We start from the raw sequence: 57671 nt of genomic DNA, 5'->3' as shown, positions 1-57671 counted from the left end.
ACTCTGTGCAAGATCTCGATGCGCGCTACGGCCTGGATTCACGTGAAACCAAGCCGACCGAACCCGATGGCGATCTACCGCTGGCAATCCCACGACCACAGTCCGTCGTCGACATCCGCGAAAGTGACGATCTTCCCCCGGCTCCACGCGATCGCTTCAGTACAGGGGGCGGAGTTTTCCCCCCGGAGGGATACGATCAGGGTGGTAATCCCATTGGAATTCCGGGTCAGCAGATCGTCACGCCAGACGTCGACAAGATCGTCGCAGCGTATGTGAGCAGGGCCCATAGCCAGAATGGTCCTCTGATCGATATGAACCGGGTCGAGCGGTACGACAACTCGCCGGCCAATGATCGCCAGTACGCAAGCGCCGAGGTCGGCGGCAGCCCGGCCGGGGCCCAGGAACAGGCCCCCAGCAACCCACCATCTGCAGAGGTTCGGATGTCAGCGAGCAACGAGCCCAGCACCTCGGACTCCGAGAGCGGATACTCGATGTCCGTCACCCGTCCTTGGCTGGGTGTGGAAACGACTCCTACCGGGCTGCGGCCGACCGCGCCGCGCCCCGCCGAGGCGCGTGAAGCAGGAGCCACCGCCGCCCCGGCCACCACCGACAGTCAGCCGCTGGTCGAGTCGATCTCGCTGCTGGACGACTCGACGCCCCTCGCCCTCGAGGTCGCCGAGGACACCCGTCGCCGGATCGCCCTCGCCGGCCGCCGCTTCCCGCGCCCCAAGCAGACCCGCGTGATCACGGTCTCGAACCAGAAGGGCGGCGTCGGCAAGACCACCACCACGGTCAACCTCGCCGCCGCCTTGGCCCAGGCCGGTCTGCGCGTGCTGGTGCTGGACATCGACCCGCAGGGCAATGCGTCCACCGCCCTCGGCATCGATCACCACGCCGAGGTCCCCAGCGTCTACGACGTCCTGGTCGACGGCATGCCGATCAAGGACGTCGTGCAGAAGTGCCCCGACGTCGACAACCTGTGGTGCGCCCCGGCGACGATCGACCTGGCCGGCGCCGAGATCGAACTGGTCTCGCTGGTCGCCCGGGAGTCGCGGCTGCAGAAGGCGGTCGCGGTCTACCTCGAGGAGCAGGAGGCGGGCCCGGGCCGGCTCGACTACATCCTGATCGACTGCCCGCCCAGCCTGGGCCTGCTCACGGTCAACGCCTTCGTCGCCGCGCAGGAGGTGCTGATCCCGATCCAGTGCGAGTACTACGCGCTGGAGGGCCTGTCCCAGCTGCTGCGCAACGTGGACCTGATCAAGGGGCACCTCAACCCGCAGCTGCACGTCTCGACGATTCTGCTGACCATGTACGACGGGCGTACCCGCCTGTCGTCGCAGGTTGCCGACGAGGTTCGGGCACACTTCACCACCGAGGTACTCAAGACCACCGTTCCGCGCTCGGTCCGGATCTCCGAGGCACCCAGCCACGGCCAGACCGTGATGACGTACGACCCGGCCTCGAGCGGGGCGCTCTCCTACCTGGAGGCCGCCCGCGAACTGGCCGAGCAGGTGCTCGACGAAAGCGAACGCGAACAGCAGGGCGAGAACACGGGGGACCGGTCGTGACGAGGTGCTCCCAGACGGGGCAGACGGGGCACACCGACCGGGCGTGAACGAACGACGCCGGTGCTCACGGACCACTCACACTCGAGCGGTCCGTGGCCACCTGCGTCGGACAGATCAGAGAACTGCAGCGCGACCAGGTTGCGCCGTACGGGTGATCCCGCGGCCGGCATGTCTGCGCTCGAGCACTGAGAACGCTCGGAACCAGCAGTCGTAACGGGGAACCCAACCAGGCCAACCGGCGCAAGCACGTGGCAGAGCGGAAACACCATGCGTAGTGAAGAGGAGCAGGCGTGAGCGACAAGCGTAGGGGCTTGGGGCGGGGCCTCGGTGCGCTGATCCCGCCGCCTCCGGCAGCCCGGCCCGCCGGAGACCGTCCGGTCGACGGCGTCTTCTTCAACGACCGTCAGGACAGCGAAGCACCGCCCGACGTGGACAAGATCTCGGTCGAGACCACCGACGCTCCCGAGAAGACCGGCGCCAAGCCCGGCGAGGCGGCGAAGCCGGAGCTCTCCGTGTCCGGCACCGAGAAGAAGGGCAAGGCGGCCAAGGCGGAGGCCAAGGCCCCCGAACTGGTGCCTGTGCCCGGCGCCTACTTCACCGAACTGCCGGTCGGCGACATCATGCCGAACACCCGCCAGCCGCGGTCGGTGTTCGACGAAGAGGCGATGGCCGAGCTGGTGCACTCGGTCAAGGAGATCGGTGTCCTGCAGCCGATCGTGGTGCGCTCGGTGCCCGGTGGTGGCTCCGGCGACACCGCGCCCTTCGAGCTGATCATGGGCGAGCGTCGGTGGCGGGCCAGCAAGGAAGCCGGGCTCGCGCACATCCCGGCGATCGTCCGGGACACCAACGACGACGACATGCTGCGCGACGCGCTGCTCGAGAACCTGCACCGCAGCGAGCTGAACCCGCTGGAAGAGGCGGCGGCCTACCAGCAGCTGCTCGACGACTTCGGCTGCACGCACGAGGTCCTCGCCACCCGGATCGGCCGTTCCCGGCCGCAGATCAGCAACACCATCCGGCTGTTGCGTCTGCCGCCGCAGGTGCAGCGCCGGGTTGCGGCCGGGGTGCTCTCGGCCGGTCACGCCCGGGCGTTGCTGGGCCTCGAGAACGCTGACGCGATGGACAGCCTGGCGCAGCGGATCGTCGAAGAAGGCCTGTCGGTGCGCTCCACCGAAGAGGCGGTGGCGATCAGCGAGCCGGCGGATTCGTCGAAGGCCAGCTCGCGGCGTAAGCCCCGGGCCGGCGGGCGCAACGTCGAGCTGGATGATCTGGCCACCCGGCTGGGCGACCAGCTGGACACCCGGGTCAAGATCTCGCTCGGCGCGTCCCGCGGCAAGCTGAGCGTGGACTTCGCCAGCGTGGAGGATCTGAACCGGATCCTCGACATCCTGGCGCCGGAGCTGCGTAAGGCGTTCCAGAACGGCCAATAGAACCAGATCACCAACTAAGGACGCCCGCCAGCCCAAACGCTGGCGGGCGTCCTTAGTTGTGTGGAAGGGAGCTCAGACCAAAGCCCGCTCGACCAGTTGCCGGTACACCGTGGGAGCCGACAGGCCGGCTGCCTCGATCGAAAGTGGCAGCAGGGAGGTCTCGGTCATCCCCGGAGCCACGTTGACCTCCAGGAACCAGGGTTCGCCGGACTCGTCCACGATCAGATCGGTGCGGGAGACGTGCCGGAGCCCGAAGGCATTGTGCGCGGTGAGTGCCGCTGCCTTCACCGCCTCCAGCGCCGGCGCAGAAAGCCTGGCCGGGCAGAAGAACTCGGAGGCGCCGGCGATGTAGCGGGCGTCGTAGTCGTAGAACCCGGAGTCCGGCACAATCTCTACCGGGGGTAGCGCGACCGGCCCGGAGCCGGTGTCCAGCACCGTGACCGCAACCTCCACCCCGGAGACGCGCTGCTCGACCATGGCCACATCACCGTAGGCGAAGCAGTCGACCATCGCGCGGGGCAGCCCGGCCGTATCGCGCACCGCTGAGGCGCCCAGAGCCGAGCCTCCGCGAGCGGGCTTGACCACCAGGGGAAGTCCCAGCTTCTCCACGATCGAGCCGAGCACCCGATTCGCGCCGAGCTCGCGGAAAATGCCGTGGGGAAGGGCGACGAACCGAGGCGTGGCGAGTTTGGCCTCCTGGACGATGCCTTTGGCCACGGACTTGTCCCAGGACAAGCGGCAGGCGGCGGGGGCGGACCCCACGTAAGGCACCCCGACCAGTTCCAGCACATCACGCACGGCGCCGTCCTCGCCGCTGACCCCGTGCAACAGCGGCCACACCACGTCGATCTGTCCCGACCGCAGCGTGTCCAGCAACTGGTCGTCGACATCCGTGACGGTGACCTGGCACCCGGCTTCACGCAGGGCCTCGGCAACTCGGCGGCCTGACCGCAGCGACACCTCCCGCTCGTGCGAGAGGCCTCCCGCCAGGATCAGAACCCGCGGCGACAACATGGTGTTCATACCTCCGTCAGCAACAACAAAGAATCAGCTCAGGTCTGGGCCGGGCGAGTCAACGGAAGACCCCGCCCGCTGCCCGCTACCGGGGGTACCGAAAGTCTCCTGGACGTCGAGTTCTTCGTCGATCACGGAGGCCAGCCGACGTACCCCCTCGCGGATGCGTTCCGGGGAGGGGTAGCAGTACGACAGGCGCATGTGGTCGCGGCCCTGGTCGTCGGCGTAGAAGGCGGTACCGGGGACGAACGCCACCCGGGCGGTCACCGCACGCGGCAGCATGGCTTTGGTGTCCAGGCCGTCGGGGACCTTTACCCAGACGTAGAAGCCACCCTGGGGGTTGGTCCAGCTCGACGTCGGCAGCATGTCGCTCAGGGACTGCAGCATCGCGTCCCGCCGCTCGCGGTAGAGCTCGCGGAACAGCCCCACCTGGTGCTTCCAGTCGTGTTCGGCCAGGTACGAGGTGACCGCCATCTGACTGAACGAACTCGGGCACAGGATGGCCGATTCGCTGGCCAGCACCAGCTTCTCGCGTACGGCGTGCGGCGCCACGGCCCAGCCCACCCGGAAGCCCGGGGCGAAGGTCTTGGAGAACGAACCCAGGTAGATGACGCCTTCGGGGTCGTGTGAGTGCAGGGCAGGCAGCGGGTCGCCGTCGAAGCCGAGCAGACCGTACGGGTCGTCCTCGAGGATCAGAACCCCGAACCGGCGGGCGATCTCGACAATTTGAGGACGTCGGTGGGCGGCCAGCGTGACGCCCCCGGGATTGTGGTGGTTGGGAACCGTGTACAGCAGCTTGACCTTGCGTCCGGCCCGCTTCAGCCGGATCAGCGTGTCCGAAAGGGCTTCCGGGATCAGGCCTTCGGAGTCCATCGGGACGTGCACCACGTCGGCCTGGTAGGAGCGGAACACGCCGAGCGCGCCGACGTAGCTCGGGGCCTCGGCCAGCACCACGTCGCCCGGGTCGACGAAGATCCGGGTGACCAGGTCGAGGGCCTGCTGCGAGCCGGTGGTCACGACGATGTCGTCGGGGTGGGCGCTGACCCGGTTCGGTGCCATCACGTCGAGGATGCGCCGGCGCAGTTCCGGATCGCCCTGGCCGGAGCCGTACTGCAGGGCCACCGGGCCGTTCTGGGCGACCAGGTTGGCCAGCGAGCGGCCGACCACGTCCATCGGCAGGGCGGCGAGGTTGGGCATGCCCCCGGCCAGGGAGACCACCTCGGGCCGGCTGGCCACGGCGAACAGTGCCCTGATCTCGGACGCCGTCATCCCGCGGGTGCGGGCTGCGTACGAGCCGAGCCACTGGTCGAGCCGGGAGCCCACGTTGCCCTCACTCATCGTGCATGACCTACCTTCACCGCTCGCGTCTTGGTCAGACGTGTAAGACCATCAGGTGGGCTCTCACTTGTCCATGCTGTTACGTTCAGTAACGGGAAAGTAACTGCATGACGTATTCACGGGATACGCCTGTGAGGCCTACGATCTTTTCCGGTCGACATATTGTCGCGACCGGTCCCTGACCGACCTGACCAGTTCCGATCACCGCCGCAGGAGCCATTGGATGAGCCGGAGGCTCGCACCGCTCACGCTGGACAATCTCTCGGACCTTCCGAGTACGTGCCGGCGTTGTGTCACCTGGGAACTCGACCCGCTGGCGGCGAAACAGGCCCGGCAGGCCGGGGACACCGGGTTCGAGAAGGAGGCGTGGATCTCCGGGACGCTGCTGGAGTGGGGGTCGTGCGGCCGGGTCGCCTACGTGGACGATCAGCCCGCCGGTTTCGTCACCTACGCCCCGCCGGCCCTGGTGCCGCGAGCCCTGGAGTTCCCGACATCCCCGGTGAGCGGGGACGCCGTACTGCTGATGACGGCGCGGGTACTGCCCCAGTTCGCCGGCGCCGGCCTGGCCCGGATGCTGCTGCAGGCCACCGCCAAAGACCTCAGCCGACGCGGGGTACGGGCGCTGGAAGCGTTCGGGCTGACCGCCGGGGGCGGGATGTCGGCCGACCCCAGGCACGAGGACAAGGAGCAGGCGTCGTGTCTCGTGCCGGCCGATCTGCTCACCGCGGTCGGCTTCAAGACGGTACGTCAGCACCATCGCTTCCCCCGGCTGCGGCTTGAGCTCAAGACGGCGATCTCGTGGCGGGAGGACGTCGAGCTGGCCCTGGAGCAGATTCTCGGAACGGTTCGTCTCCCCGCGCTTTCCGGCACCAGCATCGCCAGGTAAGCCACAGACGTCCCCAAGCAAGAGAGCCCCTCACCGCAATGGTGAGGGGCCCCCGTAAGAAGCACTCAGCGCTGTCGCGCGAAAGCTTGTACGTCGCTGAGTTTCAGCGTGCCGGTGTCGGCATCGTTCTCCGCCAGGTAGAGCCGCTGCACGGCGAACAGCATCGCCTCCGCCACCTGGGCGCGGAAATCCGCGTCCCCCAGATGCCCGGCATCCTGCGGGCTGGTCAGGTACCCCAGCGCCAGAATCACGGCAGGCATGCGAGTCAGCCGTACCGGGTCGTACGAGCAGGGGTGGCTGCGGCAGTCCAGCAGCGCCGTGCGGGCCGTGATCTCCCGCTGCATCAGCTGCGCCAGGCGCTGGCCGACCTCGGAGTGCTGCCCGACCCGTCCGCCACCCCAGTAGTACGTGGCCACGCCCGAGGCCACGGGGTTGTGATGCCGTTCGGTGGTCAGGCTGATCACCAGATCGGCGCTCTCGGACTCGGCCAGGGCGGCCCGGTCCTCGGCGCTGATGTCCTGGTCGGGCTCGCGTGTCAGGCGCACCCGGGCACCCACGGCGGAGAGCCGATCGGCCAGGCGTAGCGCGACGTCGTACGCCACGGCGGCCTCGGTCACCCCGTCCACTCCCGGCGTACGGTCGGAGCCCGGGTCGAGCACCACGGTTTTCCCGGCCAGGCTGACGCCCGCCATGGCTACCGATCCGCGCGAGCGCAGCGCCCAGGCGTCTCCGCCGGAGACCGAACGCCCCAGGGCGCCAAGAGCGGTGAACGTAGGACGCCCGCAGATACCGTCTGCGGGCAGCCCCAGGCCACGCTGCAGCTCGCGGAGCGAAGACTCGGTGGCGGGGCCGAAGATGCCGTCTACCGGGCCGGCGTGCATACCTAGGACGACCATCCGCTCCTGGAGCGCCGACACGTCGTCTCCACGCATCCAGTGGCCGGCCGTGAGCAGCAACGTCCGGTCACCCAGCCGCCAGCGGGCACCGTCCAGAGCCAGCGCAGTCTGCGGACCGACAATCCCGTCGGCCACCAGTCCGCGGTCCTGCTGGAAACCACGTACGGCAGCGTCCAGGCCGGGGTCGAAGTGGGATTCCTGGTCGGTACTGGCACCGGGCAACAGGGCTCCGGCGCGAATGAGCAGCGCCCGCAGCACCGGGACGAGGTCCCCGGTGTCACCCAGACGCAGCGGACGGCCCGCCCCGGCCCGGCCCATCAGCGTGGGCAGGTCCGGAGCGGCCGAGGGATGGCGGGGGGAAGAACTCACCATCGGGAGGCGGATCAGTTCAGGAAGTCGGCCAGTTCGCGGAGCAGGATCGGCTTCGGCTTCGCCCCGATGATCGACTTCACCAGCTCCCCGCCCTGGTACACGTTCAGCGTCGGGATCGAGGTGATGCCGTAGGACGAGGCCACCTTGGGGTTCTCGTCGGTGTTCACCTTCACCACGGTGATCTCCGGGTGCGCCGCGGCGATCTCGGCCAGGACCGGGGCCACCTGCAGGCACGGGCCGCACCACGGGGCCCAGAAGTCGACCAGCACCGGCTTGTCGGACTTCAGCACCTCGGCATCGAACGTCGCGTCCGTCACGGCCTTGGGTGCGTTCGTCGTGTCAGCCATTGGTTCTCCTCGAAAGTGGCGGGCGGTCAAGCAATTTCAGCAGTATCAGGTCCGTGGCGAAGCGACGGCCCGGACGATGATGCCCCAGGCGCGAGCCTGCGCCGGGGAAGACGGGCCCGCGAGTTGCGGGCCCGTCGCAGCGGTCTCAGTGGACCACGGAACTCCAGTTGGCGACCGTCTCGGTGCGCTCCTTGGCCGCGCTCGCCTGCGCGCCGTTGTCCAGGCCGGACTGCACGTCGTCCAGGGCGGCGAGGAAGCGCTCGGCGTCCAGGGCGGCCGTGGTGCCGGAGGCGGCGGCGGTGATGGCCTGCTGGTACTCGTGGTCGACCACGTCACCGCAGGCGAAGACCCCGGCCACGCTGGTTCGCGAGGAACGGCCCTCGACCTTGATGTAGCCCGCGTCGTCCAGCTCCAGCTGGCCCTTGATCAGGTCGGTGCGCGGGTCGTGGCCGATCGCCACGAACAGGCCGGTGATGTCCAGGTCGCGCTCCTCGCCGGTCACGGTGTCCCGCAGCCGCACGCCGGAGACCTTCGCGTCACCGTGGATGTCCACCACCTCGCTGTTCCAGGCCCAGCGGATCTTCGGGTTGGCCGTGGCGCGCTCCTGCATGATCTTGGAGGCGCGCAGCGAGTCGCGGCGGTGGACCACCGTGACCGTCTTGGCGAACCGGGTCAGGAAGGTGGCCTCCTCGAGCGCGGAGTCGCCGCCGCCGACCACGGCGATGTCCTGCTCGCGGAAGAAGAAGCCGTCACAGGTGGCGCACCAGCTCACGCCGTGGCCGGAGAGCACCTTCTCCTTCGGCAGGCCGAGCTCGCGGTAGGCCGACCCGGTGGCCAGGATCACGGCCTTGGCCAGGTAGGTGGTGCCGTCGTGGAGCTTGACCTCCTTGAGGTCACCGACGGCGCGCAGGGAGGTGACGTCGTCCGGGATCAGTTCGGCACCGAACTTCTCGGCCTGGCTGCGGAACTTGTCCATCAGCTCCGGGCCCTGGATGCCCTCCGGGAAACCGGGGAAGTTCTCCACCTCGGTGGTGTTCATCAGAGCGCCGCCGGAGGTCACCGAACCCTCGAAGACCAGGGGGTTCAGGTTCGCACGGGCCGCGTAGAGAGCCGCGGTGTACCCCGCCGGTCCCGAACCGATGATGATGACGTTCCTGACGTCGCTCACGTCTTCTCCAAGTCCATGGCTATTGCCTGCTCGCTGTTGCAACCGTCGCGGTGATCGTGGTGTTCCCGGCCCGGCGCTTGCGCAGGCAGTTGAGAAAGCCCCAGCTCAGAGGTGGCTCACGAGTTCACTTCGACCACGTCGATGGTGCCGTCGTCACCAGGTTGACAGGTTCTGGCCACGATCCATACGTCGTATCCACCACTCGTACCCGGCAGCACGATCAATGCCGCCTCACGGTTGTCGTAGGTGGCCAGGTCCACGGCGACCGGTTGGGTGCCCTCCCGGTCGATCGCCTTCAGGCAGGCCTGCAGGGCCTCGGGGTCCTTCAGCAACTGGTTGTCCGCCACGGCACCGCCCTCGGCGGCCGCCTCGTCCTTTTCTTGGGCTTTCAGGGTGCCTTCGGACGAACTGGAGGACGCGTCGCCCGACTCGGTGGACAGGGTCGCGTTGCGCTGTTTCACCAGCTGGCCGATCTGGGCCGGCAGATCGTCCTCCTGGTACTTCGTGCCGGTCTCCTGCACCGAGGTGATCATCGGCGCAGCGTCGGCGCTGCCGGCCGCTGTGGAGGCCCCCTCGCCGGAGTCTCCTCCCGCGCCGCCACCGAGTACCTGCCAGGCGCCCACGCCACCGACCAGGGCCATCACCAGCAGAGCGGCGGCCGCGATCCCCGGAGAGATCTTCGGCCAGCGCGAAGGCACGTCGGCCTTCTGCTCCTCCATCGCCTGCCGGCGCACCCGGATGGTCTGGGTGGAGTCCATCCGGGTCAGCTTGGCCGGGCCCTTGTCGCGCACCGGGCGGATCTGCTGGGTCATCTGGCTCAGCGCCGACTGCTGCTCGGAGGCCGGTGCCACCCGGCGGCGCTTGCGCACCGGCTGGGTGAGCTCCGGGTCGTGGTTGTCGTCACGGACCGCCGGGTGCAGCGCGGTCGGGCCGTCGACGGGGTAGGCGTCCTCGGCCTCCTGGCGCTTGAACGAGCGCACGCGGTACGAGGAGGAGTTCTGCGAGCTCCGGTCCAGTTCGGCCGGGCGCTGCGGGTTGGAGTGGACCGGCTGCTGGGGGCGCTGCGTCTGGTCCGGATCCTGCTCCTGGCCGGGGCGGGGCCACTGGGTGGTCTCCTGCTCCGGTCGGGAGGACTGCTGGTTCGGCCGCGGCCAGGAAGTCTGCTCCGGTCCGGCGTTCTGGCCCGTGCTCTGACGGGGACGCTGGGTCTGCTCCGGGCCGGGCTTGGACCGCGGACGCTGGGTCTGCGGGCCGGTGTGAGCACCCGATGCGGCCCGGGAGTCACGCCGCATCGGGCCGGCCTGGGCACGGCGGGGCATCGGCTGCGGTTCCTGACCCTGCCGGACTGCGGTGAAGGCCTGTTCCAGCCGGCCCAGCACCTCACGCGGCATCGCCTCGGGCGGGGCCTGACGCAGCATCGCGCGCACGCTCTCGGCGTCGGCCAGTACCTGGGAACACCGCGCACAGCCCATCACGTGCGTCTCGACCTGCCGGGCCACGTCGATGGGCAGGACATCGGCAGCGAGGTCGGCCAGAAGCTCGTCCTCCGGATGCGCGGGCATGCTCACCAACCTTCTCCTGCTCGGCTGTGTCCCCTCGGGGGCTCTTGCGATCTGACGTTGCCGCCGCCCCTGGGGTTCCCCGTGCGCTGATCGGGTTCGGCCTCGTACGGGTCGTTGCGGTACGGGCTCGGGCGTGCCTCACCGATGAATCCGGGGGCTGCCGGGCTGGTCCGGTCAGAACGCTGGGCATGGCCCTGACCTGCGGGCCGGGCCGCTGCCGCAGCACCGCTGCCCCCGCGCAGCAACTGCGCCAGGGCGACCCGGGCCCGCGAGCAGCGGGACTTCACCGTGCCTTCCGCCACACCCAGCAACTGCGCCGCCTCGGCCACCGGAACGTCTTCCAGGTCGACCAGGACCAGGGCGACCCGCTGGGCCTCGGGCAGTTTCGCCAGGGCCGCCCGGACATCCAGGCGGGCCAGGGTGGCCGCGTGCTGATCGCCACCGGCCTCGACATCACGCTCGCCCAGCGGCACGCTCGGCCGGGCCGCCCGCCGCCGCAACCGGTCCAGCGACGCGTTCACCACGATCCGGTGCAGCCAGGTACTCACCGCGGCGTCGCCCCGATAGTGGTCGGCGTAACGCAGCGCCGAGACCATCGCATCCTGCACGGCGTCGGCGGCCTCTTCCGGATCGCCCGTGGTGCGCAGAGCGACGGCCCAGAGGCGGTCGGCGTGCCGTCGGACGATCGTCGAGAAGGCGTCCGGGTCGCCGGTGAGGTGGGCGGCGATCAGGCGACGGTCGTCGACCTCGCCGTCGTCACTCACGTCAATCGCACCTCGGAGACTTCCATCCGGTACCCGCTCTCCACTGCCGGGAGCTCGGTGAACCACACAATGACGTACTTGGCGGGATCGACGTCGTCCTTGGCGTCGACGGTGACCGTGCCGTCCTCGAACGACCCCGAACCCAGCGAGGTCGATCCCTCGTACTCCGGTTCGTCGGCAGCGCGCAGCTGGACGCTGCCCCCGGTTCCGGCGACATCGATCTGAGCGGAGCTTACCGCCGCGGCCGCCTGCAGTTCGATCGCCAGTCCCAGACCCTTCTTCAGGCCGCCGAACGAGGCGCTCTGGTAGCGGTCGGAGCGCCAGGTGGTGTCCTCGTCGCCGTCCACCGCGCGCGGGGCGGCGGCCGAGTCCTCGTCCCCGTCACCCTGCGGGTCGAGGGCCGAAGCGGTGACGATCTCGATCGGCTCGGGCTCTTCGGTGGCGCTCGGCTCGACCACGGCCGCGCTGGTCTCCGGATCCGGGCCGGTGGAGCTGGCGACCGGCGCGGTGGTCAGGACCGGGCCCTGTTCGCGCGGGCCCCCGGCGGCGTCCACGGTGCCGCCGAACAGGCCGCGCAGCGACCAGGCGGCCAGCACCAGCAGCACCACGAACACCACGAGGATGCCGATCAGCACCTTGCGGGACTGGTCCTTCGGCGGGGCGTCGGGCGGGATGACGATCGGGAACGGCCCGCTGGACTCCAGGGGCGAGGGCGGGGTGGCCGCGCCCGGGTTGGACGACCAGCCGTCCTCCCAGGGCAGCCGGGAGTTCGCGGCAGCCGGGGCGCGACCCTCGGCCGGTCCGCGGTGACGTCCAGGACCGGCCGCGCGCTCGGAACCCATCCCGGCATGCTGGCCTGCCTCGTGCGGCGATGCCAGTCCACTCGCGGGCGCGTCGCCGAACCCGGGACCACCGGCACCCGGGCCGGTCGCGGCCGGGTGGCCGGCCGTCGGGTTGGCCGCGGACAGGTGGGGTGAGGCGAAGAGGGACGGCGCGGCTCCCGGCACGATCGGCCGGGCCACCGGGTTCGGCTCGGGCTGACCGGCTTCGGGCCCCTCGATGGGCCGTGAGGTGGGCCGGCCGGCCCGCATCCCGGCGGCGGTACGGGCCGCGGCGGCGGTGACGATCGGCCCGCTGTCGAGCGGGTTGGCCGACTGGTCGGTGCGCGGCGGCTGGGCGAACTGGGCGATCGGCGAGGGCCGGCGCGGCTGCGCGGACGGCTGTCCGGTCCGGGCCGCCTGCTGCTGCGCGGCCCGCTGCTGGGCGGCCTGCTGGGCGCGCTCGACGGCCTGCAGCGGCGCGGGGGTGATCTGGGTGTCCACCGCCGGGTCGATGTCGCCGAAGAGCGCCTCGGTCCGACCCCGGGCCTGACCCCGGGGCGGCAGCGGCATCGACCCCGTCATGGCCACGCTGGGCGTGGGGAAGAGCGAAGCCGTGCGGCGGGCCTGACGGTTGCTCTGTGACCGCGGTTCCGGCTGGGATGAAGCGGGCTGCTGCGCAGGCCGGGCCGCGGCGGCCGGGTTGCTCAGCGGACGCTGGGGCCGTAGCGGAGCTGCCATCGGCGGGTACTGCTGGCCCTCGGCCCGCTGCGGGCTGGGCGCAGCCTCCAGCGGCCGGGCCGGCGGCCGCTGCTGAGACTGTTGCGGCTGCTGGGGCTGACGCTGGGGGGCCGACGGGTTCTGCGGGCCGGCCGCGGGCAGAGCCTTCTGCTGCTGCTCCTCGCCGAACAGGGCATCGGTGCGCTCGCTGGTCTTCACCCGCGGCGGCAGCGGCATCGACCCCGTTATGGCGACGCTCGGGGTGGGAAACATCGAGGCGGTACGCCGGGAACGCGGCTGGGCGGTGGGCTGCTGGGCCGGGGCTCCAGGACGCGCCTGCCCGGGACGGGTGACGTCCTCCGACGCAGCCGGTGGCTGCGCGGCCCGCTGCGTGGTGGCGCCGCTGGGCCAAGTCGCCGGACGGCGGTTCAGCTGCTGGTCCGGTCGTTCGATCGGCCGCGCTGCCTCGGCTCGCGCTGGTGCTGCCTCGGCTCGCGCCGGCGGGGCTTCGTCGCGGCGCAGCGAGGCGAACATGCTGCCTGCGCTGGGCGGCAAAGTGGCGTCCGGGTCGGGGTTTCCCTCCTGCCGGTCGCGTCGACGGGGGTCGAACAGTTCGCCGCTCGGGGGCGGCCAGGAGGCCACGGTGCGGTCCGGATCTTCCTCGGTAGAAGCGGCGGGGGACGCCGGCGCGGGGGCCGCGGGGCGTTTGCTGATGGGAGACGCCGGTGCGCCGGTCGGTCCCGACGTCACCGGGCCGCCGGGCCGGAAACCGGAAGCGGGGGTACGCCCGCGCATCACCAGGGCCGGGTTGGGGGTGGCCGGCGTGGCTGGGTCCCGCGGACGGGTGGCCGAGCGCAGCGGAGCTTCTTCAGGGGTGGGCCACGGCGACAGCATCCCGACCACCTCGGCCGGGGAGTGCGGGCCGCTGTCCATCGGGCCGAGCGTGAGCAGGCAGAGCCGGTTCAGGTCACCCGGGATGTCGGGGACCAGCTCGGTCGGGGCGATCGGGCCACCGCCGTTCGCCCGCGGCGCCGGCGGGAAGCCCGTGTCGCCCAGCGGCCAGCGCCCGGTGAGCCCGGCGTAGAGCAGCCCGATCAGGCCCAGCGCGTCCACCCGGGTGGCCTGGGCGGCGCTGGTCGGGTCGAGCCCGGCCGCGGCTGCCTCGACCGCCACTCCGCTGATCTTGATCGTGTTGTCGTAGCAGACGATCACCGAACGAGGGGTCAGCCGCAGGTGGTGCAGACCCCGGGCGGCCGCACCGCGCAGCCCCTGGGCCACCTCACCGACGATGCGCCGCACCACCGGTGGAGCCAGCGGGGCGCGCTCGATCAGGGTGGCCAGCGAGTCGCCGTCGACGTGGCTGCTGACCATGAAGGTGACATCGCCGTCGGAGCCCACGTCGAGTACCCGCACCAGCCGCGGATCGTCGATCAGGGCGGCCCGGCGGGCGGCGTCGGCCACATCGGCCGCGTAGGGGTGGCCCGGGCGCATCACCCGCACCGTGACCGGGCGGTCGAGAGTCAGGTCGGCGGCTCGCCAGACCGACGAGTCGGTATTGGCGTGGTACCTGTCCTCGAGCCGGTACCGGCCCGCCAGGACGGTGCCCCGGGTGGCGTTGGACAAGCCCGGCGCTCCTTCCAGCCCGATGGCAGTACACATTCCGCGTACCGGTGAGACCTGTGCCGGACGAGGTCGCCCGCAGCGCGCGCCCGAGTGGGCCGGGACTGCGGCGAACTCTCCGCACGGATCCGTATTCCATCGTAGTTGGCCCACTCGCCCGGAACGAGATGTCGTCCGCATCACGATACTTTCGGGGCCGTTTCCGCCCGTTAGATGTGACACGTGCAAACTCGCGGGCACACACGGTTACCGGCGGGCGGGGATCAGCGGGCGTGCCGGGCCAGTTCCTTCGGTGTGGACGGCAGCCGGCGCAGCACCGGGCCCATCACGTCCTCGATCTCGGCAACCCCGAGCTGGCGCAGGCCGGCCACGTAGATCACCAGCAGCGAGATGCCGCCGATCGCAGCGGCGATCACACAGGCGATCCAGCTGTCACCCAGGATCGAAACGGTGGACTGGGCCAGCAGCCAGGCGATCGCCCCACCGATCGCGGCCACCACGATCATCTCGACGTGCGCCCGCACCACCTGATGGCTGTCCAGGTCGCCGAACCGGCGGCGCAGGATCGTGTAAGACAGCCCGGCCCCGACCAGGTTGGCCGCAGCCATCGAGACACCAACGCCGACCACGATGTACTCGGGGGCGCTGTCGCGCAGCAGGAACAACGAGGCCAGGTTGCCGGTGGCCCAGGTGGCGCTGGCGGCGACCTGGATGAAGAAAGGCGTCTTGGCGTCCTCGAAGGCGTAGAAGACCCGCTGGAACAGATACTGAGCACTGAACGGGACCAGACCCAGGGCCATCGCCATCACCACGTAGGCGATACCGGTGGTGTCGGCGCGGTCGTTGCCCGGGAACATCGAGGCGGTGATGAACGGTCCCAGGGCCAGAATCGCCGCGGTCGAGACCACGGTGGCCAGACCGGTCAGCCGCAGACCCAGCGAGAGGTCCGCCCGCACGTCCCGGATCCGGTTCTCCGAGGCCGCGTTCGCCATCCGGGTGAACAGGGCCGTCACCAGCGAGACCGCCACCAGCGAGTGCGGCAGCATGAACAGCAGCTGAGCGTTGTCGTAGATCACCTTGCCGGTCTTGATCGCGGCTTCCGGCCGGTCCTTGAGCAGATCCGAGGCGATCGTGGTGACCCTGGAGATCACCACGAAGGCGAGCTGCTGCACGACCACTGCGGCGAAGGTCCAGCCGGCCACCCGGCTGGCCGAGGCCAGACCGACCCCGCGGAGGCCGAACTTCGGCCGGTAGCGGACCCCGTTGCGCTTGAGCAGCGGGATCAGGATCACGGCCTGGGCGGCGACCCCGAGGGTCTGGCTGGCCGCCAGGATGAAGATCTTGGTGGTGTCCCAGGTGTCGACCGGCTGAATGCCCCGGCCGTAGAGGGCGATGAAAATGACCAGGCCAACGATCGAGACGATGTTGTTGACCACCGGGGCCCACATGAACGCCCCGAACGAGCCGCGCGCGTTGAGCACCTGTCCGAGCAGGGTGTACAAGCCGTAGAAGAACACCTGGGGCATGCACCACAGCGAGAATGCCGTGGCCAGGGCGAAGACGTCCGAGGCCGGATCGGCGCTGCTGTACACCCGCACCAGCAGCGGTGAGGCCAGGGTGACCACGGCAGTGACCACCACGAGCAGCGCCAGTGCCGAGGTGAGCAGGCGGTTGATGTAGTCCTCGCCGCCGTCCGGCTGCCGGGCTGCCTTGGCGATCTGGGGCACCAGCACCGCGTTCAGCACACCTCCGGCCAGGAGGATGTACAGCGCGTTGGGCATGATGTTGGCGACCGAGAACGCGTCAGCGACACCGTTCGAATCCGGCATCACGGCGGCCACCAGGACCGCAGCCCGAACGAAGCCCAGTACCCGCGAGACCGCCGTACCGGCGGCCATCAGCGCGCTGCTGCCGAGCAGCGACGACGTGCGGGAGGCCGGTTTGGCCTCCGCCTCCGGCTCGGCCTCGAGCGGTTCTTCCTCGAGCTCCTCCGGCTCGACGTACCCCCGATTGCGATCGCGCGGGCGCAGCGGCGGCGCCGTAGGGGGCATCGGCCGGCGCGGGGCGCGTGCGATCGGCGCCTGGATGGCCTGGATCGGCCGGGTTATGTCGGCCGGCTGAACCGGGCCTTCCAGCCCCAGCAGGCTCAGCGAACCGGTCAGCTCGGCCGGGTCGAGGCCGGACAGGTCGTAGTGCTTACTCGGCGGGGTGGAGGGCGGCGGGGAACGCCAACCCCTACGAGTGGACGCTCGCGGTGCCGGGGTCTCCGGGTCCAGTGCGTGGAAGTAGGGCTGGTTGTAGTCGGCCTCGCGCGACTGGTCGTACGGCTCGGAGGAACCGCCGACCGGTGACTCACCCGTCGCGTACTCGTCGAAGCTCTCGTACTGGCCGCGATCGTCCTTTGGTTCGAAGTCCTGCCCGTAAGGCGGCTGCCCGCCCGGCTCCGGGGAATCGGTGTACCGCGCCTGCTCAGGCCGGTACGGCCGGACCCGCCGGGTCGGCTCGGAGGGGGAGACCTCCTGCTGCTCCTGACGGCGGGCCCGACGGGGACGGTCGTGCTGCATCGGGCGGGTCGGCTCGGCCGGGGACACCGGCTGGTTCCACCATGCGTCCGCCGGCCCGTTGTACTCCGGGTCGGCGGACTGGTCGTCGTGCTTCGCCACGTACTCGGCCTCCCGCTGCGCCGCGTACGGATCTTCGGCGTACGGGTCTTCCGGCAACTGCTCGTAGGGCTCTTCGTACGGGTTGTCAGTTCTTCGCGGGCGCATCGGCCGATCAGGATCGGGTGGATGCGCGGCATCGTCCGGCCGCCACCCGCTCACCTGTTCTCCTTCGGCATCGTCGGGCTGCGACGCTCCGCTCCCTTCGCGGCCATCGTCGGTACCGAATTGGACTGCTCATGCATACCCCGCGGGCGCTCCGGTTTCCCGGAGGCTGATCCGGTGCCGGGAGCCCGAGGTTCGTCGTTCCCGACAGTTGAGCCTGGTCGGCTCCCGTTCGTTGCGCCAATCGACGGTTTTGCCGATGCGTCGTCGGTCACACCGAGCTGTCCGGAGCGATCCGGCAGGTCGGGGATGTCGCTGATCCGGGACATCGGACTGGTCTCCGGGCCGGGTTCGCCCTCCTTGCGGGCGGCCTGCTCGGCCGCCGCCTTGGCGGCCTCCCGGGCCGCCTTGCGGGAGGCGCGGGTGACCTCGTCGTCCACGTCGGGGATGGTGTTCAGCGGCACCTTGGGACGCTTGCGGTTGCGGCGGAAGCTGCGCAGCAGGCCGACCAGCAGGAGCAGGCTGAGCAGGACGGCCATCCCGATCATGCCCCAGCTCTCCCAGTTGGGCCGGACCTTGACCTCGAAGGTCTGCGCGGAGCCGACCTTCATCGCCTCGGCGCCCTCACCGGCGATCAGGGTGGCGTCGACCAGCACGTCACCGGTGGCGATGGCCCGGGCCTCGACCCGGAACGACTGCCGGTGCCGGGCGGCGATGGTCACCGGCTCGGGCTGGGCGTCCACCTTCAGCTGCCCCGAGCGGGCCCGGAAGCTGACCCAGCCGCGGAACTCGTAGTCGGTGTTGTTGACCACGGTGACCTGGATCGGTGCGGAGCGGGCGGTGAACACCTTGTCGTCGCCGATCAGCAGCTGGACTCCGCCGCTGACCGCCCCCACGTCCTCCATCACCGAGCTGCGGGCCTCGGCCTGGGCCTGCTGGTCCGAGCGCCAGGCGAACGACAGCAGCGAGGTGATCCGCTGTTCCAGCCGCTGCACCTCGTCCTGGTTGCTGATCAGGCCGGGGGCGATGCTCTTGAGGTCGCGGTCCAGGGCCAGCGCGGTGCTCAGGTTGCCCTTGGGCAGTTCCGCGCCGGCGGCCTTCTTGCCGTAGGCGTGGGCCTTGCGGTCCACGGCGGTGCTCGCGCCCAGCTTCTTCAGGCTGCTCAGCTCGACCCAGGAGACCTCCTCCAGCGCCGCGATCAGGCGCCGGACCTCGTTCGGGTTCGGGTCCCAGTCGCGCGGGGCCACCGCCAGCAGCTGGCGGGTCTCCTGACCGGGCGTCGCCTCGGCGCTGATCGCGGCGAGCGTGGCCAGCATGGTCTGCGTGCTCTGGGCCCCGCCGGGCTGCCCGGAACCCTCGAACAGGCTGGACAGCTGCGGGTCGTACAGCAGCCCGGTGATCTCCTTGTCGTGCTGCTTGCTGCGCAGCGTGCTGCGGCCGCTGGGGGTGTAGCTGAGCTCCTCGGCGGGCTGCTGCTGGGCGGCAGAAAGGATCACCGAGCTGTGCCGGGTCTCGACCAGGCCGTCGATCGCCTGGTTGGAGACCACGCCGTCGGCGGGCCAGACGATCCGGGAGAACAGGGTCTTGCCCAGGGCCTCCTTCTCGATCGCCTCGCCCAGCTTGTCCGACTGGCGCAGCAGGGCCGCGCTGTCGCCGCCCTTGAGCAGCGAGTTCAGGTCGGTGTCGGCGTACGGCAGGCCGATCACGGTGCGCTGGTCCCGGCCGCCGGAGATCCGGTTCAGCCAGGTCTCACCGGCCGTGCTGGCCGACTCGTTGCTGATCCCCAGATCGTCCAGCTCACCGGTCTCGCCCTCGGGAGCGTCCGGGGGCGGCGGAGACTGCGACGGGGTCTCGGTCTCCTCCTCGGTGGGAGTTTCGCTCTCGTCCACCACTTCGGTGATCCCGTTGTCGCGCAGGGCCATCGCCGAGGACAGCAGGGCCGGGTCGACAGCCCAGCCGATCGACTTGTCCTCGGTGGCGGCCAGGATCCGGCTCAGCCGCGAGTTCGGCAGCAGCTCGGCCGCGGCCTCCTCGGTGGCCAGGCCGGCCGTGGTGGACGGGCTGGTCGAGGTCAGGGCGGCCAGCATGCTCAGCCCGACCTTGGACTCGCTGCCCTGCGGGGCCCAGACCACGGTGGAGCGCAGCGCGTCCAGCTGCCGGCCCTGCTTCGTGGTGGCCACCAGCGAGAACGGGCGGGGCCCGAACGAGGACATGCCGATGTTGCCCTTGGCCACGGTGAGCCGGAACTGGGCGGTGCCCTTGGCCGGCACGTCGAGGACCTCTTCGGTCTTCTGGTCGCTGGTCAGGGCGATGTCGCCGTTGCCGACCCAGTCGGCGACCGCGTCCCGGCCGGCCAGGGCCGAGTAGCCCAGGCGCAGCCCGACCTCGAGGTTCTTCACCGCGTTGGCACCCGGGTTGTGCACCGTGCCGGTGACCACCAGGTCGTCCTGGTAGGTCAGCGAGGTGGGAGTGACCTGGGTCAGCGTGATCTTGAGCCGCTTACCCCGGGCCGCCGCCTTCGCGGTCGTGCCGGTGCTCTTCGCGGTCTCGGCCTCGGCTTCGGGAGCGAGCTCCGAAGCCTCTCGGCCCGGTCTCAGCTCCGCCGCCTGGGCAGGCGAAGCCGCCGGGCCGAGCAGGCCCAGCAGCACGGACAGGCCGATCACACCGGCGCCGAAACCCTGACGCAGCCTCGTCAGGTTCTTCACGCCGAATCCAGGAGTCGCACACTCGCCTCACGGGCTATCCGGCGTTCGTTGGGGAACGCCAGTCGTTCGTCCATTTCGCCGAGCGGAACCCAGGCCACGTCGATCGCCTCGTGGTCCGGATCGCCCTCGGTGCTCAGCTGACCTCCGGTGGCCAGCAAAAGGTAATGATGCACGTGCTTGTGGACCCGTTTGCCCTCGACCGAGAACCAGTAGTCGATCGTGCCCAGACCGTGAACGATCCGGCCCTGGATCCCGGTCTCCTCCTCGATCTCCCGGATTGCCGCCTGTTCGGGCGTCTCGTCCAGTTCCAGGTGCCCTTTGGGCAGGCACCACTCGACCCGCCCGGCCCGGTTCAGCCGGGCGATCACCGCTCCGGCCGGCGCCGGCCCCGAGCGGTCGACGACCAGGCCACCGGCCGAGGTCTCCTCCACGGTCGGCAGCGACCGGCGCGGCCCGTGCGGGGGCCGAGATGGTCGAGGCATGCGCCTCACTTTAAGGGTCGGCGGACGTCTTCCGTCCTCCCCGGGCCGGGCGTGCTGGCCACCGGACAGGGGAGCACAATCCGGAACTATCGTCCCGAGAGCGGCACCGGAAGGCAATTCCCGTGCTGCGCGGGCGGCATCGGGGCGCCCCGGCCCGCTGCGGCCATCTGGCACGCTTGGGACTCGTGCCCCAGACCTCCTCCGACCACGTGACCGAAGCCCGCCGGGCGGCCGTCGCCCGGCTGGTCCCGCTCCAGGCCCTGCTCACCGACCTCGGCTCCGTCTTCACCGCCGCCGGTCACCGGCTCGCGCTGGTCGGCGGCCCGGTCCGCGACGCGCTGCTGGGCCGGGACAGCCCGGACCTCGACTTCACCACCGACGCCCGGCCCGAGGAGACAGTCCGGCTGCTGCGCGAGTGGGGCGATGCGCACTGGGACATCGGCAAGGCGTTCGGCACGATCGGCGCCCGTAAGGGCGATCACGTGGTCGAGGTCACCACCTATCGGGCCGACGTGTACCGCGAGGACTCCCGCAAGCCCGAGGTGGCCTTCGGCGACACGCTCGAGGCCGACCTGCTGCGCCGCGACTTCACCGTCAATGCGATGGCCCTGGAACTGCCCGCGATGACCTTCGTCGACCCCTACGGCGGGCTGGACGACCTGGCGGCGCGCACGCTGCGCACCCCCGGGGCCCCGGAGGTCTCGTTCGGCGACGACCCGCTGCGGATGATGCGCGGGGCCCGGTTCGCCGCCCAGCTCGGTTTCACCGTGGCCCCGGAGGCGGTGGCGGCGATGACCGCGATGGCCGAGCGGATCTCGATCGTCTCGGCCGAGCGGATCCGGGTCGAGCTGGAGAAGCTGCTGCTGGCCCCCGACCCGCGCCCGGGTCTGGAGCTGCTGGTCTCGAGCGGTCTGGCCGAGCGGGTGCTGCCCGAGCTGCCCGCGCTGAAGCTGGAGATCGACGAGCACCACCGGCACAAGGACGTCTACGAGCACTCGCTGATCGTGCTGGAGCAGGCGATCGCGCTGGAGGACGGCCCGGACGGGCCGGTGCCCGGGCCGGACCTGGTGCTGCGCCTGGCCGCGATCCTGCACGACATCGGCAAGCCGGCCACCCGCCGGTTCGAGCCGGGCGGCGGGGTCTCGTTCCACCACCACGAGATGGAGGGCGCCAAGCTCACCACCCGGCGGATGAAGGCGCTGCGCTTCGACAAGGAGACCACCCAGCAGGTGGCCCGCCTGGTGCAGCTGCATCTGCGCTTCCACGGTTACGGCGACGGGGCCTGGACCGACTCGGCGGTGCGCCGCTACGTCACCGATGCCGGCCCACTGCTGGACCGGCTGCACAAGCTCACCCGTTCCGACTGCACCACCCGCAACAAGCGCAAGGCGGCCCGGCTGGCGGCGGCCTATGACGACCTGGAACTGCGGATCGCCCAGCTGCGCGGCCAGGAGGAGCTGGACGCGGTGCGCCCGGACCTGGACGGCAACCAGATCATGCAGATCCTCGGCATCCCGGCCGGCCCGGAGGTGGGCCGGGCCTGGAAGTTCCTCAAGGAGCTGCGGCTGGACCGGGGGCAGGTCGGGGCGGACGAGGCCCAGGCGGAACTGGTGGCCTGGTGGGCCCGGGAACAGGCCGCCGATGACCCGTCCGGCGCAACCTCCGCCCCTTCGGGCGGCGAAACCACCCCGTCGGCCTAATCGTTAGCTACACAACGCCGCGACCGGGAGCGCCCGGACCGTCACTCGTGGACTATGGAAGGGTCGGCGCCCGCCCGATTGTCCAGAATGTGGACGCCGGACGAGTGGCGAGATCGCTGAGACCGAGCAAGGGTCACTGAGAGCTACTGCCCGGTTTTGCGGTGAGCGAGGCGTTCATTCGCAACAATTGGGTCGTGTCGCGGCGCGTCAAAGGGCCGCCGCTAGGCCTGATGGGGTAAGCCTGGTCGGTTTTCTTTGGGCTCGCCGTTGGCCTCCGGGCCCGCTGGACTCTAGAGTTGCGGAGCCTCGGACACTTGAGGCCAGATCAGGCGCTACCCGTTGTACGAGGCAATACGCAACGCAGAGCGACCAAGTCGTTACTAGTAAGGAGAGGAGTCATCGTGCAAAGCGGGATCGCCTATGCCGCAGGGCAACTCCTTGCCGTGGTCGCGCCGAGAACAGTGCTCGTCGTGGACGCGCCGACGGACTGGTCGCTGGCCGGGCCGCTGTGGGAGCTGGCCCTCGACGACGCCCCCGTCGACGAGATCCTCGACGTGCTGGTCCGGCGGGGCATTCGCACCGCACCCAGCTTCGCGATCGTCCGGGTCGAGGTGGACGCCGTGCGCGCCCTCGTCCGGGGCAGCGTTCCGGTGTGCTTCGAGCGGGCCGGTGAACCGGTCCGGCTGGACGCCACCGGCGCCACCACCTGGCTGGAGGGCCTGATCTCAGGCGCCCGCCGGGTTCTGGTCGGCGACGTGGAGGCCGGCGCGGAGCTGCCCTACACCGTCTCTACCGGGGTCGTGCTGGTTTCCGGCCTGGCCCTGAACACGCTGGTCTCCGCGGAGAACGCGGACAGCGACGCCCCGGCCGAGGGTGCCGAGGCCGCTCCGGTGGCTCTCGAGGCCGCCGACCCCGACGACTCCGCCTCGCTCAGCCTGGCCTCGGCCGGCGCCTCCGAGCGCAAGGTCGTCGACCTGACCGAGGGCGACTCGCGCACCCCGGCCTACTCCGGTGCCCCGGGCCCGGAGGCCCGGCAGGGTGGCTGGGGTTCCTCCCCTTCCCGCACCGGCGGGTTCCAGCGTGAGGTCAACGGCCACGTGCCGTCCGTGCTGGACTCCCCGGCCACGGGTACCCCGCAGCCCTCCGTCGGCTCGGGCTCCGGCCCGGTCCCCGCACCCTCCTCGTTCTTCGACTCGCGCGGGAACGACGATCCGGGCGAGCTGCACGACGTGGACGAGCCCGCGGGTGCGTCCGAGCGTCCGGAGAACGAGTCGGCCCGGTCGTTCGACTTCGACGACCTGCTGACCGACGACTCCCCGGCCGGCCCGTCACCGGCCGACCTGCCCAACCCCGACTCGGGCAGCATCGACATCCCCGGCCTGAACGGTCACGGACCGGGCGTTCCGCCCAAGCCGCGGCCGGGTGGGGTACCGGCCGGCTGGCCGCCCGCCTCCGACGACGCCGAGCCGTTCTCCGCCTTCCGGTCCGAGCCGTCGGCGCCCGAGGCTCCGTCCGCGTCCCCCTCCTGGGGTGCGCCGGACCCGGTGCCCAGCGCCTTCTCGCCCGAGCCGAGCGCGTTCTCCCCGGAACCGAGTGCGTTCTCGCCGGAGCCGTCCGCTCCGAGCGCCTTCTCGCCCGAACCGGCGGCGCCCAGCGCGTTCTCTCCGGAACCGGCCGGTCAGGAGCAGGGTTCGCCCGCGCTCGGCGACCTGCCGCTGCGGGTGCGGGGTCGTTCGCTGCGCCCCGAGCACCAGGTGCCGCCGCCCGGGCAGAACGAGCCGGTCAACGGCTCGCGGATGCTCGGCAACCCGGCCGACCGGGCCCCCCAGGGGCAGGGCTCCGGCTCGATCTTCGAGCCGCCGGCCTCGCCGATGCCCGAGGAGGACCCCTCCGAGGTCTCCCGGGTCGACCTCCCCCCGGCCTTCTTCCGCGGGTCCCGTAACCAGGCCGAAGAGCTTGAGGACGAGGGCCAGCCGGACGACATGGGTGGCTGGCCGAACCAGCAGGACGACAACCCGTGGGCCCCGCCCGGCCAGGGTGGGTTCAACGGCTCCGGCTTCAACGGCCAGGCCCCGGCCTTCGGCGGCCCGCCGGCCATGCCCGGCGCGTTCCGTCCCGAGGGCGATGAGCCCGAGGCCGAGGAGGACAACAACTTCCTCGCCGAGAACGACGAGGAGCCGGAGTCGGCCGAGCAGGACGTCGACGGCCAGCGTGAGCCGCCGCGCCTGCTGGGAGTCTGGTGCGACGCCGGGCACGTCACCTCGCCCGACCGTTCCGAGTGCCGGGTCTGTGGCCTGACGGTTCCGCCGCAGGCGCCGATCCTGGTCGCTCGCCCGCCGCTGGGCGTGCTGGTCTTCGACAACGGCGACCGGATCGAGCTCGACCGCCCGGTCGTGCTCGGCCGTGACCCGAAGCCGCAGGCCAACTCGGCCGACCCGGAGGCTCCGTACCTGCACGCCGTGGCCAGCTCCACCGGCCAGGTCTCGCGCACCCACGCCGAGATCCGGCCCTCCGGCTGGGACGTGCTGCTCACCGACCTGGGCGCGATGAACGGCACGGCGCTGACCCTGCCGGGTGAGTCGCCGCAGGCCATCGACCCGGGCGTACCCACCACGATCACCCCGGGCTGCCGGGTGGATCTCGGTGGCGAGACCGGCTTCGTGTTCGAGGTCGAGGGCTAACCCTCAAGGTTCCGCTGACGAGCGGGGGCCCGGTTATCCGGGCCCCCGCTCGTGCTTTGCGCTGCAGCAGCTGCCAAGCCGGCCCGCCGCCGGTGCTCCACGAAGGTGTAAACGGCTCCGGCCGCACCGAACAGCAGAGCGATGTCCATGAACACCATCTGCGAATAGCCGTCCTCCGGCAGCAGCCGGATCGACAGGCCCGCCGCCGAGACCAGCGCCACGTTGAAAACCACGTCGTAGAAGCTGAACACCCGGCCGCGGAACGAGTCGTCCACGTCCTTCTGCACGATCGAGTCCACGCAGATCTTGATGCTCTGCCCGGTCAGGCCGAACAGGAACGAGCCGAAATACAGCAGCCAGAGCGCGGCATCGGCCACGAAGATCGCCTGCACCACCGCCGCGATCCCCAGGCACACCCCGATCCAGCGCCAGGCCCCGATCCGCGCCGCCATCACCGGGGTGACCAGCGCCGCCACCGCCACCCCGACCCCCAGCGAGGCCACCGTCCGGGCCAGCAGGGTCACCCCCGCCTCCGGATTGTCCGGATCGCTGAAGTAGTTGCGGCACAACAACATCACCGTGATCGTCATGATCCCGTAGCCGATCCGGTGCACCCCGATCACGGCCAGGGCGTTGGCCACGGTGCGGCGCTCGCGGACATGGACGGCGCCGGCCCGTAGGTCTCCCACGACGTCGCGGCCCACAGTGCCGAGCGAGCGGACGTTCAGCGGGGCGCTGTGCTCCGGGCCGAGCAGAGTGCGGGGCATTCGCAACGCCAGCATCGAGGCAGTGGCGTAGGCCAGGGCGGCGATCACCACGATGGTGGCATCGGTGGCGTCCCCCGGGCCGAGCAGCGTACGGAGGCTGAAACCGATCGCCCCACCGACCATGGTGGCCACCGTGCCGCAGGTGGGCGAGACCGCGTTCGCCATGACCAGTTCGTGCCGGGGCACCACCTGCGGCAGGGAAGCTCCCAGGCCCGCCAGGAAGAACCGGTTCACTGACAGGCAGGCCAGGGCGGTCAGGAACACCGGCAGGCCCACGCCGATGGTGAGGATCATCGCCGCCACGGTGAGCACCATCAGGGAGCGGACGGCATTGGCCAGAAGCAGCACCTGCCGCCGCTGCCAGACGTCCAGCAGGACGCCGACGAAGGGGCCGATCAGGGTGTAGGGGACGACGGTGACCACCGCTGCGAGGGCCACCGCGGTTGGGGTGGTGGCTCGCTCCGGGGAGAAGAAGATCAGGCTGGCCAGGCCCACCTGAAAGGCGCCGTCGCCGGCCTGGGACACCAGGCGGACCGAGAACAGCTTGCGGAAATTCTCACCGCGAAGCACCACCGTCAGGTCGGACAGGAATGAACGCTGATTCCCCGGCACCTCGACAAGGGTAGGTGCCGATGCGGTGGTTGCCCCTTCAGAACTGCGTGAGTCCGCGGGACAAACGATCGACCGCCTTCAGTGCGAAGGGAATCCGGTGGGGGCCGCTGAGCTTCTTCACCAGGGCAGCAGCGTCTTCCGGGGGCATACCGGCGGACGTGACGTACAGCGGCCGACTCGATGCGCCACGGTGCACTTCCAACGCGTGTTTCGCCGTACGGAAGGCGGTTTTCGCTACCCCGACCACAGTGAACCCGAACTCGCGATGGACGTACCTGCCCAGGCCAGGAGTGCCCTCCGGGTCGAGATCCACAAACCCGTCCACCACCAACAGGCGGGGAAGTTCGGTCAGCTCCGTAAGCACCGCCCGCACGGCAGGAAGTTCGCGCTTGTAGAACTGGCCCGGTTCGTAGGGGGCCACGTCGTCCAGTGTTGAAACCCTGGTATCCGTGAGCCGCGCAAACTCTGGAGAGTCGCTCAGAACCAGCGCTGCCCGGGCGCCGCCTCCGGGTGGATAGCCGACATCCACAGCCGCGTACACACGTCCTCCATTCGGGTCTCCTGTCGGACATTTCCTGACCGGGCAACCTACCCTTCACCCGGGAGGGCCGGTGGTGGACTATTCGTGGATTCTGATTTCGGGCGCGCTGTTTGTCGTCCCGTTCGCGTTCTGTGCACTCCTGGTGGGCTGGTTCCTGGGCCGGTTACCGGGCTGGTTCCTGGCTGGCTATTTCGGACTGAGTCTGGCGATCATCGCCGGTGGGCTGATCTACATGGAGGTAGCAACAGACGGCGGCCTGGACACGATCGTGCCCGCCGCGATCGCCTACAACGGCGCCGTGGCAGCCGTGGTGGTGGCGCTGACCTGGATCGTTCAGCAGATCTGGCGGTGGCGTAACCGAAACCGCTCCCAGGTCAGCTGAGCCGTTGTTCCGCCAGGTCGAACCACTGGGACACCTCGGTGGGTGCGTGGTGCCGGATCGCCCAGTCGGTCATCCGTAGGCTCATGTGTGCCCACGCCGGTTTGAGGACGCTCTCGGGCAACTGATTGAGGACGTCGTCGAGGCGGTTGGTCACGTTGGTGTCGGCCCGGTGGTGGATACCGAATCGCAGCGTGACCAGGTCGAAGGCCCGGTTCCCCCGCGCTGCGCCGTCCCAGTCCACCACTCCGGTGATCACCTTCCCCGAGGCCAGCAGGTTGCCCGGGTGAAAGTCCAGGTGGACGACATCGTTTCCGGCCGGCATCTCGCTGTCCGGCACGGCCTTGATCATCCTCTCCAGCGCTGCACCCCTGGCGCTGTGCTGTCGCAAGGGCTCGTGCAGGCAGTACCCCGGGCCGTCTTCTCGCAGGAACAACTTCACGGACGGGATGTCTTCGCGCCCCCGGAGCACCCCAGCCTGAAGCGCGTTGAGCCGAAGCGCTTGGTCCAGCAAATCCTCGTCCAGGAGGTCGACCTTCTCGCCAGGAAGCAACTCTTGCACCATCGCCACGGCATGCCCCACCTGCGCCGACAACTGCGTGGCTGGGGCCGGAATGCCAGCCTGGACAGCGGCTTTCTGTACAGCGAGCGGACCGGCCTGCAACTCCTCGAGCCGAGAATGCGGACGCCACTTCAGCACCGATCGCCGCCCGGTCTCGGCCCAGCGAACGAAGGCCGCCCCGACTTCCCCACCGGCGCAGGGCCCTTCGACGACCAGCCGAACCCCGGTCTGCGCATACAGATCTGCCACGAGCCGATCCGCATCCAGCCGCTGAGCCCGCTGCCACGTCATCTCGCTACTGTGCCAGCTGCCTACCCGGCCGCGTCCACTTAACCAGCCACCTCGTCCATCGGTTGACCGACTTACTGGGCCATGTCCACGAATCGCGAGTAGTGCCCCTGGAACGCCACGGTGATCGTGTCGGTCGGGCCGTTACGGTGCTTGGCCACGATGAAGTCGGCCTCACCGGCGCGCGGGCTCTCCTTCTCGTACGCGTCCTCACGGTGCAGCAGGATCACCATGTCGGCGTCCTGCTCGATGCTGTTGTGCACGGCAATGCCGTTGGCGACGAAATTGTGATTGCCGAGAACGGTTGCGTCGTAGACCTCTTCGACACCGTCCGGCTCGATCGCGACGATCGTGTCCCACAGCACGTCGTTCAGCGCATGCATTTCCAGGTCCGCATCACCCAGCAGAGAGGCAACCCGGCCCAGACGTTGCCGGCTCGGCGCGTGCTTCCACATCGAACCACCGCCGAACTGCGTGCCCATCGCTGCGGCGAACTGGCGGTGGCTCATGTTCTGCTCCACCAGCACCGTGCGTACCCGATCCCAGATCTCCTTGGGAACTGTGTCGACATTCGGGTTGGCCGGCACATCCTTCACGATCTCGAGCAACTGAGCCGCGGACTGGCCGCGCAGACCGTGTACCCCGATCTCGTTGAGGAAGCGCCGCTGGTCGTCCACCCCGGAGATGTCGAGGGTATGTCCGGGGCGGTACCCCTCTTTCGGTGTGGCGTTCCTGATCCGGGCCGAGATACCGAACCGCAGCAGCAACCGGGTGACATCGTCCAGCATCCGCCGGCTGGTCGAGGCGTAGTAGACCCGGCCGCCCCGGCCGGTCCGGTTCACCGTGACCGAGCCGTCGGTGGCCCACAGGTGACGCAGGAACAGGGCGATCTGCCGCTTGGGCAACGAGAAGACCTGCTCAGGCACGAACTTTTCGTGACTGCGAAGACCGAAAAGGTCGAGCTCGTCGAGCCATGCCGCAATCGGATTCCGCTTGCCGTGAGTGAGCTGGTAGGGCGCAGGGAGACGCAGCGTGGTCACCCTGGCGGCGGCGTGCTCGTCGCGCACGGCTGTGATCCCGAAGTGCCTGGCAGCCTCGGTGACCGCCGTCAGGTTGGCCTCGTCGACACTCGCGTAGCGGATCGGCTGACGCTTCACGAAGGAACCGTCCCCGAGCAGGTGGGCCAGCATCACCACCCTGTCGTCGTCCCACGTACCGACCAGCTCAGGCGCCATGACATGACGAGGCGTGGCCACTCGCGCCCCCGCCGCCAGCTCACCTATCGGCCGCCAGCCCTCATAGGTCAGGAACGGATGGTTCGCCGTGGCCCGCACCTGCTTGCCCGACGCCAGACGCACCTTGAACACAGGCTTGGTCCCGGTTGCGAAGACGTGTGTGAGGTGACGCCTCACGTAACGCAGACTGTCGTCGAGCGACCAGACCGGAACGTCTTTCGCGCCGTTCGCGAACAGCTCGCCCATGGTGGTCTCGGCGCCGGTGTCGGCCCGCAGCACCCGGGTGTCGGCGGTGAGGCAACCCGATTCACGCAGGTCGGACATGGCCGGCTTCTTGTCGGTGCGCTGCTCCGGGCCACGGTTCAGCTGGCTCAGTGCAATCACCGGCAGCTGCAGCTCCTTGGCCAGCAGCTTGATCGCCCGGGAGAACTCGGAGACCTCCTGCTGCCGGCTCTCCACCCGCTTACCGCTGGTCATCAGCTGCAGGTAGTCGATCACCACGAGCTTGAGGTCGTGCCGCTGCTTCAGCCGCCGGCACTTGGCCCGGATCTCCATCAGCGACATGTTCGGGCTGTCGTCGATGAATAGTGGCGCCTCGCTGACGTCGCCCATGGTCTGGGCCAGCCGGGTCCAGTCCTCCTCGCGCATCGTGCCCTTACGCATGTTCTGCAACGGGATGCGCGCTTCGGCCGAGAGCAGGCGCATGGTGATCTCGTTGCGCCCCATCTCCAGACTGAACATCACCGACGTCATCCGGTGGTGAATTGCGGCGGAGCGCAGGATGTCCAGGCCGAAGGTGGAGTTGTGGGTGGGGATCATCGTGCGGCCGGCGAGATAGAGATGATCCCGGTTGTCCACCTCTACACAGCGCACCGGAACGCTCGGGACCGGGCGGACCGCGGTGATGAAACGGGAGTTCCGGCGCTGGAACCGGCGACTCATCCGGTCCTTGTGCAGCAGGTGCTTACGTTCCAGGTGGAACACCCGATCGTCGGTCGTGAAATTCAGTGTGTAGGCGACAGAGGACTTCTCGCTGCGGCCCTTCACCGGCTTGGACATGATGGTGCAGCGGTAGCCAAGGCTCAGGACGAGTTCCTGCACGTCTTCGGCGAGTCTCCGATTGGTTACCGCGAACTGCACGGAACCTGTGGAGTGCACCGTGCCGTCGGTGTCGAGCAGACCCGACAGGAGTTCTCGTCGCTGGGCTTCTCCGGCCCTCAGATACTCGGCCGGGATGTGCTTGTTGCCCAGCACTCCGATGGTGCGCAGTCGACCCTGAACGGTGCCGAGCTTGTCGTGGCAGCTCTGGCAACGACCGAAGCCGGTGATGCGAGTTCCGCAGTCGACGCAGGTAGCGGGATCCACCGGCGTGGAGATCGCCTTGGCCCGGCCACCACACGACTGGCCGCAGGTGCGCACGACCGCAGCCTTCGGGGTGAAGGCGACACCGCAGACCACGCACTCGCGCTCGGCGACGCTCGGCGCCGGTAACTTCAGCGAGTAGCACAGCTGGACATTCTGACTGGGCACGACCTCGAGCCCGTCGTCCTCGATACGGATCACGATTTCCGGGTCCGCTGAAGTGATCTGGGCCGAGGCGCTCGTACCGTCGCCCAGCCAGGCACCCAGGGTGTACGGCGGCACCAGGAGGTCTCTCGGGGGCAAGGCCAGTGCGCCGGCGATGCGGACGCTGTGGTTGAGGCGTTGGTCGGCGCTCTCGCAGCGCAGCGTTGCGGCGATCTGTTCCGTGGTCCGGACTTCGGGGCCGGTCTTCCTCGCTGATCGGCGAGCCGATCGGGTCTCGGTCAGCCACTGGTGTTCTGCGTCGGCCACGATGACGGTGCCGTCCGAGAACTCGACCTCGTAGCAGGGACGGCCCACCATGACGTCGGTGGCATTGACCACCCGGGTGGGCCTGCCGTCGGCCCCGATCAGTTCGTCGTCGACCTGGACCGCACCCATGCTGGTCCAGCCGCCAGGGGTGGGCAGCGGGGTGTCCAGGGCCAGGGCCTTACCCATCGCCGGGCGCGCGGCGATGATGATCATCTGCCCCGGGTGCAGCCCGTTGGTCAGGGCGTCCAGGTCGGTGAAGCCGGTGGGCACGCCGGTCAGGCCGTCCCCGCGGTGGCTGGAGGCCTCGATCTCGTCGATCGCGCCCTCGATCACCTCGGACAGGGCCGCGTAGTCCTCGCTGGTGCGCTGCTCGCTGACCTTGTAGATCTCGGCCTGGGCGGAGTTGACGATCTCTTCCACGTCACCGCCGCCGCGGCCGTCGGCGCCGTTGTAACCGAGCTGGACGATCCGGGTGCCGGCGTCGACCAGGCGGCGCAGCACAGCGCGCTCGCGCACGATCCGGGCGTAGTAGCCGGCGTTCGCGGCGGTGGGCACCGAGGAGATCAGGGTGTGCAGGTAGGCCGGCCCGCCGATCTTGGCCAGCTCGCCGCGCTTGGTGAGCTCGGCGGCCACGGTGACCGCGTCGGCCGGCTCGCCCCGGCCGTAGAGGTCGAGGATGGCGTCGTAGACCAGCTCGTTGGCGGGGCGGTAGAAGTCGACGCCCTGGAGCTCCTCGACGACGTCGGCGATCGCGTCCTTCGAGAGCATCATGCCGCCGAGCACACTCTGCTCGGCCGCCACGTCCTGCGGCGGGGTGCGGCCGAGATCGGAGCCGCCACCCGAGTCGTCGGAAGGTACAGGCAGATCGACGATGGACATCGGACCCTCTTCCCAGCTGTTGCTCCACACCGGACCGGCACCGACTCATCGCGGTGGCGAGCAGGCCCCCTGAAAATACGGGTCGTCGGGTGTGGGGTTCAACGACCGTATCCACAGCCCCAGCCGGATCGGTGCACAACCTCGCCAAGTCTGTGGATAACTTGGGGACAAACCCCGGGGGTTGTGCACAGGTTGTGGATAACAGTGGGGATGAACGGGCCCTGAGGCCGGGTCCAAAAGCCTCTGACCGGCCACGAAGCTGTCCACGGGTTGTGGATGCCAGAAATCCGGCGTCGATTCAGTGCATGGTCACCTCACCGTTACCAAAGGGCGCATACGGCGGCTCAAGAGCGGGTCCGGGAGCGAGCACCGAGGGACGGTCAGTCGCCTGCCACCTCCTCGTGCACACTGTGAGGTGGTCGCGATCCGCGCGGCCGGTCGAGTCGCGAGAACAGCAACGAGGTGATCCCGGCTGAGCAAGAACCCCGGCCGGACCAGCAGCACTGACCGGCAGATTCTGTCCCTGGCCCTGCCGGCCCTGGGTGCCCTGGTGGCCGAACCACTCTTCCTGCTCGCCGACTCCGCCATCGTCGGCCGGCTGGGCACCACCGAACTGGCCGGACTGGGCATCGCCGCAGGCATTCTGACCACCGCGGTCTACATCTTCGTGTTCCTGGCCTACGGCACCACCAGCAGCGTGGCCCGGCTGGTGGGAGCCGGTGAGCGCACCAAGGCGATCGCGATCGGGATGGACGCCGCCTGGCTGGCCGCCGGGATCGGCCTGATCGTGGTGCTGCTGCTCTACCCCGCCGCGCCCTACGCCGTGGACCTGATCGGGGCCGCCGGGGCTGAACCGGGCGTGCGCGAGGCCGCCATCGTCTACCTGCGCTGGTCGTTGCCCGGGGTGCCGGCGATGCTCATCGTCCTGGCTCTGGTCGGCGTCCTGCGTGGGCTGCAGAACACCCGCGTCACCCTGTGGATAGCCGTGACCGGTGCGGTAGTGAACGCCCTGCTCAACGTGCTGCTGGTGCATGGCCTGGGGTGGGGGATCGCGGGCTCGGCGGTAGGTACTTCGATCACCCAGGCGGGCATGGCCGTCGCTGCCATCGGTTACGTGGTGGGCGACGCCCGGCGGGCCGGGGTATCCCTCTGGCCGCAACTGGCGGGCGTGCGCCTGGCCGGCCGCACCGGCGTCCCCCTGTTGATCCGGACCATGGCGATGCGGGTGCTGCTCCTGCTGACGACCGGCGTGGCAGCGGGTTTCGGAGCCCCGGCGCTGGCCGCTCACCAGGTAGCCCTGAACGTGTGGAACCTGCTCGCCCTCGGTCTGGACGCGCTGGCCATCGCCGGGCAGGCCCTGACCGGCAGCGCCCTGGGCGCCGGCGACGTACAGGGGGTGCGCGACGCGACAGCGCGGATGGTGCGCTGGGGGATAGGCGCCGGAGTGGTCTTCGCGGGAGTTCTGCTGCTCTGCGCCGGGATTCTCGGCCCCTTGTTCAGCGACGATCCCCAGGTACGGACGGCGCTCACCGGGGCGCTGATCGTGGCGGCTCTGACGCAGCCGATCGCGGGGTACGTCTTCGTGCTCGACGGGGTGCTGATCGGGGCCGGAGACGGGCGTTTCCTGGCCTATGCGGCAGTAGCGCAGACGGCGCTCTATGCCCCCGTCGCGATCGCGATCGGCCTGTGGGGCCCGGACGGCAAAGCCGGCCTGGTCTGGCTGTGGACGGCCTTCGCCGGGGGCTGGATGATCGTCCGGGCCGTGGTCCTGCGGCGTCGGGAACGAGGGGACCAGTGGCTGGTCACCGGCGCCTACCGGTGAACCGGCTCAGGAGTCCTTGACCATGATCCGCTTCTTGACCCCGTCCGGCAGGGTGAACGTCTCGAGGTGGTAGCCGGGCGGGACGGTCGGGTCGTCGGGATTGTGGGCCGCGGGCCTGCCGACCGGCTTCACATCGGCAGGACCCATGATCTTGAAGAGCGCCATGTACACGCGGCGCCCGAACGAGGGCCGTGCTGCGTTACTCATGCGAAACATTCTCGTCGCAAAGCCGCGAAGACCAAAGTGCCAATCCGCGAAAGTCGGCTCATCGGTTCGGCAATGGCCACGGGGTAAAAACAGCCGGCCCCGATCCTGCCGAAGCAGAACCGGGGCCGGCCGAACCGCTACTGAAGGGGCATCAGCCCTCGGCGACGACCTTCAGCGTGACCTTGGCCTGGACGTCGGCGTGCAGCCGGACGTGGGCGGTGTGGTCACCGGTGCTCTTGATCGGAGTCGGCAGTTCCACCTTGCGGCGGTCCACCTGCGGGCCCTCGGCGCGGACGATCGCCTCGGCGATGTCGCTCGGGGTGACCGCACCGAACAGGCGGCCGGAAGCGCCGGCGCGGACCGCGAGGCGGACCGGCTTGGCCTCCAGCTTGGCCTTGATCGCCTTGGCCTCGTCGAGGGTGGCGATCTCGCGGGCCTTGCGGGCCTTGCGGATCTGGGTGACCTGCTTCTCGCCACCCTTGGTCCAGCTGGTCGCCAGGCCACGCGGAACCAGGTAGTTACGGCCGTAGCCGTCCTTGACCTCGACCACGTCGCCGGGGGTACCCAGGCCGGAGACTTCCTGCGTGAGGATGAGCTTCATCTTCGCGTCCCCTCTGCTCAGCGGGCCGAGCTGGAGTACGGCAGCAGGGCCATCTCCCGCGCGTTCTTGACGGCCTTGGCGATCTCCCGCTGCTGCTGCACCGAGACACCGGTGACCCGACGGGCCCGGATCTTGCCGCGGTCGGAGATGAACTTCCGCAGCAGAGCGGTGTCCTTGTAGTCGACCACCGTGATCTTGGCGGCCTTCAGCGGGTTCTGCTTCTTCTTGGGCTTGCGCACGGGTGGCTTAGCCATCGTGGTTACTCCTTACTGCACGAGTTGGGGAAGCCGGTGCTCCTGAAGAAGGAGCCGGCGTAGAGATCAGAAGGGGGGCTCTTCCTGGCTGCCGCCGAAACCGCCACCGCCGCCACCCGATGCCGGGCCAGTGGCCCACGGGTCGTCGGGCGGGCCGGACTGGCCGCCGCCGGAGTAGCCACCGCCACCACCGCCGTTACCGCCACCACCGGAGAAGCCGCCACCGCCACCGAAGTTGCCACCGCCGCCGCCACCGCCGCGCGAGGTCTTGTTGACCTTGGCGGTGGCGTAGCGCAGCGACGGGCCCAGCTCATCGACCTCGAGCTCGACGACCGTGCGCTTCTCGCCCTCGCGGGTCTCGTACGAACGGCTCTTCAGCCGCCCGGTGACGATCACCCGCGAGCCCCGGCTCAGCGACTCGGCGACGTTCTCCGCCGCCTCCCGCCAGACCGAGCAGCGCATGAACAGCGTCTCCCCGTCCTTCCACTCGTTCGACTGACGGTCGAACGCGCGGGGGGTCGAGGCGACGGTGAAGTTGGCCACCGCGGCCCCGCTCGGGGTGAAACGCAGCTCGGGGTCGTTCGTGAGGTTGCCGATCAGCGTGAGCGTCGTGTCGCCGGCCATGCGGTTTCTCTCCGGTCCTGCTGGATGCTTCGTGTGGGGGTGCCGGCCTCAGCCCGAGGGCTACCGGCGAGTGGAGTTGCTCAGCGAGCGGCGGGGCGGATCAGCTTGGTCCGCAGCACCGACTCGTTGAGGTTCAGCTGGCGGTCGAGCTCCTTGGCGTCGGCCGGCGTCGTGGTCATGTCGACCAGCGCGTAGATGCCTTCGGCCTTCTTCTTGATCTCGTACGCGAGCCGGCGACGGCCCCAGATGTCGACCTTTTCGACGGTGCCGCCACCCTTGCGGATGACGCCGAGGAACTTGTCGAGCGAGGGCGCAACGGTCCGCTCCTCGAGCTCGGGGTCGAGGATGACCATCAGCTCGTACTGACGCATGCGTAACCCACCTCCTTCGGTCTGAACGGTCACGGTCTCTCCGTGACAGGAGGGCTTGTGCGTCTCGGGAAGCGGTTCACCCCAGGGATTGGGGAGCACCGGTATCCCGATCGCCCAAGAGCGTACCTTCGTCAAGGCCCGGAGAAGAAATTTCGCGGATACTCAGCGCACCGGTCACGTCCGGCTGGTCCGGTCCGGCCGTCGGCGGGGCGTAGGTGGCCCGGTAGATGAGCACACCCTGCAGCCCCACCCAGGCGATCCCGGCGAGCCGGGCGAGAAGCATGATCAGGTAGAACTGCGAGGGCAGGCCCCGGTCGGGAGCGGTCTCGGCCGCGATGTACAGCCAGATCCCGACGAAGTAGACGGCCTCGGTGCCCGCCCAGATCAGGTGGTCGCGCCAGCGCAGCCCACTCAGGGCGATCAACGGCAACAGAAGTAGGGACGTCTGGGCCGGCAGCGATTTAGCGGTCAGGAGCACGACGGCGAGGGTTGCCAACGAGGCAGGCGCCAGCCGGCGGGTCACCCATTCGGCCATGTTCGTGGTGTCGGGCTGACCGGCGACAGGGAGCGCGGACAGCGGGGGTACCCGGACCACGGTCAGACGCAGCAGCAGGCCACCGAGCACGAACAGCGCGATCACCACCAGCGCTGAGGTGGCGCCGCCGCCAAGGGCATTGGCGCTGAACATCCACCCGAAGAGCAGCTGAGCCAGCCGCCCGGCCCAGGACGAGGCCGGGTCCGGTTCCGAGGCCCCGAGCAGCTGCGGGATCAGCCAGAGCGAGCCGTAGCCAGGGGCGCCGCCCCGCCAGGAGTCCAGCATGTCGCCGAACTGTCCGGTCAGGCCGGGCAGCAACAGAACGCGCAGCACCAGCCAGGTGATCACCGTGGTGCCGGCGAAGGTCACCGCGGCGAGGGCGCGCGGATCCCGGCCGGTCTCGCTCGGGTGGTCCAGGTAGGTGCCCGAGCGCCAGAGGGCCAGCACTCCCGCGACGATGGCGATCACGGCCACCTGGGGAGCCGCGGCCACACCCAGACCGAGGAGCAGGCCGCCGGCCAAGGCCCGGTTGCGGGAGAGGGCGAAGAGCGCGAGGGCGACCAGGACGATGGCCAGCACCTGGTACGAGATCAGCCCGGCGGTGATCAGGACCGGGCTGAGGGCCAGATGCGCCGCGTCCCAGCCGCGCCGGCCGAGGGTGAAGGTCACCGCGGCCACCGCGACCGCCAGCATGGCGGCCAGCAGCAGCGCGGTCAGGTCGAAGAAGCTGCGGTTGGCGCCCGGGTCGGAGGAGTCCACCAGGCCGGAGGTGACCCACATGAGCAGGCCGGCCAGCGGTGGCTGGCCCAGTCCGCCGGGTGAGCCCAGGGCCTCGCTCAGGCCCGGGCGGTCCGGTCCGCCCAGCCCGGAGCTGGCGAAGACCACCGGGATGTCGCTGTAGCAGGCGTGCCAGAAGTGGTCGGGCGTGCTCCAGCCGCTGGCCCGGCAGTGCTGCTTCTGCACGATGCCCAGGCCGAAGACCACGGCCGACAGCAGCACCAGCACGGTGGCCGCGCTCCAGATGCCGGTGGAGCTGGCCAGCCGCCGGCCCGCCGGTCCGCCGATGACCGGGCTGGCCGAGCGGACCAGCGGATCGAGACGGGTGGGCGAGTAGACGCCCTCCCCGTCGTCGGTCTCGGCCGGGGTCTGCGACCAACGGGGCGAGCCCGGCTTCGGTCTGGGCTGCCGGACCCGCCTACCCGTCATGGCAGCCAGTCGTTCCCGTCGTCGTCGGCGTCCTCGGTCGGATTGGCGCCACCGTTGTTCGGATCACCGGTGGGGTCGACCTCTTGGTCACCATCATCCTCCGGGTCGGTCGGCTCCCAGCTCTGACTCGGCTGACCGGTGGGCTGGTCGGTCGGGGTCCAGCTCTGGCTCGGCTGCTGAGTGGGCTGCTGAGTCGGCTCCTGCGAGGGGGTGTCGGTCGGGGTCGGTTCCTGCGTCACCGTCGGGGTCGGCGAGGAGCTCACCACCTCACCACCATGGCTGGGCTCGGGGAACTCGACGACGTCCTTACCCTTCAGCGCCTGCAGCATGTAGGCGGTCCAGATGTCGGTGGGCACCGAACCACCGGTGACCTGGCTCAGGCCCGGCCAGTTGCGCATCTTGTCGAGGCTCTGGCCGTCCTTCTTCACCTGGTGCAGCCCGACCGCGGTGACCACCTGCGGGGTGTAGCCGACGAACCAGGCCGAGAGGTTGTCGGTGGAGCTACCGGTCTTGCCGGCCACCGGGTGCCCGACGGCCCGGGCGGTCTTGCCGGAACCGTTGGTGACCACGTGCTCCAGGGCGTAGGTGGCGTCGGCGACCACGCTCGCGTCGAAGACCCGCTCGCCCTTGGTGTCATCCTTGGTGACCTTGTGGACCGACTCGTCGTCCTCGACCCGGGTGACCGACTCCAGCACGTGCCAGTCGCGGCGCACCCCCTGGGCCGCCAGGGTGCCGTAGGCGCTGGCCAGGTCGATCGGGTGCACGCTGGTCGAGCCCAGCACGTTCACCAGGTTCTTCTTCAGGTCGTCGGTCTCCGGGATGCCCGCGTCGATCGCCGCCTGGCGCATCTTCTCCGGCCCGACCTGGTTGTTCAGGTCGACGTAGACGGTGTTGACCGAACTTTCGGTGGCCTTGACCAGGTCGATCCAGCCGTAGGGGGTGCTGTCGAAGTTGCTGATCTTGCGCGAGTCACCCGCACCGGTGATCACCCGGCCGTCGTTGCCGTCGTAGGTGGAGTCCAGGCTGACTCCGTCCTTCAGGGCGGCCAGCAGACCGAAGGTCTTGAACGTGGAGGCTGCCTGGGCGCCGTCCTTGGTGGCCTGGTTCATCTCTTCGCTGATGTCGGCGCCGCCGTAGATCGACAGCACCGCGCCGTTACGCGGGTCGATCGAGGCCATGCCGACCCGTAGGCCCTTGGGGGCGCCGTCCGGAGTCTCCTCCTTGACCGCCCTCTCGGCCGCCTTGACCAGGCGCTTGTTGAAGGTGGTGACGATCTTGTAGCCGCCGGTGGTGAGCTTGTCCTCGGGGATGCCGACGTCCTCCTGGGCCTCCTCCTTCACCATCTCCATCAGGTAGGCCTCCTGACCGGTGGCGGAGGTGCTCGGCTTCTCCTTGATCACCTTCGGGAACTTCATCCCGGCGCGCTCGGAGGCGTCGAGGTAGCCCTCCTTGACCATCGCGTCCAGCACGACGCCCCAGCGCCGCTCGGCCCGGGCCTTCTTCTCGTCGTCCTTGCTCGGGTCGGCCAGGGTGGGGGCGTTGATGATGCCGGCCAGGAAGGCGCTCTCGGAGACGGTGAGGTCCTTGGCCTCCTTGTCGAAGTACGCCTTCGACGCGGCCTGGATCCCCCAGGTGCTGCGGCCCCAGTAGATGGTGTTCAGGTAACGCTCGAGGATGTCGTCCTTGGACATCCGCTCGTTGACCTTCATCGCCATCACGGCCTCGCGCATCTTGCGCGTGTACGAGAGTTCCTTCTGGTCGTACACGTTCTTCACGTACTGCTGGGTGATCGTCGAACCACCACCGGTGTCGCCGCCGGTCACGGTCGAGAGCGCGGCCCGCGCGATCGACGTCCACTGCACACCGCTGTTGGTCCGGAAGGTGTTGTCCTCGGCGGAGATCACCGCGTTCTGCACGTGCGGCGGGATGTTGGCCAGCTGGACGTTCTCCCGGTCCTGGATCTTCAGGGTGCCGAGCACGTCCTTGCCGTTGGAGTAGTAGACCGTGGTGGTCTGCGCCTTGAGCGTGGCGTCTTCCGTGGTGGGCAGCGCGACCGAGTTCCAGAACCAGAACACCGCAGCGGCCACCACGAGCACGCCGAACGAGGTGAGCCCGGCGATGAGCTTCCAGGAGGGCAGCCAGCGCTTGATCCCGCGCTTACCCCAGCGCGGGTAGTTCAGGTACCGGTGGTAGCCCTGCGGGGGCGAGCCATCGCCACCGCCGCCCTTGCGCGAGCGGGTGTTGCGGCGGGGCGGCGCCGTGGTGCTGTCCAGCTCTTCTTCCTCCTGGCCCGCCCAAAGGTTCAGCGCACCAGTGTTCGCGAGCAGACGACCGGCGCGGCTGTCCCGCAGGCGGTTCTGTGCCCGTCCGTACGTCGACATTCCGTCCGGCGACTGTGCCGGAGCGCCCAGTTCGTCGTACGGCGACGCGCCGTAGGCAACCGTGTGCGCATCTGCATGGTCGGCAGCAGAACGGGAGGAATAAGGATCTGAGGGAGGAATGATGGGCCGCGCACTGGGCCGCGGGGTCTGCGGACCGGCGGCGGAGCGCATCGGCTGCTCGCGGTCGTACGGGTCACGGTCGTACGGGCCAGGTGCTTCGGCCGCCCGGCCACCGGAACGGGAGGACGCCGGGGCACTGCGGTGCTCGGAAACCGGGCCGGAGGACCGGCGACGGCCGTTGTCCGGCGGCGGTTCGGAGTAACGCGGCTCGTCCGCATAACGCGGCGGCTCGGAACGACGCGGCTCTTCCGAACGGCGTAGCTCCGGCGGCCGGTGCGAAGGTTCGGGGCGGCGCGGGGCTTCGGAACGGCGGGGAGCTTCTTCGGGACGACGAGGAGCTTCCGGGCGGCGAGGAGCTTCCTGGCGCGGTGCTTCCTCACGGGCCGGCCGCTGTGAGCGGCGGCCGCCGAGACCCTGGCCCTGGTTGTTGTTGCGGTTGCCACCAAGGCCCTGACTCTGGTTACCGTTGTTACGGTTACCACCGAGGCCTTGGCCCTGTTGTGCGCCCAGACGCCGGCCGCCCAGGCCGGGCTGCCCGTTGGCCCGCTGACCGCCGGGGGCGTTGAGTCGTCGGCCGCCGAGGCCGTTCGGCTCACCGTCGGACGGTTCAGGGCGGCCTCGCGATGGGCCAGAAGGACGTTCCACGGTGCTCGATGCCCTCCTGTTTCCGTACGCCGTGAGGCATTCGTCCGAATGACGGATCGCTCCAGTGTGCGGCGGCCCCCCTCTTCTTCCCAAATCCGCCGGTGACGAGGGTACGGGGTCCAGCTGTGTGCGGTCTGCGCCTAGAGCGGCTTTAAACCCGACCTACTCCCTTTATTTGCCCTCGTTCACTGTGATCCACCCGGTCTTGTCCTCGGGTTCACCGCGTCGTATCGTCAATCCGACGCTCGGATATATCGCTCCGATACATCACTGCGATGTAGCGAAGCGTAGGCGCGGCCTCACGCATCCGAGACCAGTTCCACCGGCAGAAGCAGGAAGGGGAGGTACCGGCATGAGTCGTCGTCGCGGCGACGTTCTCGAGCTGGCCGTCCTCGGTCTGCTTCAGGAGTCCGGCCTGCACGGCTACGAGCTGCGCAAACGGCTCAACGCCCTGCTCGGCCCGTTCCGGGCGCTCTCGTACGGCACGCTGTATCCCTGCCTGAAGTCGTTGCTGGCTTCCGGCTGGATCCGCGAGGCCGGCACCCCGGCGCCCGGTCCGGACGCGGTTCCGCCGGCCTCCCCGCTGGGCGGCCGGCGGGCCAAGATCGTCTACGAGCTCACCGCAGAGGGTAAGGAACACTTCCAGTCCCTGGTCAGCCACCCCGGGCCGGCGGCCTGGGAGGACGAGCGGTTCGACGTGCACTTCGCCTTCTTCGCCCGGACCGACGCCGTCACCCGGCTGCAGATCCTGGAGGGCCGGCGCAGCCGGCTCGAAGAGCGGCGCGAGGGCTACCGGCAATCCATGCAGCGCAGCAGGGAACGGGCCGAGCAGTACACGCTCGAACTGCAGCGACACGGCCTCGAATCCGTGGACCGCGAGGTGCGGTGGCTCTCGGAGCTGATCGACACCGAGCGGGCGAGCAACATGACTCACCCCCCTGACGACGACCGTTAACCCCGGTTCTCGCTCACGACCCCGTTAGAAACCAAGGAGAAACGCATGGGTTCCATCCGCGTTGCCATCGTCGGCGTAGGTAACTGCGCGTCCTCGCTCGTGCAGGGCGTCCACTTCTACGCTGATGCTGACCCGCAGGGCACGGTCCCCGGTCTGATGCACGTCCAGTTCGGCGACTACCACGTGCGTGACATCGAGTTCGTCGCGGCTTTCGACGTCGACGCCAAGAAGGTCGGCTTCGACCTGGCCGAGGCGATCAACAACAGCGAGAACAACACCATCAAGATCGCCGACGTGCCGCCGACCGGCGTCACCGTGCAGCGCGGTCACACCCTCGACGGTCTGGGCAAGTACTACCGCGAGACGATCGAGGAGTCGCCCGAGGAGCCGGCCGACATCGTCGCCGTGCTCAAGGAGCGCAAGGTCGACGTCCTGGTCAGCTACCTGCCGGTGGGTTCCGAGGACGCCGACAAGTTCTACGCCCAGGCCGCGATCGACGCGGGCGTGGCCTTCGTCAACGCCCTGCCGGTGTTCATCGCCTCCGACCCGGAGTGGGCGCAGAAGTTCATCGACGCCGGTGTCCCGATCGTCGGTGACGACATCAAGAGCCAGGTCGGCGCCACCATCACGCACCGCGTGATGGCGAAGCTGTTCGAGGACCGCGGCGTGGTGCTGGACCGCACCTACCAGCTGAACGTCGGCGGCAACATGGACTTCAAGAACATGCTCGAGCGGGACCGCCTGGAGTCCAAGAAGATCTCCAAGACGCAGGCCGTCACCAGCAACATCGAGCACGACCTGGGCGCCCGCAACGTGCACATCGGCCCGAGCGACTACGTGCAGTGGCTGGACGACCGCAAGTGGGCGTACGTCCGCCTCGAGGGCCGCGCGTTCGGTGACGTCCCGCTGAACCTGGAGTACAAGCTCGAGGTCTGGGACTCCCCGAACTCGGCCGGTGTGATCATCGACGCCCTGCGCGCCGCGAAGATCGCCAAGGACCGCGGCGTCGGCGGCCCGGTCGTCTCGGCCTCCGCGTACTTCATGAAGTCCCCGCCGGTCCAGGTCGAGGACCGTCAGGCCAAGGAAGACGTGGAGAAGTTCATCCGCGGCGAGGTCTGATCCGCAGTAGTTCCAACCTGATTGGGGACGTCGGCGAGACTCACGATTGAGTCCTCGCCGACGTCCCCGATCGGCTTTTACGGCAAGATCAGGCCTTCGTCACCGAGACCGTGATCTCGACCTCGCCGACGATTCCGGCGAACCCACCCGACAAGGCGTCCGGCGCGCCGTCCGGGGTGTGCTCGGCCAGGTCGACCGATTCGCCGAGCACCTCTCCGAGCACGAATTCCTGGTGGGCGCGCACTGCTTCGAGCACCTCGGCCGGAGCCGTGACCACCAGCCTGATCCGGTCGGAGATGTCCAGGTCGGCATCGCGCCGGGCCTGCTGCACCACCCGCACCACGTCCCGGGCCAGGCCCTCGACCTCGAGTTCGGGGGTGACCTCGGTGTCCAGCGCGATGGTCACCCCGCGCTGAGTCTCGACCACCCAGCCCGAACGCGGAAGCTCGGTCACCACAACGTCTTCCGCGGTGATGTCGACCGGCGAACCCTCGAAGTCCACCTTGACCGCGCCCTCGGTGCGCAGCGCCGCCACGATCTCCTCGGCCGGCAGCGCGGACAGCGCCTTGGCCACCACCTGGGTCTGCTTGCCGAAACGCTTGCCGAGCGCCCGGAAGTTCGGCTTGACCTCGACGTCGACCACCGCGCCGGCCGAGGCCAGGGTGTCCAGCTTCTTCACGTTGAGCTCTTCGGCGATGTCGTCCAGCAGCGCCTGCGACAGCGTGACCCCGCCCGGCAGGCCCACGAACGCGGCCGAAAGCGGCTGGCGCACACGTACCTTGCTGGCCTTACGGGCAGCCCGGCCGGCCTCCACGGCATTGCGCGCGAACCGCACTTCTTCCGACAGGGAGGCGCTGATCAGCGACGTGTCCGCCACCGGCCAGTCGGCCAGGTGCACCGACTCGGGGGCCGCGGAGTTGCCCGGCCGCACCACCAGCTGCCAGACCTCTTCGGTGATGAACGGGACGATCGGCGCCAGCAGGCGGGTCAGTACGTCCAGGCACTCGTACAGCGTGACCAGGGCGTCCATGTCGCCGTCCCAGAAACGCTGACGCGAACGCCGCACGTACCAGTTGGACAGGTCGTCGACGAAATCGCCCAGCACCCGCCCGGTTCCGGCGGTGTCGTAGTTCTCCAGCTTCTCGTCCACGTCGCGCGCCAGAGCGTGCAGTTCGCCCAGCACCCAGCGGTCCAGGGTGCTGCGCTCGCTGACCGGACGGGCCGAGGCCGGGGTCCAGTCGACGTGGCTGGCGTAGAGGCTGAAGAACGACGCCGTGCTCCAGTAGGTGGACAGGAGCTTGCGGGTGATCTCGTCCAGCGGGCCCGGGCCGACCCGGCGCGGCGACCAGGGGGAACCGGAGCAGGCCATGAACCAGCGCAGGGCGTCGGCGCCGTGCGCGTCCATCAGCGGGATCGGCGCCAGGATGTTGCCCAGGTGCTTGCTCATCTTGCGGCCGTCCTCGGCCATGATGTGGCCCAGGCAGACGACGTTCTCGTAGGGGGAGCGGTCGAACACCAGGGTGCCGACGGCCATCAGGGAGTAGAACCAGCCGCGGGTCTGGTCGATCGCCTCGGCGATGTACTGCGCCGGATAGCGGCTCTCCAGGGCCTTTTCGCTGCCCTCGACGTGCGGGTAGCCGATCGCGGCGAACGGCATCGCGCCGGAGTCGTACCAGGCGTCGATCACCTCGGGCACCCGCGTGGCGGTCTTCTGGCAGGTGGGGCAGGCGAAGGTGATCTCGTCGATGAACGGACGGTGCGGGTCCAGTTCGGACAGATCCTGGCCGGCGAGCTCGCCGAGTTCCTTACGGGAACCGATCGCGGTGACGTGGTCGTCCTCGCAGCGCCAAAGGGGGAGGGGAGTACCCCAGTAGCGCGACCGGGACAGCGCCCAGTCGATGTTGTTCTCCAGCCAGTCGCCGAAGCGGCCGTGCTTGATGTGCTCGGGGTACCAGTTGGTCTGCTCGTTCTCCCGGAGCAGTTCCTGCCGCACGGAGGTGGTGCGGATGTACCAGGCAGGCTGCGCGTAGTACATCAGCGGCGTGTGGCAGCGCCAGCAGTGCGGGTACGAGTGCTCGAAGCGCTGCGAGCGGAAGAGCACGCCGCGCTTCTTCATGTCCATGATCAGCGGCTCGTCGGCCTCCTTGAAGAACAGCCCGCCGACCAGCGGCACGTCCTCCTTGAAGTGCCCGTTGCCGGCCACCGGGTTGACCACCGGCAGGTTGTTCGCCCGCGCGACCAGGAGGTCGTCGGCGCCGAAAGCGGGCGCCTGGTGCACCAGACCGGTACCGTCCGCGGTGGTCACGTACTCCGCGAGCACCACCCGGTGCGCGTCGGGGATTTCGATCAGATCGAACGGACGCTGGTAGCGCGCGCCTTCGAGGTCGCGGCCGGGGAACTCGGCGAGCACCTCGGCGTCCTCCCCCAGAACCGCCGCCTGCAGCGGCTGGGCCACCACGAACGTCCCCTTGTCGTTCTTCGCCAGCACGTAGGTGACGTCCGGGTGGACGGCGACCGCGGTGTTGGAGACCAGGGTCCAGGGGGTGGTGGTCCAGATCAGGAGTTCGGCGTCGGCGTGCCCGGCGAGCGGCTCGACGAGCGGGAAGCGGACGTAGACGGACGGGTCCTTGACGTTCTCGTACCCCTGCGCGACCTCGTGGTCGGACAGCGCGGTGCCGCAGCGCGGGCAGTACGGGGTGACCCGGAAGTCCTCGTTCAGGCGTCCGTCGGTGTGGATCTTCTTGAGCGACCACCAGACGCTGTCCACGTACTCCGGGGACATCGTCTCGTACGGGTTGTCCAGGTCGATCCAGTAGCCCATCCGCTCGGTGAGCTGGGCGAACTCACCGACGTGGCGGGTCACCGACTCGCGGCAGCGCTGGTTGAAGAAGGCGATGCCGACGTTCTCGATGTCGGGCTTGCCGGAGAGGGTGAGTTCCTTCTCGACGGCCAGCTCGACCGGCAGGCCGTGGCAGTCCCAGCCGGCCTGGCGGGGGACCGAGTAGCCCTTCATCGTGCGGTAGCGCGGGAAGAGGTCCTTGAACACCCGGGCCTCGACGTGGTGCGTGCCGGGGGCGCCGTTGGCGGTGGGCGGGCCCTCGTAGAACACCCAGGGGGCGCCGTCCTTGGTGCGCTCCAGGGTGCGCTCGAAGATCCGGTTCTGCTTCCACCAGTCGATGATCTTGTGATCCGTGGCGGGCAGGTCGATCCGCGTGGGGAGGCTGGAGAAGGGGGTGGCGAACGTGGGTTCGGCCATCGGAAGGACGCTCCTCGTCAATCGCATGAGCTCTGGGGCAAGGGACTCATGCGGGGACGAAGCTGTGCGGCTCCGCGGTACCACCCCGCTTGCAGTTGCCCCGGAGGACGACTGCCGCTCGAAGACGCTGTGACGTGCGCCGAGGACGTCCGGTTCTACTGGGAGAGCGCTGGGAGGCGTTCTCTGTTCTTCCGGAGGCTCACCGGTGATGGCCGGGTCGAAGCCGCTGCATCGATCATACGCAGTTCGGCAAATCAGATCCGGGCGCCGCGGCACTAGCATCGATGCGATTACTTTAGATCGCGTGCTTCGAGCGCTGATGGCAATACTCGAAGTAGTTGAACCCGTGACGACACAGAGACTGGACCCCAATGCTCGACCGCCAGGTCATCGACTCCCTGTTCCCCGCCGACCTCCCCTCCCCGGCCGAGCTGGAACAGCAGTACCCGCCCCGGGAGCTGCCCGAGGGCGCGATGGTGACCCGGCTCGGCCCCTCCCCGACCGGTTCCGTGCACATCGGCGGCCTGTACGTCGGCATGATCAACAAGGACCTGGCCGGTCGCACCGGGGGCCACTACCTGCTGCGGGTGGAGGACACCGACCAGGCCCGTGAGGTCGAGGGTGCCGCCGAGCAGTTCACCCGCGCGTTCGAGTACTTCGGCGTCGAGCCCGATGAGTCCGCCCTGGCCGGCGGTGAGTACGGCCCGTACTTCCAGTCCCAGCGCGAGGCCCTCTACCTGACCTTCGTGCGCGAGCTCCTGCGCGAGGGCAAGGCCTACCTCTGCTTCGCCACCCCGGAGGAGCTGGCCGACATCCGCGCCCGCCAGGAAGCCTCCAAGGCCCCCACCGGCTACTACGGTCGCTGGGCGATCTGGCGGCACGCCTCCGACGAGGACGCGCAGAAGGCGCTGGACGAGGGCCGCCCCTACGTCGTGCGCTTCCGGACCCCGGAGGACGGCCCGCTGCGGATCAGCTTCGAGGACGCGATCCGCGGCAAGCTGCAGCACGAGGCCAACCGGAACGACGCGGTCATCCTGAAGAGCAGCGCCTCCAGCCCGCGCCTGCCCACGTACCACTTCGCCCACGCCGTGGACGACCACCTGATGCGCGTCACCCACGTCATCCGGGGCGAGGAATGGATCAGCTCGGTGCCCCTGCACCTGCAGCTGTTCGACGCCCTGGGCTTCGAGCGCCCGACGTACGCGCACATCGCCCCCCTGATGAAGATGATCCCCGGGGGCAAGCGCAAGCTGTCCAAGCGCAAGGACCCGGAAGCCGGCGTCGAGTTCTACATCGAGCAGGGTTTCCCGGCCGCCGCCGTGCAGTACTACCTGCGCGGTCTGGCCAACGGCCGACTGGCCGAGCTCCCCCTCGACGAAGCGCTGAGCACCCCGCTCGAGCTGGACCAGTTCGGTGTGGCGGGCCCGCTGGTGGACCTGGTGAAGCTGGAGGGGCAGAGCGCCGACTACATCTCCACCCTCAGCTCCGAGCAGGTTTACGAGCAGGTTCTGGTCTGGGCGGAGCAGTTCGACGCCGAGCTGGCCGAGGTGCTGAAGGCGGACAAGGACAACGCGGTCAAGGCGATCGGCGTGGAGCGCGAGGGCGTCGACAACCCCCGCAAGGACCTGCGCAAGTGGTCGGACTTCCGCCCGCAGTACGGCTTCTTCCTCTCCGCGCTGTTCACCCCCGTCGCCGGCCCGGCCGACGAGCGCGTCACCCCGCTGAACGTTGCCCCCGAGGTGGTTTCGGCGTACGTGAGCACCCTGGTCGAGGACTATCAGCACCTGGATGAGCAGCCGGAGTGGTTCAACCAGCTGCGCGAGGCCGGCGCCAAGAACAACTTTGCGCCCAGCCCCAAGGAGTTCAAGAAGAACCCGGATGCCTACCCCGGCTCGATCCGTGAGGCGTCGCAGCTGGTCCGGGTGGCGCTGACCGGTTCGACCCGCAGCCCCGACCTGCACGCGGTCGCGGTGGTGCTGGGGCAGGACGAGGTGCTGCGCCGCCTGCGCGCGCTGGCCGGCTGAGGGTTCCAAAAGCCTTCACCACCAATGGACGCGTGTGGTCCCCCAGGGGACTACACGCGCCTCCCATCGGCGCAGCTGATGCAGTGAGTCGCCAGCGGCCGGGCCTCCAGGCGGGCCACCGCGATCGGCTCACCGCATCCGGCGCAGACCCCGTAACGCCCGGCCTGCAGTTCGGCCTGCGCCTGATCGATCCGGGCCAGCGCGGCCCGGGTACGGGCCAGGGCGGCGGCCAGCTGCTCCCGCTCGAAGGCGATGGTCGCGCCTTCCGGATCGTGCTCGTCGTCGGCATTGGAGTCCAGCGACGCCTCGATCATCCGGGCGTGCTCGTGCTCCAGGGCCGCCAGAGTTGCCTGGCTCTCCGCCTTGACGGTGCTGAGAATCGCCTGCCGCTCGTCCATATCGACCACAGTAGGCAGCACCACCGACAGTCTTGGAGCTACCGAGAACGGCGAGGTCGAGCCGGCGCAGGCTCAGCGCGGCGACCGTCCCCAGGCCCCGGCCACCCGGTCCCGCACCAGCCGGGCCTGCGACCGGCCGGCCTTGGCAGCATCCGAACGGAACGCCGGGTCGAGTGGGTTCGAGCCCATCGCCCGCTTGGTGTTGGCATCGGGCATGACCACGACCTTCTGCACGTCGGGCCCGAGCTGATTCAGCTGCGCCCCCACGCGCCCGCGCCGCCCCAGCAGAGCAGTGAAGGGAGAGAGCACCACTACCCGCTCGTACCCTTTGGCCAGATCTGCATTGGCCCAGGAACGTACCCCGCCGTCGATGTAGCGCCGCCCACGAATCGTGACCGGGGGCCAGACCATCGGCACCGCGCAGCTCGCGCCCACCGCGTCCACCAACGCAACCCCCGACTCGTTGTCGAACACCACGAGTTCCCCGGTGGAAGCGTCTACCGCAGTGACTTTGAACGGCTCCTGAGGCCAGGCCCGCTCCGGCAGCCGGCTCTCGATCACCGTGCGCCGCGTGCTCTCCGGCACCGTGCGCGCCGCCAAGGCCGCCCGGCCGATCCGCCGGCACGTCTTCGGCCCGGTGCCCGGGGTCATCCCGATCAGCGCCCGCCGCAGCAGAGTTCGCCGCGGGGGAGAAGCCCGTACCTCACCCCGCGCATCCCGCAGCTGTTCCGCATACAGCCGCTCGATCGGGGTACCGGAGCGCAACTGTGCCCCCGCCACCGAACCGGCCGACGTGCCGATCACCAGGTCTGCATCGGCCAGATCCACACCGAGTTCCGCCAGGCCGGCGATGATGCCGAGTTCCCATGCGATCCCGGTGATGCCGCCCCCGGCCAGGACGAGCGCTCTTCGATCGTCCTTCACCCGTCTGCCCCCTGATCGTGGCCCGAATGCAGTCTCGATTCTAGGTCCTGTCCTGCGGATCTGGGCCGACTGTGGGTAACCCGGAACGTCGTCTGGACGCGTCCGGGCACCTCCTCGCTACGGTCTGATCCACAGGACAGTCCCTGGAACGGTTGTAAAGGTTGGCCCAGGGCGAGCCGGGAAGTCTGGTCGGCACGTCATTGGTGCTGTCCACATTTCGGAGGACCCGCGCCAGGCCGTGCCGCCGGTGGTCGCCGCCGTGGTCGGAACGGCCGCCCCGGCAATCTTTCTACGTCCTGGCCAACGCGCTCGGAATCGGTTCCGGCGAAGGCGATCTGGCCGGCCTGGTGCTGACAAAGGCCGGCGGGACCGTTCTGGCGGCCCGCTTCACGTCAAGGCCGGCGTGCTGCTCGGCAGCCTGACCGCGGCGGTCCTGACCACGCTGGTTCCTGCACACCCGCCGGCCGGCCCTACCGCCGTCCGGCCGAATCGGCCAGTTCGGCCGGGTGATGATCACAAGTGGCGGGATCCGCGCCCGTCACTATCGTGATCAACACGGCGCAAGTCCGGAAGGCCGGAATTCGTCCGGCTTTCCGGCAGATCGAAACGACATCGGCACGCGGAGGAAGCGATGCGAATCCTGACAGTGGTGATCGTGGTCTGGCTCCTCATCGGTGTCCTGGCCTCGGGCCAGCGCGGCTATTTCGACGAGGACAGCAATCCGGATGTGAGCTGCTCGGACGCCGGGACGATCGCGGTCAGCATCGTGGCCGGCCCGCTGAACTACATGGGCGCCAACCCCAAGGTCGACTGCAAGGTGCCCGAGCCCAGCAAGTGAGCCCAGCAAGTGAGCAGGGCAGCAGGCTCGCGCAGGTGGGCCTGCACGGAAGTGGTTCCTCGCCCAGACTGGGAAACGGCAGTCGATGGCGGATGGTGACCGGAAGAATGCCTGGAGTGATGGACTCAACTGGAACGGCGCAGAGACTGGCGAAGGCCGGGCGGTTCGGGCAGGGTCGGCTCGTATGACGACCGAACCGAACGCTGCCGGCGGCGGTAACTCGGTGGCAGCTGCGGACCAGCTGCCCACCTACACCCGTCGCAGCGACCAGACCCGGTACGACGCCCAGGCCATCAACGCCGCCCTGGACGAGGCATTCCTGTGCCATGTCGCCTACATCGACAGCGGCGACCCGATCGTCGTCCCCGCCGTGCACGCCCGGGTGGGTGAGGAACTTCTTCTGCGGGTCGGCCGCTGGTCGCGGCTGGCCGAGCTGGCCGCCGACGGTGACATCAAGCTGTGTGCCACCGTCACCCTGCTCGACGGCCTGGTGCTGGCCCGGGCCAAGGTCGACAACACCGTGAACTACCGCAGCATCGTCGTGCGCGGCACCGGCAGCCTGGTCAAGGACCCGCAGGCCAAGCTGGCCGGGCTGGACGCGATCGTCGAGCACCTGGTGGCGGGGCGCTCCAACCACTCCCGCCCGCCCACGCCGGAGGAGTTCGCCGAGGTCGTCCTGATCAGCCTGCCGCTGGACGACGTGGCCCTGAAGAGCCGCACCGGCCCGCCCCAGGACGCCGAGGAAGACCTGGTGCTGCACCACTGGGCCGGCACTATCGGCGTGCGCCGGGCCTACAGCCCGCCGTTCCCGGCCCCGGACCTGCCGTACGACCGGCAGGTGCCCGCTCAGCTGGCGAACTACAACCGCTCGGCCAAACCACAGGGTTACAGGTAACTCTCCATTGGCGGAACGTAGCGTTCCGGCCCTCCAACCGGCGACCGATGGCACGCTAAAGTCACGCGCGAAGGATTGCGACATCCCGGACAGTAACCGCCTGGGTGCGCACCGTTCGTCACCACGCGCCGTGGTCCTAGGAGGGATGCCCGCAGTGGACCTGCTCGCCGGCCTGCGCGAGATCGTCGGGGACACGCATGTCGTCACCGACCCGGACTCGGTCGCGCCGTACGCGCAGGACTGGACGAGACGCTGGCACGGCAAACCGCTCGCGGTGGTGCGCCCGGCCACGGTCGCCCAGGTCTCCGCGGTGGTCCGGGCGTGTGCCGCGGCGGGTGTCCCACTGGTGCCCCAGGGCGGTAACACCGGCCTGGTCGGGGCCGGGGTGCCGCAGGACGGCGAGGTCGTGCTGAGCATGGCCCGGCTGGACTCGGTCGGGCCGCTCGACCCGCTCGGGCGCACCCTGATGGCCGGCGCCGGGGCCACCCTGGCGCAGGCCCAGCGGGCCGCCCGCAGCGCCGGTCTGGACGTCGGGCTCGACTTCTCCGCCCGGGACACCGCCACGGTGGGCGGGATCGCCGCCACCAACGCCGGCGGTGAGCGGGTGATGCGGCACGGGGTGGCCCGATTCCGGATCCGCGGTCTGGAGGCGGTGCTGGCCGACGGCTCGGTGGTGCGCCGGATGTCGGGTGTGTCCAAGGACAACACCGGCTACGACCTGGTGCAGCTGCTGATCGGCAGCGAGGGCACGCTGGGGGTGATCACCGCCGTGCAGCTGGACCTGATCCGCCCGCACAAGATCGTCGGTACCGCCCTGGTCGCGGTGCGCTCGGTGGACGATGCGCTCACCGTGCTGCACGCCGTCCAGCACGACTTCACCGGGATCGAGGCCGCCGAGTTCTTCCACCACGACGGCCTGCAGCTGGTGCTGGAGCACGAGCGGCTGGCCCGGCCGTTCGACCGCCCGCACCCGCTGTACCTGCTCTTCGATCTGGCCGACGACGACGGCCGGCCGGACGCCTTCGAGGAACTCACCGAACTCCTGGCCGGCCTGGACTGCGTGCGCGACGTCTGCCTGGTCGCCACCGCGGCCGACCGGCGCCGGCTCTGGGAGCTGCGCGAGCTGCAGACCGAGGCGGTCAGCGCCGAGGGCATCCCGGTCAAGCTCGACGTCGCGCTGCCGCTGAACCAGCTCTCGCTGTTCGAGCGGCGGCTGGCGGAGGTGGTGCGCGAGGTCGCCCGGCATGCCGTGCCCATCCTGTTCGGGCACATCGCCGAGGGAAACGTGCACGTCAACCTGCTGAACGCGGTCGAGGAGGACGCCGACGGGGCGGTCACCGAGGCGGTGCTGGACCTGGTCGCCTCACTGGGCGGCAGCATCAGCGCCGAGCACGGCATCGGCCTGGCCAACCGCCGCTGGCTGCCGCTCACCCGCAGCTCGGCCGACATGAGCGCGATGCGGGCGATCAAGCAGGCCCTGGACCCGGAGGGCATTCTGTCTCCGGGCCGGATGCTGCCCGAACCCAGCCGCCCGGCCCACAAAGACCCCAGCCGCCCGAACCACAGCGAACCCAGCCGCCCGGCCAACAGCGAACCCCACCGCCCCGCTCCGGCCAAGACCGGTCGCAAGACCCAGAACGAAGCCGGCCACCAGGTTCAGAAGAGCGCGTCGTCCCGTTCCAGATCGAGCAGATAGCGCTTGCGGTCCAGACCGCCGCCGTAACCGGTCAGCGAGCCGTTCGCCCCGATCACCCGGTGGCACGGCACGATGATCGAGATCGGGTTCGCCCCGTTGGCCAGCCCGACCGCCCGCGAGGCCCCCGGCACCAGGCCGAGCTGGGCGGCGATCGCGCCGTAGGAAACGGTCCGGCCGTAGTCGATCAGCCGTAGCTGCTCCCAGACCCGGAGCTGGAACCCGCTGCCGGACGGGGCCAACGGCAGGTCGAAATGCGTCCGGGCGCCGTCGAAGTACTCGGTGAGCTGCGAACGGGTAGCGGCGAGCACCGCTTCCCGGTCGTCCTCGGCACCCGAGGTGCGCACCTCGTCCCAAGTTTTATGGGTTGCCTTGTGCGGACTGAAGAACAGCCCGGTGAGCGCGCCGGCCCGGCTGACCAGGAGCAGATCACCGACCGGGCTGGGCAGAACCGACCAGCTGAGGGACATCCGTCGAGGCTACGCGGCTGATCAGGATCCGCGCTGGCAGAAAAGCGACACCAAGGACGGGACACACCACAGCTGCTGGTCATGAAACGTTCAGATTGCTGGGAAACAATCTCACTCGTGCCCGTCATCGACTTGAACGCCGACCTCGGGGAGTCCTTCGGCCGCTGGACGCTGGGTGAGGACGCGGCGCTGATCGAGGTGATCAGCAGTGCGAACATCGCCTGTGGCTTCCACGCCGGTGATCCCTCCACCCTGCGCCGCAGCTGCGAACTCGCGGTCGGCGCGGGGGTGGCGATCGGGGCTCAGGTGGCCTACCGCGACCTGGCCGGATTCGGGCGCCGGTTCATCGACGCGTCCTTCACCGAACTGCGCGACGACGTGCTGTACCAGCTCGGGGCGCTGGACGGTTTCGCCCGGATCGCGGGCAGCCGGGTCAGCTATCTCAAACCGCACGGCGCGCTCTACCACGCGGTGGTGCACCACCAGGAGCAGGCAAAAGCGGTGGTGGACGCGGTGCGCACCTATGACCCCACGCTCGCGGTGCTCGGTCTGCCGGGTTCCCTGCTGCTGCAAGAGGCCTCGGCGGTCGGCCTGCGGGTGGTGAACGAGGCGTTCGCCGATCGGCAGTACACCGCCGACGGTGGTCTGCTGGCCCGATCCGAGCCCGGGGCGGTGCTGACCGAGCCGGCCCGGATCGCCGAGCAGGTGCGCCGGTTACTGGCCGGCGAGGGCGTGATCGCCGACGACGGGAGTGTGGTCGCGCTGAACGCGGAATCGATCTGCGTGCACGGCGACACGCCCGGAGCGGTAGGGATCGCCCGGGCCGTGCGGCAGCGGATATCAGCTTCCGGCGGCCGGGTTCAGTCATTCACGGATCGCCCCGCGTGATACCGGCCGAGGGGATGAATGCGTCATCGTCTCCTCCGACGATCTGCCGCCGAAACCCCGACTACGCGATGAGTACGGTCGATGACTATGTGTAGAGTGAGCGCGCTGTCGAGGGGACGACGTCTGCGGTGTGGGCCGGGGGGCCCATGGGATCGGCATCGCCGACGTCGCGCCAGCTCAGCGGGCACGGCCGGCGCCCTGGTCGGGCGTCGTGCCGCTGACCGGCGCACCACCAATGTCGGGGGACCGGTTGGTGCGCCGGTCAGCGCTCGCCCGTCCTGGGTCGCGGAAGACGCCGCGGAAGACTCTTGGGCCGCAGGAACATCCCGGGCCCGCGAAAAGCTCTGTGCCTGCGAGAACTCGACCCCTGAAAACCCCCACAGATCGGAACGCCGGTGTCAGTCACGGTCGATCAGATGAGCCAGGTCAGTCACGGCGCCGGAATCGTCGTCGACGTCGCGATCGTGGGCGGCGGTGGCGCCGGGCTGAATCTGGTGCTCGCGCTCGATCACGCGGCCCGCGCATCCGGTCGCCCGGCACCCTCGATCGCGCTGATCGATCCGGTGCGGCGCTCCGGTCAGGACCGGACCTGGTGCTGGTGGGCCGGGCCGCAAGGGCAGCCGGAGTGGGTCGAGCCGCTGCTCACGCGCAGCTGGCCGACGATGAAAATGGTAGACGGGGTGGGCGCCTCGCGCACTTACGATCTGGCTCCGCTTCGGTACCAGATGTTGCGCTCCGCAGACCTTTACGCCGCCGCCGACGCAGCGCTGGAACGGCTCGGCGGGGTCCGGATCACCGCTGCGGCCGACCACGTCACCGACGGCATGCCGCACGCCGTGGTCCGGGCCGGCGACGAACGGGTACGGGCCAGCTGGGTGTTCGACTCCCGGCCGACGCCGCCCACCGGGCCGGCCTCGACCACGCTGCTGCAGCACTTCCGTGGCTGGACGGTGCGTTTCGCCCCGGGCGCGGTCAAGCTTGACGAGAACGTGGCCACGCTGATGGATTTCAGTGTCCCGCAGCCCTCGCGCGGGGTCGCTTTCGCCTACTGCCTGCCGCTGTCGGCCGATTCCGCACTGATCGAGTACACCGAGTTCAGCCCGGCCGTGCTGGAGCCCGACCGCTACGACGAGGCGCTGCGTTCCTACCTGGCCCGGGCCTGGGGTGGTCTGCCCTACACCGTGGAAGCGGTGGAGGACGGCGTGATCCCGATGACCGACGCCACGTTCGCCCGCCGCACCGGTGACCGCCTCTTCCGGCTCGGCACCGCCGGTGGGGCGACCCGGGCGTCCACCGGTTACACGTTCTCGGCCATGCAACGGCAGGCCGCCGAGATCGCCGAGTTGCTGCTGGCCGACCGCCTGCCGGTCCCGCCCCGTCCGTACCCGCTGCGCCACCGCTGGATGGACGCGGTGATGCTGCGCGCCCTCGATCGCGGCTACGTCGACGGACCGGGGCTTTTCGCCGGGCTTTTCGCCGATCACCCGAGTGACCGGGTGATCCGCTTTCTCGACGGCACCAGCACCCCGGCCGACGAACTGGCGATCATGGGCTCCACCCCGACCCCGGCGATGATGCGCTCGGCCTTCGAGGACGTCTCGGCCCGGCTACGACGGCGACTGAACGCCATCCGCTGATTACCTGATGTGACACTACTTCTTTTCACGTGGCAGAGTCGGTGACCGCAGCAGTCATCGCAGCGATCGGGATTCATTCCGGTACGCCGACTTTGGGGAAACCACACGATGCAGTCTCGGGTCTTCCGGCGCGCCGGCACCTGTGTCCTGATCAGCGCGGTGGCCGGGAGCATCCTGCTCGGGGCGCCACCGGCGGCGCAGGCCGTGAAGGACCCGGTGCGGGCCGCCGAGGCGATCGGCCGCTACGACACCCAGCAGCTGACCTGGAAGCCCTGCCTGGACAAGGCCGAACTGCCGGGCCTGCCCGCGGTCTACTACCGGCTGGAGTGCGCGACCATGCTGGCGCCCCGGGACTGGAACGTGCCCCAGGCCGGGGCCGACCTGCGGATCAAGGTCAGCCGGCTGAAGAGCGTCAAGGCGAAGAACCCGGCGATGCTCTTCACCAACCCGGGCGGGCCCGGCGCGGAGGGTGCGGAGTTTCCGTTCCTACTGGTCAGCGCCAATCGGAAGAAGCTGCTGAGCACCCAGGACGTGTACGGCATGGACGTGCGCGGCACCGGCGGCTCGAGCAACCTGACCTGCGGCGGGGTGAGCGACCTGACCGTGGACCCGCGGGTGCGGACCGAGGCCAACATCGGGCTGATGCTCGATGCCGCCGAGCTCACCGCCAAAGCCTGCGAGGTGGCCGGTGGCGACCTGCGCAAGTACGTCACCACCGCGCAGACCGTGCAGGACGTGGACCTGCTGCGCCGGCTCGCCGGGCAGGAGAAGGTCAACTGGCTGGGCTTCTCCTCCGGCACCTGGCTGGGCGCGCACTACGCCACGGCGTTCCCGCAGCGGGCCGGGCGGATGGTCTTCGACTCCAACGTCGAGTTCACCAGCACCTGGCAGGAGGCCTTCAACCGTCAGCCACTGGGCTTCCAGCGCCGCTTCGAGTCCGACTTCGCCACCTGGATGGCCAAGTACCACAGCGTCTACGGCCTCGGCACCACCAAGAAGGCGGTGCTGGCCAGCTACGAGAAGCTGCGCTCGCAGATGACGCCGGACGCCCCGGTGGAGGATGCGGCCACCCTCGACGACATCGTTGCCAGCACGCTCTACGCCAAGGTGATGTTCCCCGACGCGGCCGCGGTGCTGATGGACCTGAAGAACTACGTGCGGGCGCAGAGCAGCGGAAAGTTCCGTACCGCCGACAAACTCGCCTACAAAGTGCGCCAGCGGGTGACGGCGATCCGCCGTACTGGAATGCGCCGGACCTTCTCGGGTGATGCCGCGAGCACCACCTTCCTGGCCGTCACCTGCCAGGACACGGCCTGGACGAGTGGCCGGGACGCGCTGGTCACGGCCTCGGCCGAGGCCGGGGCGAAGAACCCGCTGATCGGCTGGTCCACAATCAGCCAGCCGTGTGCCTTCTGGAAGCGGCCCGAGGAGGCGAAACTGCCGGTGCCGAACGGGAAAGACCTGCCGCCGGTGCTGATGGTGCAGTCCGAGCACGACCCGGCCACGCCGATCGAAGGAGCTCAGGCGGCGGCCGCGGGCTTCGCCGGGGCCCGGCTGCTGACGGTCAAGGGCGAGGGCGATCACGGCATCTACGCCGGGGGTAACGCCTGCGTGGACAAGAAGGTCGAGAAGTTCCTGACCACGGGCAAGCTGCCCGCTGCCGGGGCTACCTGCAAGGGCACCGCGGCACCGAAGCCCGGCTACGGTCTGAGCCAGGCCTCGGTGCTGACCGGCCGCACCACCAACCCGCTGCTGGCCTGGCGCCGGATCCGCGAGCTCCTCAGCTCTTGAACCGGCGCAGGCGCAGCGAGTTGGTCACCACGGCCACGCTGCTCAGCGCCATCGCGAGACCCGCGATCATGGGGTTGAGCAGGCC

The 57671-nt window shown here is 69.5% G+C and carries 43 protein-coding genes (1 of these 43 only partly in view); 16 read left to right on the top strand and 27 right to left on the bottom strand.

Annotated elements, in window-relative coordinates:
- The first annotated feature begins 311 nt into the window (after nucleotides 1–311).
- Both LR394_RS03535 and LR394_RS03530 read left to right on the top strand, forming a co-directional pair.
- Nucleotides 312–1568: a ParA family protein gene (locus LR394_RS03535; RefSeq protein WP_331283038.1), complete on the top strand. Its 1257-nt coding sequence runs from the start codon at nucleotides 312–314 to the stop codon at nucleotides 1566–1568.
- A 290-nt stretch (nucleotides 1569–1858) separates the two neighbouring features.
- Nucleotides 1859–2998 carry a ParB/RepB/Spo0J family partition protein gene (locus LR394_RS03530; protein WP_231438864.1) on the top strand — a complete coding sequence of 380 codons (1140 nt, stop codon included), beginning with the start codon at nucleotides 1859–1861 and terminating at the stop codon, nucleotides 2996–2998.
- A 72-nt stretch (nucleotides 2999–3070) separates the two neighbouring features.
- Here LR394_RS03530 and LR394_RS03525 read toward each other — a convergent pair whose 3' ends face one another.
- On the bottom strand, nucleotides 3071–4021 hold the full coding sequence (locus LR394_RS03525; protein WP_231438863.1) for a D-alanine--D-alanine ligase family protein: 951 nt from the start codon (nucleotides 4019–4021) through the stop codon (nucleotides 3071–3073).
- A 24-nt stretch (nucleotides 4022–4045) separates the two neighbouring features.
- Nucleotides 4046–5350, bottom strand: a complete 1305-nt coding sequence (locus tag LR394_RS03520) for an aminotransferase-like domain-containing protein (protein ID WP_231438862.1) — start codon at nucleotides 5348–5350, stop codon at nucleotides 4046–4048.
- Nucleotides 5351–5573: 223 nt separating this feature from the next.
- On the opposite strand from LR394_RS03520, the gene LR394_RS03515 reads away from it, so the two are divergent.
- Nucleotides 5574–6236: a GNAT family N-acetyltransferase gene (locus LR394_RS03515; RefSeq protein ID WP_231438861.1), complete on the top strand. Its 663-nt coding sequence runs from the start codon at nucleotides 5574–5576 to the stop codon at nucleotides 6234–6236.
- Nucleotides 6237–6301: 65 nt separating this feature from the next.
- On the opposite strand, the gene LR394_RS03510 is transcribed toward LR394_RS03515, so the two are convergent.
- The 9 genes from LR394_RS03510 to LR394_RS03470 form a co-directional block, all read right to left on the bottom strand.
- The gene (locus LR394_RS03510) at nucleotides 6302–7501 is read right to left on the bottom strand and encodes an N-acetylmuramoyl-L-alanine amidase (RefSeq protein WP_231438860.1); all 1200 of its coding nucleotides are present in this window, start codon (nucleotides 7499–7501) and stop codon (nucleotides 6302–6304) included.
- A 14-nt stretch (nucleotides 7502–7515) separates the two neighbouring features.
- Nucleotides 7516–7851, bottom strand: a complete 336-nt coding sequence (gene trxA / locus LR394_RS03505) for a thioredoxin (RefSeq protein ID WP_231438859.1) — start codon at nucleotides 7849–7851, stop codon at nucleotides 7516–7518.
- Nucleotides 7852–7996: 145 nt separating this feature from the next.
- The gene (trxB, locus tag LR394_RS03500; RefSeq protein ID WP_231438858.1) at nucleotides 7997–9019 is read right to left on the bottom strand and encodes a thioredoxin-disulfide reductase; all 1023 of its coding nucleotides are present in this window, start codon (nucleotides 9017–9019) and stop codon (nucleotides 7997–7999) included.
- A 116-nt stretch (nucleotides 9020–9135) separates the two neighbouring features.
- A complete protein-coding gene (locus tag LR394_RS03495; protein ID WP_231438857.1) occupies nucleotides 9136–10581 on the bottom strand; it encodes a cupin domain-containing protein in 1446 nt (481 codons plus the stop codon).
- A 2-nt stretch (nucleotides 10582–10583) separates the two neighbouring features.
- Nucleotides 10584–11345, bottom strand: coding sequence for an RNA polymerase sigma factor SigM (sigM, locus tag LR394_RS03490; RefSeq protein ID WP_231438856.1), 762 nt, complete (start codon nucleotides 11343–11345; stop codon nucleotides 10584–10586).
- Nucleotides 11342–14506, bottom strand: coding sequence for a hypothetical protein (locus LR394_RS03485; RefSeq protein ID WP_231438855.1), 3165 nt, complete (start codon nucleotides 14504–14506; stop codon nucleotides 11342–11344). The genes sigM and LR394_RS03485 overlap by 4 nt, the downstream gene beginning before the upstream one ends.
- 260 nt (nucleotides 14507–14766) lie before the next feature.
- Nucleotides 14767–17325, bottom strand: coding sequence for a murein biosynthesis integral membrane protein MurJ (gene murJ / locus LR394_RS03480; RefSeq protein ID WP_231438854.1), 2559 nt, complete (start codon nucleotides 17323–17325; stop codon nucleotides 14767–14769).
- A complete protein-coding gene (locus LR394_RS03475; protein ID WP_231438853.1) occupies nucleotides 17322–19973 on the bottom strand; it encodes a DUF6049 family protein in 2652 nt (883 codons plus the stop codon). Before LR394_RS03475 ends, murJ begins: the two co-directional genes overlap by 4 nt.
- Nucleotides 19970–20455 carry an NUDIX hydrolase gene (locus LR394_RS03470; RefSeq protein ID WP_231438852.1) on the bottom strand — a complete coding sequence of 162 codons (486 nt, stop codon included), beginning with the start codon at nucleotides 20453–20455 and terminating at the stop codon, nucleotides 19970–19972. Before LR394_RS03470 ends, LR394_RS03475 begins: the two co-directional genes overlap by 4 nt.
- Nucleotides 20456–20664: 209 nt before the next feature.
- On the opposite strand from LR394_RS03470, the gene LR394_RS03465 reads away from it, so the two are divergent.
- Together LR394_RS03465 and LR394_RS42675 are read left to right on the top strand one after the other, a co-directional pair.
- The gene (locus LR394_RS03465) at nucleotides 20665–22155 is read left to right on the top strand and encodes a CCA tRNA nucleotidyltransferase (RefSeq protein ID WP_407936974.1); all 1491 of its coding nucleotides are present in this window, start codon (nucleotides 20665–20667) and stop codon (nucleotides 22153–22155) included.
- A gap of 401 nt (nucleotides 22156–22556) precedes the next feature.
- On the top strand, nucleotides 22557–24836 hold the full coding sequence (locus LR394_RS42675; RefSeq protein WP_231438850.1) for an FHA domain-containing protein: 2280 nt from the start codon (nucleotides 22557–22559) through the stop codon (nucleotides 24834–24836).
- Here LR394_RS42675 and LR394_RS03455 read toward each other — a convergent pair.
- Together LR394_RS03455 and LR394_RS03450 are read right to left on the bottom strand one after the other, a co-directional pair.
- On the bottom strand, nucleotides 24833–26215 hold the full coding sequence (locus LR394_RS03455) for an MFS transporter (RefSeq protein WP_231438849.1): 1383 nt from the start codon (nucleotides 26213–26215) through the stop codon (nucleotides 24833–24835). The genes LR394_RS42675 and LR394_RS03455 overlap by 4 nt on opposite strands.
- A gap of 37 nt (nucleotides 26216–26252) precedes the next feature.
- A complete protein-coding gene (locus LR394_RS03450; RefSeq protein WP_331283037.1) occupies nucleotides 26253–26756 on the bottom strand; it encodes an endonuclease V in 504 nt (167 codons plus the stop codon).
- Between the two features lie 70 nt (nucleotides 26757–26826).
- On the opposite strand from LR394_RS03450, the gene LR394_RS03445 reads away from it, so the two are divergent.
- On the top strand, nucleotides 26827–27138 hold the full coding sequence (locus LR394_RS03445) for a hypothetical protein (protein WP_231438848.1): 312 nt from the start codon (nucleotides 26827–26829) through the stop codon (nucleotides 27136–27138).
- Here LR394_RS03445 and LR394_RS03440 read toward each other — a convergent pair.
- Complete coding sequence (locus LR394_RS03440) at nucleotides 27131–27988, bottom strand: phosphotransferase (RefSeq protein WP_231438847.1); 858 nt, start codon at nucleotides 27986–27988, stop codon at nucleotides 27131–27133. The genes LR394_RS03445 and LR394_RS03440 overlap by 8 nt on opposite strands.
- A gap of 71 nt (nucleotides 27989–28059) precedes the next feature.
- Nucleotides 28060–31932, bottom strand: a complete 3873-nt coding sequence (locus tag LR394_RS03435) for a replicative DNA helicase (protein WP_269328491.1) — start codon at nucleotides 31930–31932, stop codon at nucleotides 28060–28062.
- Nucleotides 31933–32404: 472 nt separating this feature from the next.
- Between LR394_RS03435 and LR394_RS03430 the strand changes: the two genes are divergently transcribed.
- Nucleotides 32405–33754, top strand: a complete 1350-nt coding sequence (locus LR394_RS03430; RefSeq protein ID WP_269328631.1) for an MATE family efflux transporter — start codon at nucleotides 32405–32407, stop codon at nucleotides 33752–33754.
- A 6-nt stretch (nucleotides 33755–33760) separates the two neighbouring features.
- Here the strand turns inward: LR394_RS03430 and LR394_RS03425 are convergent, their stop codons facing one another.
- The 7 genes from LR394_RS03425 to LR394_RS03395 form a co-directional block, all read right to left on the bottom strand.
- Nucleotides 33761–33961, bottom strand: coding sequence for a hypothetical protein (locus LR394_RS03425; protein ID WP_231438845.1), 201 nt, complete (start codon nucleotides 33959–33961; stop codon nucleotides 33761–33763).
- Nucleotides 33962–34112: 151 nt separating this feature from the next.
- A complete protein-coding gene (rplI, locus tag LR394_RS03420) occupies nucleotides 34113–34562 on the bottom strand; it encodes a 50S ribosomal protein L9 (RefSeq protein ID WP_231438844.1) in 450 nt (149 codons plus the stop codon).
- Between the two features lie 17 nt (nucleotides 34563–34579).
- Nucleotides 34580–34816 carry a 30S ribosomal protein S18 gene (rpsR, locus tag LR394_RS03415; RefSeq protein WP_231438843.1) on the bottom strand — a complete coding sequence of 79 codons (237 nt, stop codon included), beginning with the start codon at nucleotides 34814–34816 and terminating at the stop codon, nucleotides 34580–34582.
- Between the two features lie 66 nt (nucleotides 34817–34882).
- The gene (locus LR394_RS03410) at nucleotides 34883–35440 is read right to left on the bottom strand and encodes a single-stranded DNA-binding protein (protein WP_231438842.1); all 558 of its coding nucleotides are present in this window, start codon (nucleotides 35438–35440) and stop codon (nucleotides 34883–34885) included.
- Nucleotides 35441–35520: 80 nt separating this feature from the next.
- Nucleotides 35521–35811, bottom strand: a complete 291-nt coding sequence (gene rpsF, locus LR394_RS03405) for a 30S ribosomal protein S6 (protein ID WP_231438841.1) — start codon at nucleotides 35809–35811, stop codon at nucleotides 35521–35523.
- 76 nt (nucleotides 35812–35887) lie between these two features.
- Nucleotides 35888–37552 carry a hypothetical protein gene (locus LR394_RS03400; RefSeq protein WP_231438840.1) on the bottom strand — a complete coding sequence of 555 codons (1665 nt, stop codon included), beginning with the start codon at nucleotides 37550–37552 and terminating at the stop codon, nucleotides 35888–35890.
- The gene (locus tag LR394_RS03395) at nucleotides 37549–40698 is read right to left on the bottom strand and encodes a transglycosylase domain-containing protein (protein WP_231438839.1); all 3150 of its coding nucleotides are present in this window, start codon (nucleotides 40696–40698) and stop codon (nucleotides 37549–37551) included. The genes LR394_RS03400 and LR394_RS03395 overlap by 4 nt, the downstream gene beginning before the upstream one ends.
- A 352-nt stretch (nucleotides 40699–41050) precedes the next feature.
- Here LR394_RS03395 and LR394_RS03390 point away from each other — a divergent pair, with 352 nt between their 5' ends.
- A complete protein-coding gene (locus LR394_RS03390) occupies nucleotides 41051–41653 on the top strand; it encodes a helix-turn-helix transcriptional regulator (protein WP_231438838.1) in 603 nt (200 codons plus the stop codon).
- A gap of 45 nt (nucleotides 41654–41698) precedes the next feature.
- Nucleotides 41699–42772, top strand: a complete 1074-nt coding sequence (locus LR394_RS03385; RefSeq protein WP_231438837.1) for an inositol-3-phosphate synthase — start codon at nucleotides 41699–41701, stop codon at nucleotides 42770–42772.
- Between the two features lie 88 nt (nucleotides 42773–42860).
- On the opposite strand, the gene ileS is transcribed toward LR394_RS03385, so the two are convergent.
- Complete coding sequence (gene ileS / locus LR394_RS03380; RefSeq protein WP_231438836.1) at nucleotides 42861–46028, bottom strand: isoleucine--tRNA ligase; 3168 nt, start codon at nucleotides 46026–46028, stop codon at nucleotides 42861–42863.
- 371 nt (nucleotides 46029–46399) lie between these two features.
- On the opposite strand from ileS, the gene LR394_RS03375 reads away from it, so the two are divergent.
- A complete protein-coding gene (locus tag LR394_RS03375; protein WP_231438835.1) occupies nucleotides 46400–48052 on the top strand; it encodes a glutamate--tRNA ligase in 1653 nt (550 codons plus the stop codon).
- Nucleotides 48053–48102: 50 nt separating this feature from the next.
- Here LR394_RS03375 and LR394_RS03370 read toward each other — a convergent pair whose 3' ends face one another.
- Nucleotides 48103–48450: a TraR/DksA family transcriptional regulator gene (locus tag LR394_RS03370; protein WP_231438834.1), complete on the bottom strand. Its 348-nt coding sequence runs from the start codon at nucleotides 48448–48450 to the stop codon at nucleotides 48103–48105.
- A gap of 72 nt (nucleotides 48451–48522) precedes the next feature.
- Nucleotides 48523–49374, bottom strand: coding sequence for a patatin-like phospholipase family protein (locus LR394_RS03365; RefSeq protein WP_231438833.1), 852 nt, complete (start codon nucleotides 49372–49374; stop codon nucleotides 48523–48525).
- 631 nt (nucleotides 49375–50005) lie between these two features.
- Here LR394_RS03365 and LR394_RS03360 point away from each other — a divergent pair.
- The 3 genes from LR394_RS03360 (at nucleotide 50006) to LR394_RS03350 (ending at nucleotide 52803) form a co-directional block, all read left to right on the top strand.
- Entirely contained in the window at nucleotides 50006–50212 is a 207-nt protein-coding gene (locus LR394_RS03360; protein WP_231438832.1) for a hypothetical protein, read from the top strand.
- A 184-nt stretch (nucleotides 50213–50396) separates the two neighbouring features.
- Complete coding sequence (locus tag LR394_RS03355; RefSeq protein WP_231438831.1) at nucleotides 50397–51107, top strand: pyridoxamine 5'-phosphate oxidase family protein; 711 nt, start codon at nucleotides 50397–50399, stop codon at nucleotides 51105–51107.
- 145 nt (nucleotides 51108–51252) lie between these two features.
- Complete coding sequence (locus LR394_RS03350) at nucleotides 51253–52803, top strand: FAD-binding oxidoreductase (protein WP_231438830.1); 1551 nt, start codon at nucleotides 51253–51255, stop codon at nucleotides 52801–52803.
- Here LR394_RS03350 and LR394_RS41215 read toward each other — a convergent pair.
- Entirely contained in the window at nucleotides 52764–53270 is a 507-nt protein-coding gene (locus LR394_RS41215; RefSeq protein ID WP_269328490.1) for a methylated-DNA--[protein]-cysteine S-methyltransferase, read from the bottom strand. The two genes, LR394_RS03350 and LR394_RS41215, sit on opposite strands and share 40 nt — an antisense overlap.
- Nucleotides 53271–53387: 117 nt before the next feature.
- Between LR394_RS41215 and LR394_RS03335 the strand changes: the two genes are divergently transcribed.
- The 3 genes from LR394_RS03335 to LR394_RS03325 all read left to right on the top strand — a co-directional run bounded on the left by LR394_RS03335 (nucleotide 53388) and on the right by LR394_RS03325 (nucleotide 57586).
- Nucleotides 53388–54158 (top strand): LamB/YcsF family protein, encoded by a 771-nt coding sequence (locus tag LR394_RS03335; protein ID WP_231438829.1) that lies wholly within the window; start codon nucleotides 53388–53390, stop codon nucleotides 54156–54158.
- A 416-nt stretch (nucleotides 54159–54574) separates the two neighbouring features.
- On the top strand, nucleotides 54575–55795 hold the full coding sequence (locus LR394_RS03330) for a lycopene cyclase family protein (RefSeq protein WP_231438828.1): 1221 nt from the start codon (nucleotides 54575–54577) through the stop codon (nucleotides 55793–55795).
- A 108-nt stretch (nucleotides 55796–55903) separates the two neighbouring features.
- Nucleotides 55904–57586, top strand: coding sequence for an alpha/beta hydrolase (locus tag LR394_RS03325; RefSeq protein ID WP_231438827.1), 1683 nt, complete (start codon nucleotides 55904–55906; stop codon nucleotides 57584–57586).
- Here LR394_RS03325 and LR394_RS03320 read toward each other — a convergent pair.
- Nucleotides 57576–57671: the 3' portion of a heavy metal translocating P-type ATPase gene (locus LR394_RS03320; protein WP_231438826.1), read on the bottom strand. The gene runs 2067 nt beyond the window's last position; 96 of the gene's 2163 nt are visible here — the last part of the coding sequence; its start codon lies off the right edge, out of view; its stop codon occupies nucleotides 57576–57578. The two genes, LR394_RS03325 and LR394_RS03320, sit on opposite strands and share 11 nt — an antisense overlap.

The sequence above is a fragment of the Kineosporia babensis genome, from assembly GCF_021129305.1.
GTDB lineage: Bacteria > Actinomycetota > Actinomycetes > Actinomycetales > Kineosporiaceae > Kineosporia > Kineosporia babensis.
The sequence above is the reverse complement of the archived record's forward strand: the minus strand, read 5'-3'. Positions and strand labels throughout refer to the sequence as shown.

Excerpts from the sequence above, each read along its gene's own strand:
- LR394_RS03535 (WP_331283038.1), top strand. The coding sequence starts at position 312 with ATGAACCGGGTCGAGCGGTACGACAACTCGCCGGCCAATGATCGCCAG.
- LR394_RS03525 (WP_231438863.1), bottom strand. The coding sequence starts at position 4,021 with ATGAACACCATGTTGTCGCCGCGGGTTCTGATCCTGGCGGGAGGCCTC.
- LR394_RS03520 (WP_231438862.1), bottom strand. The coding sequence starts at position 5,350 with ATGAGTGAGGGCAACGTGGGCTCCCGGCTCGACCAGTGGCTCGGCTCG.
- LR394_RS03515 (WP_231438861.1), top strand. The coding sequence starts at position 5,574 with ATGAGCCGGAGGCTCGCACCGCTCACGCTGGACAATCTCTCGGACCTT.
- trxA (WP_231438859.1), bottom strand. The coding sequence starts at position 7,851 with ATGGCTGACACGACGAACGCACCCAAGGCCGTGACGGACGCGACGTTC.
- LR394_RS03495 (WP_231438857.1), bottom strand. The coding sequence starts at position 10,581 with ATGCCCGCGCATCCGGAGGACGAGCTTCTGGCCGACCTCGCTGCCGAT.
- LR394_RS03470 (WP_231438852.1), bottom strand. The coding sequence starts at position 20,455 with ATGCCTCGACCATCTCGGCCCCCGCACGGGCCGCGCCGGTCGCTGCCG.
- LR394_RS03440 (WP_231438847.1), bottom strand. The coding sequence starts at position 27,988 with ATGACGTGGCAGCGGGCTCAGCGGCTGGATGCGGATCGGCTCGTGGCA.
- LR394_RS03435 (WP_269328491.1), bottom strand. The coding sequence starts at position 31,932 with ATGTCCATCGTCGATCTGCCTGTACCTTCCGACGACTCGGGTGGCGGC.
- LR394_RS03425 (WP_231438845.1), bottom strand. The coding sequence starts at position 33,961 with ATGAGTAACGCAGCACGGCCCTCGTTCGGGCGCCGCGTGTACATGGCG.
- rplI (WP_231438844.1), bottom strand. The coding sequence starts at position 34,562 with ATGAAGCTCATCCTCACGCAGGAAGTCTCCGGCCTGGGTACCCCCGGC.
- rpsR (WP_231438843.1), bottom strand. The coding sequence starts at position 34,816 with ATGGCTAAGCCACCCGTGCGCAAGCCCAAGAAGAAGCAGAACCCGCTG.
- LR394_RS03410 (WP_231438842.1), bottom strand. The coding sequence starts at position 35,440 with ATGGCCGGCGACACGACGCTCACGCTGATCGGCAACCTCACGAACGAC.
- rpsF (WP_231438841.1), bottom strand. The coding sequence starts at position 35,811 with ATGCGTCAGTACGAGCTGATGGTCATCCTCGACCCCGAGCTCGAGGAG.
- LR394_RS03400 (WP_231438840.1), bottom strand. The coding sequence starts at position 37,552 with ATGACGGGTAGGCGGGTCCGGCAGCCCAGACCGAAGCCGGGCTCGCCC.
- LR394_RS03390 (WP_231438838.1), top strand. The coding sequence starts at position 41,051 with ATGAGTCGTCGTCGCGGCGACGTTCTCGAGCTGGCCGTCCTCGGTCTG.
- LR394_RS03385 (WP_231438837.1), top strand. The coding sequence starts at position 41,699 with ATGGGTTCCATCCGCGTTGCCATCGTCGGCGTAGGTAACTGCGCGTCC.
- ileS (WP_231438836.1), bottom strand. The coding sequence starts at position 46,028 with ATGGCCGAACCCACGTTCGCCACCCCCTTCTCCAGCCTCCCCACGCGG.
- LR394_RS03375 (WP_231438835.1), top strand. The coding sequence starts at position 46,400 with ATGCTCGACCGCCAGGTCATCGACTCCCTGTTCCCCGCCGACCTCCCC.
- LR394_RS03370 (WP_231438834.1), bottom strand. The coding sequence starts at position 48,450 with ATGGACGAGCGGCAGGCGATTCTCAGCACCGTCAAGGCGGAGAGCCAG.
- LR394_RS03360 (WP_231438832.1), top strand. The coding sequence starts at position 50,006 with ATGCGAATCCTGACAGTGGTGATCGTGGTCTGGCTCCTCATCGGTGTC.
- LR394_RS03355 (WP_231438831.1), top strand. The coding sequence starts at position 50,397 with ATGACGACCGAACCGAACGCTGCCGGCGGCGGTAACTCGGTGGCAGCT.
- LR394_RS03350 (WP_231438830.1), top strand. The coding sequence starts at position 51,253 with ATGCCCGCAGTGGACCTGCTCGCCGGCCTGCGCGAGATCGTCGGGGAC.
- LR394_RS41215 (WP_269328490.1), bottom strand. The coding sequence starts at position 53,270 with ATGTCCCTCAGCTGGTCGGTTCTGCCCAGCCCGGTCGGTGATCTGCTC.
- LR394_RS03330 (WP_231438828.1), top strand. The coding sequence starts at position 54,575 with ATGAGCCAGGTCAGTCACGGCGCCGGAATCGTCGTCGACGTCGCGATC.
- LR394_RS03325 (WP_231438827.1), top strand. The coding sequence starts at position 55,904 with ATGCAGTCTCGGGTCTTCCGGCGCGCCGGCACCTGTGTCCTGATCAGC.